At 40.1% G+C, this 57671-nt stretch carries 55 protein-coding genes and 4 pseudogenes (1 of these 59 running past the window's edge); 33 read left to right on the top strand and 26 right to left on the bottom strand.

The annotated features are described in order from the left end of the window. The 6 genes from thsA to WIW89_RS04465 form a co-directional block, all read right to left on the bottom strand. Positions 1 to 1241: the 5' portion of a thermosome subunit alpha gene (thsA, locus tag WIW89_RS04490; protein ID WP_337719890.1), read on the bottom strand. 364 nt of this gene lie to the left of the window's left edge; the window shows 1241 of its 1605 coding nt (coding positions 1-1241); the start codon lies at positions 1239 to 1241; its stop codon lies off the left edge, out of view. Positions 1242 to 1389: 148 nt separating this feature from the next. After that, on the bottom strand, positions 1390 to 1707 hold the full coding sequence (locus tag WIW89_RS04485; RefSeq protein WP_337709246.1) for a hypothetical protein: 318 nt from the start codon (positions 1705 to 1707) through the stop codon (positions 1390 to 1392). 119 nt (positions 1708 to 1826) lie between these two features. After that, positions 1827 to 2462 carry a hypothetical protein gene (locus WIW89_RS04480; RefSeq protein WP_337719889.1) on the bottom strand — a complete coding sequence of 212 codons (636 nt, stop codon included), beginning with the start codon at positions 2460 to 2462 and terminating at the stop codon, positions 1827 to 1829. Positions 2463 to 2493: 31 nt separating this feature from the next. Then, positions 2494 to 2877 (bottom strand): CBS domain-containing protein, encoded by a 384-nt coding sequence (locus WIW89_RS04475; RefSeq protein WP_443296290.1) that lies wholly within the window; start codon positions 2875 to 2877, stop codon positions 2494 to 2496. Between the two features lie 161 nt (positions 2878 to 3038). Beyond that, positions 3039 to 3710 (bottom strand): DsbA family oxidoreductase, encoded by a 672-nt coding sequence (locus WIW89_RS04470; protein WP_337702782.1) that lies wholly within the window; start codon positions 3708 to 3710, stop codon positions 3039 to 3041. A 38-nt stretch (positions 3711 to 3748) separates the two neighbouring features. After that, a complete protein-coding gene (locus WIW89_RS04465) occupies positions 3749 to 4837 on the bottom strand; it encodes a VWA domain-containing protein (RefSeq protein WP_337719911.1) in 1089 nt (362 codons plus the stop codon). A 60-nt stretch (positions 4838 to 4897) separates the two neighbouring features. Between WIW89_RS04465 and WIW89_RS04460 the strand changes: the two genes are divergently transcribed. The 3 genes from WIW89_RS04460 (at position 4898) to WIW89_RS04450 (ending at position 6975) form a co-directional block, all read left to right on the top strand. Continuing rightward, a complete protein-coding gene (locus WIW89_RS04460) occupies positions 4898 to 5575 on the top strand; it encodes an FHA domain-containing protein (protein WP_337719888.1) in 678 nt (225 codons plus the stop codon). A gap of 22 nt (positions 5576 to 5597) precedes the next feature. Continuing rightward, on the top strand, positions 5598 to 6740 hold the full coding sequence (locus WIW89_RS04455; RefSeq protein WP_337719887.1) for a VWA domain-containing protein: 1143 nt from the start codon (positions 5598 to 5600) through the stop codon (positions 6738 to 6740). A gap of 61 nt (positions 6741 to 6801) precedes the next feature. Then, positions 6802 to 6975 (top strand): AbrB/MazE/SpoVT family DNA-binding domain-containing protein, encoded by a 174-nt coding sequence (locus WIW89_RS04450; protein ID WP_156007945.1) that lies wholly within the window; start codon positions 6802 to 6804, stop codon positions 6973 to 6975. On the opposite strand, the gene WIW89_RS04445 is transcribed toward WIW89_RS04450, so the two are convergent. Next, positions 6961 to 8208, bottom strand: a complete 1248-nt coding sequence (locus tag WIW89_RS04445) for a DUF402 domain-containing protein (RefSeq protein WP_337719886.1) — start codon at positions 8206 to 8208, stop codon at positions 6961 to 6963. The two genes, WIW89_RS04450 and WIW89_RS04445, sit on opposite strands and share 15 nt — an antisense overlap. After that, positions 8198 to 10741 (bottom strand): aconitate hydratase AcnA, encoded by a 2544-nt coding sequence (gene acnA / locus WIW89_RS04440; RefSeq protein ID WP_337719885.1) that lies wholly within the window; start codon positions 10739 to 10741, stop codon positions 8198 to 8200. The genes WIW89_RS04445 and acnA overlap by 11 nt, the downstream gene beginning before the upstream one ends. A 92-nt stretch (positions 10742 to 10833) precedes the next feature. On the opposite strand from acnA, the gene WIW89_RS04435 reads away from it, so the two are divergent. After that, positions 10834 to 11598, top strand: a complete 765-nt coding sequence (locus WIW89_RS04435) for a sulfite exporter TauE/SafE family protein (protein WP_337719884.1) — start codon at positions 10834 to 10836, stop codon at positions 11596 to 11598. A gap of 26 nt (positions 11599 to 11624) precedes the next feature. On the opposite strand, the gene WIW89_RS04430 is transcribed toward WIW89_RS04435, so the two are convergent. Then, complete coding sequence (locus WIW89_RS04430; protein ID WP_337719883.1) at positions 11625 to 12899, bottom strand: TM1812 family CRISPR-associated protein; 1275 nt, start codon at positions 12897 to 12899, stop codon at positions 11625 to 11627. Between the two features lie 193 nt (positions 12900 to 13092). On the opposite strand from WIW89_RS04430, the gene WIW89_RS04425 reads away from it, so the two are divergent. From WIW89_RS04425 to WIW89_RS04375, 11 genes are all read left to right on the top strand, one after another. Further along, positions 13093 to 14439, top strand: coding sequence for an APC family permease (locus tag WIW89_RS04425; protein WP_337719882.1), 1347 nt, complete (start codon positions 13093 to 13095; stop codon positions 14437 to 14439). A 128-nt stretch (positions 14440 to 14567) separates the two neighbouring features. After that, on the top strand, positions 14568 to 15542 hold the full coding sequence (gene cbiG / locus WIW89_RS04420) for a cobalt-precorrin 5A hydrolase (protein ID WP_337719881.1): 975 nt from the start codon (positions 14568 to 14570) through the stop codon (positions 15540 to 15542). Beyond that, on the top strand, positions 15535 to 16215 hold the full coding sequence (locus WIW89_RS04415; protein ID WP_337719880.1) for a cobalt-precorrin-7 (C(5))-methyltransferase: 681 nt from the start codon (positions 15535 to 15537) through the stop codon (positions 16213 to 16215). Before cbiG ends, WIW89_RS04415 begins: the two co-directional genes overlap by 8 nt. A 47-nt stretch (positions 16216 to 16262) precedes the next feature. Beyond that, positions 16263 to 17258 carry a precorrin-8X methylmutase gene (locus tag WIW89_RS04410; RefSeq protein WP_337719879.1) on the top strand — a complete coding sequence of 332 codons (996 nt, stop codon included), beginning with the start codon at positions 16263 to 16265 and terminating at the stop codon, positions 17256 to 17258. Beyond that, entirely contained in the window at positions 17255 to 18016 is a 762-nt protein-coding gene (locus WIW89_RS04405) for a precorrin-3B C(17)-methyltransferase (protein ID WP_337719878.1), read from the top strand. The genes WIW89_RS04410 and WIW89_RS04405 overlap by 4 nt, the downstream gene beginning before the upstream one ends. Continuing rightward, on the top strand, positions 17994 to 19043 hold the full coding sequence (gene cbiD / locus WIW89_RS04400; RefSeq protein WP_337719877.1) for a cobalt-precorrin-5B (C(1))-methyltransferase CbiD: 1050 nt from the start codon (positions 17994 to 17996) through the stop codon (positions 19041 to 19043). The genes WIW89_RS04405 and cbiD overlap by 23 nt, the downstream gene beginning before the upstream one ends. Beyond that, on the top strand, positions 19040 to 19621 hold the full coding sequence (cbiT, locus tag WIW89_RS04395) for a precorrin-6Y C5,15-methyltransferase (decarboxylating) subunit CbiT (protein WP_337702757.1): 582 nt from the start codon (positions 19040 to 19042) through the stop codon (positions 19619 to 19621). Before cbiD ends, cbiT begins: the two co-directional genes overlap by 4 nt. Continuing rightward, on the top strand, positions 19618 to 20298 hold the full coding sequence (locus tag WIW89_RS04390; protein ID WP_337719876.1) for a cobalt-factor II C(20)-methyltransferase: 681 nt from the start codon (positions 19618 to 19620) through the stop codon (positions 20296 to 20298). The genes cbiT and WIW89_RS04390 overlap by 4 nt, the downstream gene beginning before the upstream one ends. After that, positions 20291 to 21073 (top strand): precorrin-4 C(11)-methyltransferase, encoded by a 783-nt coding sequence (gene cobM, locus WIW89_RS04385; protein ID WP_337719910.1) that lies wholly within the window; start codon positions 20291 to 20293, stop codon positions 21071 to 21073. The genes WIW89_RS04390 and cobM overlap by 8 nt, the downstream gene beginning before the upstream one ends. A gap of 38 nt (positions 21074 to 21111) precedes the next feature. Then, positions 21112 to 21324 (top strand): hypothetical protein, encoded by a 213-nt coding sequence (locus tag WIW89_RS04380; RefSeq protein ID WP_337708145.1) that lies wholly within the window; start codon positions 21112 to 21114, stop codon positions 21322 to 21324. Between the two features lie 42 nt (positions 21325 to 21366). After that, complete coding sequence (locus WIW89_RS04375; RefSeq protein ID WP_337719875.1) at positions 21367 to 21843, top strand: hypothetical protein; 477 nt, start codon at positions 21367 to 21369, stop codon at positions 21841 to 21843. Between the two features lie 442 nt (positions 21844 to 22285). On the opposite strand, the pseudogene WIW89_RS04370 reads toward WIW89_RS04375, so the two are convergent. Continuing rightward, positions 22286 to 22646 (bottom strand): annotated as a pseudogene (locus WIW89_RS04370) (DUF1059 domain-containing protein). Positions 22647 to 22762: 116 nt separating this feature from the next. Here WIW89_RS04370 and WIW89_RS04360 point away from each other — a divergent pair. The 7 genes and pseudogenes from WIW89_RS04360 to WIW89_RS04330 all read left to right on the top strand — a co-directional run bounded on the left by WIW89_RS04360 (position 22763) and on the right by WIW89_RS04330 (position 29083). Further along, complete coding sequence (locus WIW89_RS04360; RefSeq protein WP_337719872.1) at positions 22763 to 22957, top strand: DUF1059 domain-containing protein; 195 nt, start codon at positions 22763 to 22765, stop codon at positions 22955 to 22957. A 78-nt stretch (positions 22958 to 23035) separates the two neighbouring features. Next, positions 23036 to 23743: pseudogene (locus WIW89_RS04355) on the top strand (SDR family oxidoreductase). Between the two features lie 73 nt (positions 23744 to 23816). Then, positions 23817 to 24962 carry an RNA-guided endonuclease TnpB family protein gene (locus WIW89_RS04350; RefSeq protein ID WP_337719871.1) on the top strand — a complete coding sequence of 382 codons (1146 nt, stop codon included), beginning with the start codon at positions 23817 to 23819 and terminating at the stop codon, positions 24960 to 24962. Between the two features lie 129 nt (positions 24963 to 25091). Continuing rightward, on the top strand, positions 25092 to 25502 hold the full coding sequence (tsaA, locus tag WIW89_RS04345; protein ID WP_337702748.1) for a tRNA (N6-threonylcarbamoyladenosine(37)-N6)-methyltransferase TrmO: 411 nt from the start codon (positions 25092 to 25094) through the stop codon (positions 25500 to 25502). A gap of 114 nt (positions 25503 to 25616) precedes the next feature. Next, the gene (locus tag WIW89_RS04340) at positions 25617 to 26222 is read left to right on the top strand and encodes a hypothetical protein (protein ID WP_337702746.1); all 606 of its coding nucleotides are present in this window, start codon (positions 25617 to 25619) and stop codon (positions 26220 to 26222) included. 48 nt (positions 26223 to 26270) lie between these two features. Next, positions 26271 to 27722 (top strand): protein kinase domain-containing protein, encoded by a 1452-nt coding sequence (locus WIW89_RS04335; protein ID WP_337719870.1) that lies wholly within the window; start codon positions 26271 to 26273, stop codon positions 27720 to 27722. A gap of 107 nt (positions 27723 to 27829) precedes the next feature. Beyond that, the gene (locus WIW89_RS04330) at positions 27830 to 29083 is read left to right on the top strand and encodes an MFS transporter (RefSeq protein ID WP_337719869.1); all 1254 of its coding nucleotides are present in this window, start codon (positions 27830 to 27832) and stop codon (positions 29081 to 29083) included. Between the two features lies 1 nt (position 29084). On the opposite strand, the gene WIW89_RS04325 is transcribed toward WIW89_RS04330, so the two are convergent. From WIW89_RS04325 to nrfD, 4 genes are all read right to left on the bottom strand, one after another. Further along, positions 29085 to 29906: an SMP-30/gluconolactonase/LRE family protein gene (locus WIW89_RS04325; protein WP_337702740.1), complete on the bottom strand. Its 822-nt coding sequence runs from the start codon at positions 29904 to 29906 to the stop codon at positions 29085 to 29087. After that, positions 29887 to 30192 carry a hypothetical protein gene (locus tag WIW89_RS04320; RefSeq protein ID WP_337719868.1) on the bottom strand — a complete coding sequence of 102 codons (306 nt, stop codon included), beginning with the start codon at positions 30190 to 30192 and terminating at the stop codon, positions 29887 to 29889. Before WIW89_RS04320 ends, WIW89_RS04325 begins: the two co-directional genes overlap by 20 nt. Positions 30193 to 30409: 217 nt before the next feature. Continuing rightward, complete coding sequence (locus WIW89_RS04315) at positions 30410 to 31126, bottom strand: hypothetical protein (protein ID WP_337719867.1); 717 nt, start codon at positions 31124 to 31126, stop codon at positions 30410 to 30412. 112 nt (positions 31127 to 31238) lie between these two features. Next, positions 31239 to 32306: an NrfD/PsrC family molybdoenzyme membrane anchor subunit gene (gene nrfD, locus WIW89_RS04310; protein ID WP_337719866.1), complete on the bottom strand. Its 1068-nt coding sequence runs from the start codon at positions 32304 to 32306 to the stop codon at positions 31239 to 31241. A gap of 136 nt (positions 32307 to 32442) precedes the next feature. Here nrfD and WIW89_RS04305 point away from each other — a divergent pair, with 136 nt between their 5' ends. The 7 genes from WIW89_RS04305 (at position 32443) to WIW89_RS04275 (ending at position 41792) form a co-directional block, all read left to right on the top strand. Then, positions 32443 to 33342 carry a tetratricopeptide repeat protein gene (locus tag WIW89_RS04305; protein WP_337708299.1) on the top strand — a complete coding sequence of 300 codons (900 nt, stop codon included), beginning with the start codon at positions 32443 to 32445 and terminating at the stop codon, positions 33340 to 33342. A gap of 78 nt (positions 33343 to 33420) precedes the next feature. After that, positions 33421 to 37719 carry an oxidoreductase gene (locus WIW89_RS04300; protein WP_337719865.1) on the top strand — a complete coding sequence of 1433 codons (4299 nt, stop codon included), beginning with the start codon at positions 33421 to 33423 and terminating at the stop codon, positions 37717 to 37719. Positions 37720 to 37778: 59 nt separating this feature from the next. Continuing rightward, a complete protein-coding gene (locus WIW89_RS04295; protein WP_443296292.1) occupies positions 37779 to 38624 on the top strand; it encodes a 4Fe-4S dicluster domain-containing protein in 846 nt (281 codons plus the stop codon). An 11-nt stretch (positions 38625 to 38635) separates the two neighbouring features. After that, positions 38636 to 39289, top strand: a complete 654-nt coding sequence (locus tag WIW89_RS04290) for a TorD/DmsD family molecular chaperone (RefSeq protein ID WP_337702726.1) — start codon at positions 38636 to 38638, stop codon at positions 39287 to 39289. Further along, positions 39286 to 40764: a 4Fe-4S binding protein gene (locus WIW89_RS04285; RefSeq protein WP_337702725.1), complete on the top strand. Its 1479-nt coding sequence runs from the start codon at positions 39286 to 39288 to the stop codon at positions 40762 to 40764. The genes WIW89_RS04290 and WIW89_RS04285 overlap by 4 nt, the downstream gene beginning before the upstream one ends. Beyond that, positions 40765 to 41382 (top strand): HAD family hydrolase, encoded by a 618-nt coding sequence (locus tag WIW89_RS04280; protein WP_337702723.1) that lies wholly within the window; start codon positions 40765 to 40767, stop codon positions 41380 to 41382. Next, entirely contained in the window at positions 41382 to 41792 is a 411-nt protein-coding gene (locus WIW89_RS04275; protein ID WP_337702721.1) for a DUF2299 domain-containing protein, read from the top strand. The genes WIW89_RS04280 and WIW89_RS04275 overlap by 1 nt, the downstream gene beginning before the upstream one ends. Here the strand turns inward: WIW89_RS04275 and WIW89_RS04270 are convergent. From WIW89_RS04270 to WIW89_RS04240, 7 genes are all read right to left on the bottom strand, one after another. Next, entirely contained in the window at positions 41760 to 42905 is a 1146-nt protein-coding gene (locus tag WIW89_RS04270; RefSeq protein ID WP_337719863.1) for an MFS transporter, read from the bottom strand. The genes WIW89_RS04275 and WIW89_RS04270 overlap by 33 nt on opposite strands. A gap of 39 nt (positions 42906 to 42944) precedes the next feature. Continuing rightward, the gene (locus tag WIW89_RS04265; protein WP_337719862.1) at positions 42945 to 43670 is read right to left on the bottom strand and encodes a creatininase family protein; all 726 of its coding nucleotides are present in this window, start codon (positions 43668 to 43670) and stop codon (positions 42945 to 42947) included. Between the two features lie 148 nt (positions 43671 to 43818). After that, complete coding sequence (locus WIW89_RS04260) at positions 43819 to 45018, bottom strand: ABC transporter permease (RefSeq protein WP_337719861.1); 1200 nt, start codon at positions 45016 to 45018, stop codon at positions 43819 to 43821. Positions 45019 to 45027: 9 nt separating this feature from the next. After that, positions 45028 to 46233: an ABC transporter permease gene (locus WIW89_RS04255; protein ID WP_337719860.1), complete on the bottom strand. Its 1206-nt coding sequence runs from the start codon at positions 46231 to 46233 to the stop codon at positions 45028 to 45030. Continuing rightward, the gene (locus tag WIW89_RS04250) at positions 46220 to 48706 is read right to left on the bottom strand and encodes a hypothetical protein (RefSeq protein WP_337719859.1); all 2487 of its coding nucleotides are present in this window, start codon (positions 48704 to 48706) and stop codon (positions 46220 to 46222) included. The genes WIW89_RS04255 and WIW89_RS04250 overlap by 14 nt, the downstream gene beginning before the upstream one ends. A 9-nt stretch (positions 48707 to 48715) precedes the next feature. Further along, positions 48716 to 49399 (bottom strand): ABC transporter ATP-binding protein, encoded by a 684-nt coding sequence (locus tag WIW89_RS04245; protein WP_337719858.1) that lies wholly within the window; start codon positions 49397 to 49399, stop codon positions 48716 to 48718. A 150-nt stretch (positions 49400 to 49549) separates the two neighbouring features. Then, entirely contained in the window at positions 49550 to 49693 is a 144-nt protein-coding gene (locus tag WIW89_RS04240; RefSeq protein ID WP_337719857.1) for a hypothetical protein, read from the bottom strand. Between the two features lie 137 nt (positions 49694 to 49830). Here WIW89_RS04240 and WIW89_RS04235 point away from each other — a divergent pair, with 137 nt between their 5' ends. From WIW89_RS04235 to WIW89_RS04220, 4 genes and pseudogenes are all read left to right on the top strand, one after another. After that, positions 49831 to 52107 (top strand): xanthine dehydrogenase family protein molybdopterin-binding subunit, encoded by a 2277-nt coding sequence (locus tag WIW89_RS04235; RefSeq protein WP_337719856.1) that lies wholly within the window; start codon positions 49831 to 49833, stop codon positions 52105 to 52107. Then, positions 52108 to 53409, top strand: a complete 1302-nt coding sequence (locus tag WIW89_RS04230; RefSeq protein ID WP_337719855.1) for an FAD binding domain-containing protein — start codon at positions 52108 to 52110, stop codon at positions 53407 to 53409. It begins immediately after the preceding gene. After that, positions 53390 to 54133, top strand: coding sequence for an enoyl-CoA hydratase/isomerase family protein (locus WIW89_RS04225; protein WP_337719854.1), 744 nt, complete (start codon positions 53390 to 53392; stop codon positions 54131 to 54133). The genes WIW89_RS04230 and WIW89_RS04225 overlap by 20 nt, the downstream gene beginning before the upstream one ends. 139 nt (positions 54134 to 54272) lie before the next feature. Then, a pseudogene (locus WIW89_RS04220) lies at positions 54273 to 54521 on the top strand (hypothetical protein). 292 nt (positions 54522 to 54813) lie between these two features. Here WIW89_RS04220 and WIW89_RS04215 read toward each other — a convergent pair. The 5 genes and pseudogenes from WIW89_RS04215 to WIW89_RS04195 form a co-directional block, all read right to left on the bottom strand. Beyond that, a complete protein-coding gene (locus tag WIW89_RS04215) occupies positions 54814 to 55131 on the bottom strand; it encodes a hypothetical protein (protein WP_337719853.1) in 318 nt (105 codons plus the stop codon). A 41-nt stretch (positions 55132 to 55172) separates the two neighbouring features. Beyond that, positions 55173 to 55982 carry an ABC transporter permease gene (locus WIW89_RS04210; RefSeq protein ID WP_337719852.1) on the bottom strand — a complete coding sequence of 270 codons (810 nt, stop codon included), beginning with the start codon at positions 55980 to 55982 and terminating at the stop codon, positions 55173 to 55175. Further along, positions 55973 to 56890 (bottom strand): ABC transporter ATP-binding protein, encoded by a 918-nt coding sequence (locus tag WIW89_RS04205; RefSeq protein WP_337708280.1) that lies wholly within the window; start codon positions 56888 to 56890, stop codon positions 55973 to 55975. The genes WIW89_RS04210 and WIW89_RS04205 overlap by 10 nt, the downstream gene beginning before the upstream one ends. Beyond that, a complete protein-coding gene (locus WIW89_RS04200) occupies positions 56883 to 57266 on the bottom strand; it encodes a PadR family transcriptional regulator (protein ID WP_337719850.1) in 384 nt (127 codons plus the stop codon). Before WIW89_RS04200 ends, WIW89_RS04205 begins: the two co-directional genes overlap by 8 nt. 150 nt (positions 57267 to 57416) lie before the next feature. Beyond that, a pseudogene (locus WIW89_RS04195) lies at positions 57417 to 57671 on the bottom strand (malate dehydrogenase); the annotation flags it as partial.

Here is a 57671-nt window from a genome sequence, read left to right as displayed (position 1 = left end):
GCAAGCTCTACTTCGTAAGCTCCTCCACCGCCTACTATGTACGGGTAGTTGAGAACGTTCTTAACTGCATTTATTGAGTCTTGGAAGCTTCTCTCGATTTCGTCCATCACTATCTCGCTGGAGCCTCTCACTAAAACTGTAACAGCTTTAGCGTCTTTAGCCCCTTCAATAAATATTGCCTTCGAGTTCCCAATTTTTCTTTCTTCTACAATTTCAGCATAGCCTAAGTCGTCAGACGAAGCATCTTTAATGGACGATATTATTTTAGCCCCAACTGCCTTAGCTACTTTCTCTAAATCACTTCTACTTACGTTCTTTACTGCGATTATTCCCTTCTTTGCTAAGAAGTATAATGCAATATCATCCATACCTTTTTGTCCGATGATTACTTTGGCTCCGAGCTTTTCTAATGTATCCACAAGTGATTTAACATACTTTGTCTGCTCTTCTAAAGCTTCCCTTATCTGTTCAGGATCGGTAAAGCTCATTTTAGCTGAAATCTCTGGCTTTTCTACTTCTAAGCCGAAATCTATTACGGCAATTTTAGCCTTTTCAACTCTTCTCGGCATCCCTTCATGAGCTACTTCTTTATCTAAGACGAATCCTTTTACGAGTTCTGTTTCATCAGCACTTTCTCCTCTCTTTTTCACGAATTTAATGTTTGACATATCAATTACGTATTGGTCTCCTACTTTCTCGGCCACGCTCAGTACAGCATCGATTGAGATGTCTATGATCTTGTTTAAAGTAGTAGAGGAGGAAAAGAACTTACTACTAAGTGCAGTATATGCTATTTGAGATAAGATCTTTCTGTCATTTGGATCGACCTTGAGGGCGAACCTCTTTCCGAGTTCAAGTGAGAATTCAAGGGCTTTTTTGTATCCGTCAATAATTGTGACCGGGTGGATCTTCTGATCTAGTAATTTTTCAGCTTGTTCAGCTAAGAAACCGCTTAGTACTACGGCTGATGTAGTACCGTCACCAACTTGTGTATCTTGTGCTTTAGCAGCCTCTACTATTATCTTAGCTGCTGGGTGTTGAACATCCATTTCCTTTACTATCGTAACTCCATCGTTAGTTACGGTGACGTCAGAAGTCCCACTTATTAGCATCTTGTCCATACCCCTCGGTCCCAAGCTAGTCTTTAACATCTCTGCTAATGTCCTAACTGCTAAAATGTTCGACTTTATTGTTTCTACACCACTCTCTCTTTGAGTTCCTTCCTTAAACAATACTGACATGGTTTTAAATCTCGTATTCATTATATTTAAACGAAGATGAATTAAAACAAGCAGGGCTTAAAGGTCTGTTAATTAACCCTGAATAACCTCTACATCGAGATGAAGAGTCTCTGCGGAACTGAAAAATGATGACTGAATCTGGGCCGGATTAGTCGAACTCCGCTTGTATTTTCTTCTTCCCTTCTAAGATCTTTAGCGGAAAAGGCGGTTTATCTACTTCCTCGATTTTTATCCCCATCCTTTTTAACTCTGATACGGCTTTTTCTATATCGTCTTCGTGAGTAGCGTACTTTATTCTTTCAGCTATTTGTATCAAAGACCCATTATTAGTTCTTAGTTTCTCAGCACTTATTGAAGTCCAGTTATTACCTTGTTTATAAACGAAAACTACGTCTTGCAAATAACCTGGAATAACGTGACTCACTCCTGCAAAGTAATAATCTCCGTACTTGTATACTTTGACCATTTGGTATTGCTAACTGTACATGAATTAAAAATGTTTTCTTTTTCAAAATAGTGCCGAAGAAATGAGGTAGTTAAACCTTTGACATCCTAGCTCCAAAAGACGAGATTTTCAGTAGGTAGTTACACACGCTTCGAGTCAATCTTAATTCCTTCAATAATCCAGAAGCGGTTCTTTGCTATAGCATTGATTATTCTAAACTTTACTGACAATACCTTAAGGGCGTTAACAGGGTCTACACAAAAGGGAACGATGATAAACCCTTTCCCTCCTCTCTTGGTAATTCTATAAGCTTCTTTCACTAGGTCATAATCCATTATCTCGGAAAGAATTACGTTATCGAATACTTCATCTCTAAACGGTAAAGGATAAACAGCCCTGATCTCCTCGTCTGTACTCAACAAGCAATCATGACTAGTAACACTTATTAACCCTTCAACTAGAGGTGAACCGATCAACAGACTCTTTCCCTTTAATTCGAGTTTTAACGGAGGCCTAAGTCGTGGAGTATGAAAAGATAAGGATGAGTTTGTCCTGATAACTAAAGGAGAAAGAAGGTGTAATAGGGACATTTCGCCCTCAAGAAGTTCTGGAGAAAAGATCATATCATAGCTACTTTGGCCCACCACGGATATCTTTTGGTAAGAAAGAGAGAAAATTTCGTACTTATGTTTGTTATTATCTAAAGATGATACTATTGCTTCATTTACCTCTTTCAAATTCTTAGCTGATAACGGTAACAAAGTTACTATTTTCATTTGAAAATATTTTCGACTGGAATTTTTTAAGTTAAGAGGTCATATCGTGCATTACTTTTGAGATATCAGTTATGGCAAACATTCCTACTATATTCCCTCTTTTATCCCTTACTGGTAAGTGCCTGATCTTGTTCTTTGTCATAATATCAATTGCGGTGAACGGGTCCGTGTCTTCATCCACAGTGATCAGGTTACCGAGCGTTGAAGCGAGTCTTACTTCATCATTGGGGCTTAAACCAAACGAAAACGCTTTTACAGCATCTCTGTCAGTGAAGATACCTTTTGGTACACCATTCTCTGTTATTATTACAGATCCTACTCCTCTTTCCATCATTAACTTACATACTTCTTGAATTGAGGTATTTGCCTCAACCTGGAATACTGGTGACGACATATAGTTCTTAACAGTTTTCATAATTCATTATCTATTCTCTATCCAAATAAGCTTTCCTTTTGATCCTCAGCAAAAATAACACGATATAGTGTTATCTATGTAAAAAGTACTGGTAGTTTGTTTCATATTCCAAAAATTCACTTTTAAAACGACTAGAGGCGTTGTAACAGACTAGAAAAATACTAGTCTTTTTCCCAATAAGCTTTCAACTTTATTTCCTTAGGTTCTCCGTGTTCTAATATGTCCTTTATAACAGCTCGATAGTAATTTTCTTCCTGTACCCCCCTTATTAACCAAGTGTCATTAACTAATATTGCAGGGACTCCTCTAATTCCCATAGCTTTTGCCTCTTCTTCGTCCTCTATCACAGCCAGTTTTGTCCTCTTAGCATTCAGATCCTCTTTAAACTTGTTAACGTCCAATCCAATTTCCTCAGCTATAGATACTAGTACCTTTTCGTCTGTTATGTCCTCACCTTCTAGAAAGAACTTATCTTGTGCTCTATCAAAAAACTCCCAGTGTCCTTCATCACCCTTTTGGAATTCCGCTGCCTTACACGCTACCAGAGGAGGAGTAGACCATACGTACTTTATTTTTCCTTTACCTATTACCTTTTCAGGGTCATAATCTGGTATATATCTTTTTAAAATAGAGAACTCATTAAGAAATACTTGTCTCGCATCTTCTTCAGTAGGAGCTATAGCCTTTAAGTCCTCTAAAGACGAAATGATTGCAAAAGCCTTGTGCTTTACTATTACTTCCCCCTTAAACTCGTTTACTACTTTTTTCAACCTTTTAGAAGTCATATAACAGAAGGGACAAATTACATCATGGAAAAATGTTAACTTAATCATATGTTTAAGAAACCAGTAAAGATTTAAAAAGCATCTATTTACTGTTTCCTCATCGTCTTCGTAATTTCAGATAAGTCAGTTTTCTTATCACCGGTTAACTTTCTCGTTTCTTCTATTAAGTCCTCTCTTCTGGTCTGTTCAGCTGCACTCAAGAGTTCTTGAGCTATCTGTGTAGCCTCCTTATTATTTCCTACCATAAGGGCGTTTCCGTATTGTCTAAGGAGATTGAAATACCTTACTTCTGCTACAACGCTCTGGTTTATACGTTGTTGTACCATTTCATGGCTTGCTCTCTGTAGATATATTGGTTCATTTATCTGAACTATACTTCCTCTGGCTGGGTCGTAGTAGCTCCCTGTCACAGTAAGAACTACTGGCTGATCTCCTGGAGGAACGTTACCTACGGCATAGATAGTAATTGCTTTATCTAAAATCGGTATAGTGACAGGCATTTCGTAGTTTAGTACTTCGAAACCTGGCGGTACATTTATCACTAAATTGTACCCGGCTACGTCTGATACTTTTTGTTGGGCAAATAAGGTTGGTAATTGAGAGGGGTCTAAAATATGATAGTATACACCCGCTCCCTTGTCTGCTAGTCTCTTCATTATAGCCTCATTGTAATCGTTTCCGATACCTATGGATATAATTTGAACGTGAGGGGGTACTTGTATAGGCTCGTAGTCCTTGAGATTTCTCTTGTCAGTTGGCTTACCGTCAGACAAAATAATGAGCTTTACTGGAGTAGAATATCCTTTAACTACATCTAGTATCTTAGTTATTGCTTTATAGAAGTTTGTTGTGTACCCTTTTTTGATCTCCATAGGTATATTTATTGGTGTGCCGGTTTGTCCTTCATAGAGTTTTTCTAGGTCATTTGAAAATAAGTAAATAGAGAGATAATTGCCGGGCGGAATCTCATTGGAAAGTTTATTTGCTGCTGCTATCGCGGTTTGCATTTTATTTTCTCTCCTCATAGAAGGACTATTGTCTATAAGAATAACATAGTTAATTCCAGTAAATCTAACGAATATTTCTGGGACTATTCTTATTATTAAATCCACCTCTGTTGGCGTCTCAAAAGCAACGTAATTGGTCGAGCTCTTAATCTTTACACTTATTGTCATAGCCAAATAAGATATTACGTGAGTAAAACTATAAATACTTTTATACAAAATACATTATTCATGCCGTGGAAATGCCCCGTATGTGGTTATGAAAACGACGATGACGCTATGTTTTGTATAAAGTGTGGTACACAAAAACCATCTATGACAACTCAACAACCTCCACTACCTACTCAGCAGCCCCCTCAACCCACCCCCACAGATGTTCAACAGACCCCAGTAGCGCAAGCTCCGCCGACCCCAGTTGCACCACCTCAACCAACTGAAGCTCCACCTTCACCACCAGTTGGTCAGACAGCTCCTCCAGTAAACTCTCCAGCACCAGTGCCTACCCAGCAAGTAGTAACACAGCCTCCAGTTCCCCAACCTCCAACACCAACAGTATCTCCTGTTCCCCCAACACCTACAAGTGGTAAGTATTATATATTATTCATAAACACACCTTATGCTAATCTGATAAATCAGAAAGTACCCCTATCATTTGACATATTCCCTACGATATCAGTAGGAAGAAGTCCCGAAAACGTGATAATCATCCCAGATCCAGAGATTTCAAGAAGACATGCAATAATCTCTCTCGAGAATGGCGAATTATACATTGAAGATCTGAATAGTACGAACGGTACCTACGTTTATGACGGTAAGATATTCCAACCTATAAAAGGTAAACAAAAGATAGACCCAAATTCTATAATAAAGTTAGGAAATCAGACCATGATCAAGATAATTAAAGAGTGAAGGAATTAACAAGGTGTTTTTTATGACTATTTCTACCAGAGTAGAAATCAGCCATAAGTATTCTTTTAATTCACAAGTTAGAGCAGTTTTCAGAATAATAATTGTGCCAGAAAGAGTAACTACTGCAACTGGTTTTCACTACATAATATTGTTAGATACATCAGGTTCGATGTATGGTGTAAAATTAGACACGGCAAAAAACGGAGCAATAGAACTTCTTAACAGAATTCCGAGAGGTAACAAGATTACATTTATAACGTTCTCAAGCTCGGTTAATGTCCTAAGTGAGTATGCTGATGCCCCCTCTTTAGTCTCTCAAATTCAGCAAATAAATGCAGGAGGGCAAACAGTATTATACACAGCCCTCGGTAAAGCTATAGAAATAGCTAAAAGATATGAGATGCCGGGATACATCATATTATTAACAGACGGACAACCCACCGACATAACCGATATTACTCCTTATGAAAGGGTGACACTACCGCCGGGATTCAAAGTCATAGCATTTGGAATCGGTGATGATTATAATGAACAATTACTTAAGACTTTGGCTGATAAAAGTGGAGGTATATTGAACCATATAAATGACCCTATGGAAGTAGCGAATGCTCTCCCGCAAGCTGCTGTAACCGAAATAGGTGCTAAAAATGTTACGGTGGACATAATATCCGAGTCTCCAGTGAAACTTCTTAACTATCCTGGTCCCCCCGTCAAACTAGGGGCTGTTGAGGGTGTTGTGAGAATATTGGGAGAAATAACGGTACCTCCAAACTATACTGGTAATTTGATGACGGTAAAAGTAAATTATGAAGATCCAGCAAGTGGTAGACCTGACTCTCAAGTGAGCATAATTCAAATAATCCCAGCAAGAGATACACAGACTTTCCTTAGTGGCATAAATAATGATCTACTTAGTGAGTACCAGTACTATGCACTGATGAATAAGCTGTCGTCAGACTTAAGTACCAACAATTTAACCGAGGCTACTAGGACTCTGCAGCAAATGCAACAATTAGCTCAACAGACGAGAAAGATAGAGTTAATGGAAACTACAAGGAGGTTACAACAGACCCTAGAGACTACAAGAAGACTAGGTAATACAGAACAAACCAAAAAATTATCGAAAGAAGTGTCTAGCGAGGTCACAAAGAAGTTAAGGTCATAGAGGCATTTTTTAAATATAAATTTTTTATAGCATGAGTTCTAAGCATATTAAAGGGATTAGAATGCCTGTTGAAGATGTAGTAAAAGTGTCTAGGAATTTCCAGGTGACAATCCCTTCGAGGATAAGGCAAAAGATCAACATTAGAGAAGGAGATTTGGTAAGAATCATATATGACGAAAAGGAAGATACAGTGAAAATTATACCGATTAGCAGGGAAGAACTAGAAGGACATTAATAAGTTTTTAACACTCTCCAAAGTTAGTATAGCTTTTTTATATAACTCCTCCCCCAATAATTCTCTTTTCTTTTCCAGCTCCTCAAGGTCTATTACTTTTACTTCATTTTCCTTTTTTACTACATCCACTTCTAAGTCAAGATACCTGATTTTTCCTCTCAAAAGTTCAGGAGGAGTTGATATGTTAACGTATATTCCCTTAAGGTTTCCCTCAGCGTTATAATATTTATGTATTTGATACCACTGTCTTGAGTCGAACTCTACTATATCATAATCTCCTTGCTCTATTGGAATTCCTAACCCGTCATACTGTCCTCCTGCGTTGAACTCTCTTCTGAGTTTAATTATATAGTAGTCCTTTTTTATCTCGCTGTAAATTACTTTACCCTCCCTGAGTACATATTTTTTACCGTCAGCTTTTAGGTGTTCTATGTACATCGTATCTCTCACTAACTTCTGTAATAATAATGAGGGATCTGGATTGTCCCTCTGTTCTTCCTCGTCAACTTCATTATGGTGATAACTGTATTTGAGCATATGATGGAACTTCATTGTTTTTACTACTAGACTCCTTATTCCGTCAAGAAATAATTTGTCTTCCAGAGACAAGATTGTTCTTATGAACTCCTCTCCTTGGTTTCTAAAATCTTCAGACTCATACTTCATTACGAGTTCTTCAAGTTCCTTTTTTAGTTCTGAATAATGCATAAAAACTGCATTACTTCTCCATTTAACGTTATATCCTTTTCTATTTAAGGGTGTACTTATACTCAGCAATTTCTCCCTGATTTCTTCCTTAATGTGTTCTGAAAAGAAGGTTTTTCCCTCGCCTCGCCATACCATAGCTATTTTACCAACAGCCCTTACCGGTGATAGCACTATTTTTCCCTCAACTGGTGGCTTTATAACAGTTCCCTTATCTATACACGGCTCCACACGATAACCCATGTATTCACAGTTTTTAGGTTCGATGACAGAATAAAGTTTCACGGGCGACTTCCAAATGGAGGAGTACTTCAAAGTAGACCGTAAAAAATTATAAATATCCTCTCCGATTGATATTATTTCCCCTCTGTCCACCCCGTCCTTTACCGTTACATCTGCCGGTTCACTAATTGTGTCAATGCCGAATCTTTCAACGATCTGGGGAGTCTGTTGAACAATGGTATACCCGGATTTAAGGAATAAATAGGTCAAGGCTGTAGTATAAATTCCCCTAATCCTAACCCTCATGTAATAACTTATTGAAGACATACTTTAAAATTCCACCCTCTTTAATGTACTCTAGTTCTACGTTAGTATCAACTCTAGCTCTGCCTTCTATCTCTATCTTTTCATCACCCTTCATGAATTCCACTTTTACTTTCCCCTTAACAGTAAGGTTGTTGAGCTCTATGTTCACTATTTCATCTCCCTTGATGCCTAAACTTCTCCAGTCAGGGATCTCTATTGGGACTACTCCCATAGCAACCAAATTGCTCTTATGTATTCTCTCAAATGATTCCGCTAGAACGGCTTTAACACCTAGAAGTGCGGTAACCTTAGCAGCCCAATCCCTAGAACTTCCGGAGCCGTATTGCTTACCGGCAACGATCACGAGCGGAACGCCCTCTTTCTTGTATAGTTCGGAAGCTTCATATACACTCATAACTTTGCCGTCAGGGAAGTGTTTCGTATAACCACCTGGTTGTTCGACTAGCGTGTTTTTAAGCTTTGGATTTGCGAAACCTCCTCTTAACATAACCTCGTGATTTCCTCTTCTGGCACCGTACGTGTTGAGTTCCGTAACACCTAGCTGTTTAAGATACTGACCAGCTACAGAGTTGGGGTCTATTGGTCCTGCTGGAGAGATGTGGTCTGTTGTAATCTTATCTCCCAAGAGTAAGAGTATTCTCGCTCCTCTTATATCTCCAAATTTAGTTTCGATGGAAAACCAAGGAGGCATCCTAATGTAAGTTGAATTATTATCCCAGTTATACAGTTCTGACTCTGGAACTTTGAGGTTCTTCCAATTCTCGTCTCCTTCAAAGATCTTGTCGAACCTTGACTTGTAGAGTTCAGGGTTCATCGCTAGGTTCATATAATCTGCTATCTCCTTCATCGAAGGCCAAATGTCCTTTAAGTAGACAGGTTTTCCGTTAGGATCGTAGTCAATCGGTTCTTCAAAGAAGTCAATATCAATCCTTCCAGCGAGTGCAAAAGCTATCACAAGAATGGGTGAGGCTAAGAACACCCCCTTCAAGTAAGGATTAACCCTCCCTTCAAAGTTTCTGTTACCGCTTATAACTCCGTAGACCTCCAGACCGTTATTTTTAATGTCGTGCTCAATTTTAGGAGGTAGGGGACCGGCGTTTCCTATACATGTAGTACAACCAAAGCCCACAACGTGGAATCCTAAGGCTTCAAGATAAGGTAATAAATCGGCCTCCTTTAAATACTCAACTACGATAGGTGAACCTGGTGCCATACTAGTTTTTATATAGGGCTTAGTCCTCAACCCGAGCTGAACGGCTTTTTTAGCCAAGATCCCAGCTCCTATCATTAATGTGGGATTGGAAGTATTGGTACAACTGGTTACTGCAGTTAACACTACGTCATTGTCCTTTACGTATGTTCCCGATTTCTTGTTATTCTTTTGGACTTTCTTTTTCAACTCCTTTAGCGTAACCCTTTCATCAGGGTTTTTAGGCCCAGCTACAGAGGGTTCAATATCCGACAAGTTTATCGTAACAACCTCGGTATACTTTGGCTCTCCCTCGTAAAATAGTCCTTGTATTTTTGCGTATTTCTCAACGAGTTTGTAGTTTCTGCCGGTAACGTACAAGTAATTGATGGTTCTTTCATCAATCGGGAAGTAACCTACAGTAGCCCCGTACTCTGGAGCCATATTAGCTATTGTAGCTCTATCTGGTACTGACAAATTTGATAGGGACTGTCCGAAGAACTCAACGAATTTTCCTACAACTCCTTTTTTCCTCAGAACTTCAGTTATATATAACACTACGTCAGTGGGGGTAACTCCTTCCCTGATTTCTCCCTCTAGTTTAACTCCTACTACTTCTGGGACTACCATTGTGTAAGGCTCTCCCATCATTACCGCCTCGGCTTCAAGCCCTCCTACACCCCAAGATAAGACGCTTATACCGTTAGCCATGGTCGTATGAGAATCAGTTCCTATTACTATTTCTGGGAAGGCTACTTGTTCTCCTTTAACCTCTCTTACATCTACTACTTTACTTAGAAATTCTAAGTTAACTTGGTGAATTATACCGTTACCGGGTGGTACTATTCTGAGGTTTCTGAAACTGCTTTGTGCCCATTTAAGAAATGTATATCTCTCCACATTCCTTTCGAACTCCTTCTGCATGTTAAGTACTAGGGCATAAGATGTTCCGTAATAATCTACTTGAACAGAGTGGTCTATGACCAAATCGGACTGTATTACTGGATTAACTCTTAATGGATCTTTCCCTCTTTTGGCCAACTCGCTTCTCATTGCTGCAAGGTCAACAAGGAGTGGTACGCCAGTGTAGTCCTGCATTATTACTCTTGTAGGCATAAATGAGAATTCTTCACCAACTTTCCATCCGGCAATTTTTTCAAGGTCTTCCTCAGTGATTTTCTTGTTATCCGAGTTTCTAATCACGTTTTCTACAAGAACTCTTAAGGAGTAAGGTAAGGAAAAAATGTCATAACCTAAATCTTCGAGTTTTTTCAGGTTGTAGAACTTTATATTGCCCTCTAACGGTTCCGGTGCCAGTGACATATATCTATCTATTCTTAAAACACTATAAGCTAGTCTTATAAAAATAGACTAAGAATTTTTAGGTTAATACGTTACATCTTGGACGGAGCACATTGAGTATAATATTTGTTTTGCTTTTAATATTAATAGGGATAGGAGTAGGGGCTTTAACGGGAATAACTGGGTCTAGTGGTGTTTTGATAGTGGTTCCCGCTTTATCCTGTCTAGGCCTGTCTTTTAAGAGCGCTGTAGGTTCTAGCCTGCTTATTGACGTGATAACTACAATATCAGTAGTTATAGTTTATATCAAGAACAAGAACGCGGATTTCAGGATAAGTGCAGTATTAGCTCTAGGTGCTGTAACTGGTGCTCAGATAGGAGTAAGAATAGCCGTAGTAACTCCGGAAAAATTACTGGAAAGCGCGTTTACGATATTCACTAGCGTAATGGCTTACGTCTCATTCAGGAGGTCTAAAAATCCTAACTTGAAGTTAAGGCACGTGAATTTAGGTAAGTTTTCCTACCCCATGGGCTTTCTCATGGCTGTGTTAATAGGTATGGTTACCGGAACTTTGGGGGCTAGCGGGGGTATTATGTTCATAGCTGTAATGATAATTCTCTTTTCCACAATGTGCATAAAGAAGATGATAGGAACCGCTACACTAGCCATGTTATTCTCGGCAACTAGCGGAGCAATAGATTACTTTACCGTGGGGTTGTTAAACCTAGTTGACTCAATCATAATCGGTTTTACCGCCCTTATTTTCGGCTACTTTTTCGCTAGTCTGGCTAATAAAATGAAGCCATCAGTCATATATTTATTTCTTGGAAGTACTTTCGTCTTAACTACAATTTCCGAAATAGTGAAGACTATTTAAAGTGAACTCGAATTTAGTAAAGATAGTCATTCTTCCCTTCCTAAACTCTTTATCCATGACAATACGTTATCAAGACATTCTTCTGCATATTTCACAGTTATATTGTTTCCGTCCTTACTTACCTTAGTGAACTTCCTTCCCATACCGGCGTGGGATACCATCTCTTCCTCTGTTATTTCACATCTAACCTTACTCCCCTCATATACCCTACCATCTAGCCAGTCTAGTACCCTAGTGTTTCCCACTCTTATCAAAGAGTCAAGTAAATATTCTCCGTCTCTGACAAGTTGACTCAATTTTCTAATAATCTCGATCTCCCTCCTAATCAACGCTCTAGTTGCTCCGGTATAGTAATCCATTAACTCGTTTAATTTATCCAGAGTTATTTCACCTTCAATGATTTTTTTATTGGCTTCTACAAAATGATAACCTATAAAGTAATACGGTGAGGTCATACTCGCCCTGAGGGAAGCGATTAGGGAGTATGTTCCGTTATTTTTTCGAACTTGTATGTTTTCGAGGACTTTTTTCCTGAACTCTTCTGGTGAAACTAGATCAACAGCTTCTCTAAGTAAGTATATTAGGGCTAACGGAAATCCTAATTCTAATGCCTTTCCTATGCCGTAAAGCTCGCTTTTTCCTTGGGTATTCATTCCCTTAGCGAGTTTAATATCAGACGTTAGATATTGATGTATATTTACGTCCTTCATTAACGTCTTTCTCAAAGTAACAATCCTATTTGAGAAGTCTGACGCTAACTCAATAAGCATGGGTTGTTTCTTATTAATAAATGCGTAATCTTCAATTGCTAGCCTAACTGCGTTTGACGTGATGTAAGATAAGTAGGAGGATGTTTCACTAAGGTCTACCATTACGACTTCTGGATCCTCTTTCCTTAACTCCTCATAGATATCCATGTAAATAAAGAAATTAAAGTTTCCGATACCGCCGTCATGTATGTGAATGACATTCTTACTGGATTTGAACGTTCCTGACGACGGTAAAACATAAATGTCAGCTTCCCTTACTGCTGGGAATTTCTGGGCTACGAGATCCTTAAGGGAGTTTTCAAGAAGCGAATAAGAGTCTGGCAAGTCGTTTAAAGATGCCGTAAGAAAAGAAGGCAATAGGATTATCATTTTAACATCTTTTACATCCTCCTTTAGAAAACTGTATTCTGCTAGTGAAGGTTTATAGTCTTTTATCATGTTTTCATTTTCGTTTCCCCTAGAGTCAACAACGTTATACTCTTGCTCATTAGTTGATATGTTAGTCCATGTAGATATAAGTAGTATTTTCATCTGTAGGCAATATTACTCCTTACGTAGTTAAAATTGTTTCCATTCAACGTGTTTATTATCTAGATTTTTATAGGCTCTTATTGTTCTTTGCAATATTGGATAAATAATTAGTGATTTTTCCTAATAACTTTGTATAAATTAAATTTTAGTAGTAAGTTTTTTTAATGAAAAGGGTGATGAAGAAGTTTAGCGTATGTCAAAGTCGTCACAGAGAGGAGTTCAAAAGCCGACTAGAGAGATAGGGCTAAGAGACCTAGTTTTTATGAGTCTTGGAGGACAATCACCCTTCCTGAGCATATTAGTTTATGGCGTGGCTTCTTATTCGTACGGTGGATCATTTGCACCAGTAGCTATTATTTTGGGTACTTTATTAGTTCTGCTAAACGGTCTAGTAGCATATAAACTTTCAACTAAGTTTACGCAGAGTGGAGGCTACTACACGTACTCTTATTACTCCCTAACTAAACGTCTCGGTTTTGAGACAGGCTGGACTTACTTGTTGTATTCAGCCTTATACGGTAGCGCGTATGTGTTAGGCGCAGTTGCCGTACTCTCGACTATATTACCACTTTTCGACACTTATCAAATAGCGCTTGTATTCCTTGTTTTGGCTTCAGCATTTTCCCTATTGGGAAATAAACCTTCATTTAAATATGCAATGTTTGCCAGTATCTTAGAAATAATAATGATGGGGTTCTTAGCAATAACGTTTCTATATTCTACTCACTTTACCTTTTACAATCCAGTATCTAAAATCCCACCACTTTCCGCATTAGCTGCCGCGGTTATATTCGGCTCTAGCATTCCAACCGGATATGGTTCAATAACTCCTTTATCCGGTGAGGTAAAAGACCCAAAGAAGACAGTCCCAAGGGCCATAGTTACAGTAATATTATTAGGAGGTCTACTCGCATCATTCGATGTCTATGCTATTGTAGACAATATAGTATATTACCACTTACAATTAAACTCTTCAATATCCCTACTTACGCTAATTCAGGATAGATTCGGTTTAGCTACACTAGCGTTTGCAACAATAGCTGCAATTAATGACGGGATACTTGCTACATTAACTTTTATGTTTTCTACATCTAGAACAATTTATGCTATGGCAGTAAACGGATTCTTTCATGAAAAACTGGCAGAACTTAAGAACGGTAGAGAGCCGTTCAATGCGGTGTTGGTTACAGTGGGAGCTTATTGGTTAATAGTCATGCTGTCCTTAATCATGTTTGGTGGCAACGCGTACAATGCTTTTCTAACTGTAAGTTTTGTATCCTTGCTGGGTAACTTATACGTCCATCTAGCAACTGATTTTTCTCTAACTAGGATATCCTTGAAGAGACTGAGGAAGAGAAAGGTAGAGATATCTCTATCTTTAGGAGCTGCGTTATTCACGATGTATGTTATGATAATCTCAATTCCCTCCGGTACGGAAGTGACGCTAGGAGCTTTCGTGCTTTGGTTATTGGCAGGATTTATGGTAGCCGAAATAATAGATATGGCAAGACAAGAACAAGAGGACGAAAGGATAAGATAGAAGTAATTACTACTTGGCTAATTAACTATTACCTTACGCTTTGAACCTCTTTCCCTTTTTAAGAGAGGTCCCCGTTAATTAGGTTTTAAAAAGTAACGTATTTATTCCTTAATACAAGAGTTAAGTGGATGTGGTGGCGTAGGGGTATTGCCGTAATTTACGCTTCTAATGAACAGAGTGGAAAGAAAGTTGCCGACGTAATAAAAAATAAGGGCTATCCCGTTTCCCTATTGCGTTATAGCTTAGAAAACGTGGAAAAATTATGGAAATGCTATGACGCACTAGTTTTTGTAATGGCTCTGGGAGGAGTGGTAAGGAGTATTTGTAAATTTGCTCAAGGAAAGGACAAGGATCCAGCAGTGATTGCTGTAGACGACGAGTTTAAATTTGTCATTCCGGTTATCGGTTCTCACTGGGGAGCAAACGATCTTGCAAAGGAGATTTCCGAAGCCCTAAACTCCACTTTAGTTATCACTACAGCAAGCGAACAGAGGGGTGTAACTAGCGTAGAAGAGCTTGCAAATTTACTCATAGCTAAGGTCGTTAACGTTAATGCGATAGTTAAGGTTACTTCAGCTCTGTTAAGAGGGGAGAGAGTATGTGTGAAAGGAATTTCATCTCTGCCTCCGCAGGTAAAAGGCAACTACGTCATAGGTGATGGTTGTAAGTACTCAGTGATTATTACAGACAACAATAGGTGTGATGACGAGAACGTCGTGTGTTTAAAGCCATTGAGGGTCGCAATAGGAGTAGGGAGTAAAAAGGAGACTTCTCCTAAAACCGTCAAGGAGGCAATACTTTATGTTTTAGATCTCCTTTCACTTGATAAGAGCAGAGTAAAGCTCATAGCGTCTATTAGGGAATCTGCTGAAGTTGCAAGTAAGGAGCTTGGAATCCCTTTCAGGAAGATAACCCTTGAAGAGATCAACTCATTTAATGACGAGTGTCTAACGCCTCCCTCAGAGAAACTCACTGAGCTGGGGCTGAAAGGTGTTGCTGAAGTTTGTGCCCTCATAGCTGGGGGGAAGGATGCGAAATTGATTTTAAGGAAGATTCCATACAAAGGGGAAGTCACTGTTGCAGTAGCTATAGCGGGTGAGTAACTTGATTTATGTTGTGGGTGTGGGTAGTGGGGATCCTGAATTGATAACGATTAAAGCATTTAATGTTTTGAAAAGAGTGGACGTTATCGCAGGCTGGAGAAATGTTGTGGACAGATTTGATTTTCTTCTTAAAATGGATGGTAAACAGTTAATTTATCTTAACTATAAAGAGCAGGAAATACAGATTCCGGAGATAGTTAGCATTGCTAGAGACCGAGATGTAGCAGTGTTGTTCCACGGTGACCCTATGGTCTCAGATTACCAATTCCTTAATAGGATAAAAGGGGAATGTAATAGACAAGGTATACAATATGTTATAATTTCCGGTATATCTTCAGTACTAAGGGCTCTCGCTATAGTCGGAAAAGATCTGTCTCAGATTGTATTTATCACTTTTCACGTTAGAGGTGAATTAAACTACGATGAAATAAAGAAAGCGTTAGAAATCGGACGTGATTTGCTGATTGTCCCAGAACCCTATCCTGACGGAGTGAGGAAAGTGTCAGAAAAGCTATTACAGATAGGCTGTAACCCAGTTCTCACCGTGATGGAGAGGTTGAGTTTTCCAGACGAAAAAGTATACAAAATTACAGCCGAGGACGTAGTTAAGGGCGATTTAAAGTTTAGTGACCTAATAATAGTACACGTACCCAACTGTTTAAGAAACTCATGAAAAACTGTTAACAAAGGTTAAATATATGGATAGACTATCCATGTGTTGTGAAAAAATCTGCAATCATTATGATAACTCACGGTTCAAGGAGGCATGCCTTCGTAGAAGATATGCAGAAACTAGCTACATACCTTGAAGAGAAACTTGAAGTCCCAGTTTTTCTATCACATAATGAATATACGGAGCCTAATTGGAGAAACCTTCTACTAGACCTTACTGAGAAGGGATTCGACCACTTCGTATTCGCTTTAGCCTTTTTAGGGAGGGGTAACCACGTAGCAAAAGACATAATGGGAGAAGTAGGGGCTTCTGAGTTTTATCAGTGGACAAAGGTCAAATATAAGGACAAAGAGATAAACGTATATTTTACACGCCCTCTAGCTGATTCCGAACTTGTAAAGCTCGCCCTATTTTATCGGGTTAGGAACGCGTTTGATACTGATGAAAGGCAAGAGTACATTGAGGATCCGGAGGAAATAGAGGAGAGGACTATGAGTATAATTAGGGAAAAGGTTAAGGAGGATCTCGGGGTAGACGGAGAAGAGCTGGAAATTATAAGTAGGGCTGTATATGCCAGTGGAAACTTTGAGATATCAAAACAAGTATACATATCTCCTGACGCTATAAACAGCGGTATAGAAGCTTTGAAGGCTCAACTTCCCATACTAACAGATGTTAAAATGGTAATGGCTGGGGTAAGATGGAAAAAGGTTGAGAACTACTTAGATTCTTCCGGTGAGCTAGCAAAGAAATTAGGTATAACTAGGACAGCTGCGAGTATTAGGATTGGATTGACTTCACCAAAAATAGTAGTTATAGGGAACGCGCCTACTGCATTGGTGGAGACACTTAGAGTACAGAAGGAGAAGTTGTTAGAAATACCGCTAGTAGTAGCCTCTCCGCCTGGTTTCACTAACGCAGTTGAATCTAAGGAGGAGCTGATAAAAAGTGGTATACCAGCCATAGTTATTAAAGGTACTTACGGTGGTAGTAGTATAGCCGTGGCAATAATAAATGAGTTAATAAGGGTGGCTATGAGATGAAAGGGAAACTGTTCATAATAGGCACGGGTCCCGGTGCACCCCCTATAAGGACGTTCAGGATGGTAGAAGCCATTAAGCAAAGTGACGTGATAGTAGCCTATACCACTTATGCTAAATTGATAGGAGACCTAGTAGACGGAAAAGAAGTAATAACGGCTAGAATGAAAGAGGAATTATACAGAGCTAGGGTCGCGATTCAGAAGGTGCAAGAAGGCAAGGTTGTTTCACTGATCTCCAGCGGAGACCCCCAAGTATACGGTATGGCGAGCCCAGCGTTGGAAATGATGTGTAAGAACAATTTAGAGTTGGACTTCGAAATAGTACCAGGCGTTACCGCGGCTCTAGCTGCAGCAGCCAGGTTGGGTTCACCCTTAGCCATGGACTTTGCTTCCATAAGCTTAAGCGATTTACTCGTACCAGCGGAAGAGATACTTCACAGAATAAAGAAAGCAGCCGAGGGGGATTTCGTTATAGTTCTTTATAACCCCATAAACAAGCCCTTACTGGAGAGGGCTATGGCTATCATATCTGAATACAGAAAGCCCGACACACCGGTAGGAATTGTTAAGAGTGCTTATAGAGAAGACGAGCAGGTGATAATTACAAACCTTTCCGATTGGAAGAAGCATGAGGGAGTAATAAACATGATAACTACGATGATAATTGGGAATTCAAGGACTTATACGTGTAACGGTAAAATGATTACTCCCAGAGGGTACGATAGGAGGTATAGCTTTGAGCTTAATAACGACTCTTAAAAGATTCGGAATAACTACCGGAGGGGCGGCTGCAGCGGCCTCTAAAGCTTCTGTTATCTATCTGGTTAGGGGGGAGAACCCTAAGAGTGTAACGATCCCCACTCCTATTGGACTTAGAATAGAGGTGCCCGTTGATAAATACGAAAGGAGAGACGACAAGTACTGTGCAACAGTTAGGAAGTTTGCTGGAGATAACCCTGATGTTTTAGACGGGTTGGAGATTCTGTCTTGTTCCAAAAGGAGTTTATCATTTGCGATCAAAGGAGGAGAAGGGATTGGTGTAATAACAAGACCGGGCTTAAGGGGTGAGATAGGGAGTAAGTCTATAAGTCCCACTGCGATGGAGATGATCAAGGCTGCAGTCAAAGAGGTAACGGATGAAAACGTTGAAGTGGAGATATCGGTTCCCAATGGAAGAACGATTGCAAGAAATACAATGAATCCGTCAATCGGTATAGTAGATGGTATATCGATACTTGGGACTACCGGTGTAGAATACCCGGTAAGTGACGAGGACTATATGGATCACCTTAGGACGGAAATTTGCGTGATAAAACATTCAGGGAGTAAAAGTCTCGTTATTGCCCCGGGAAACGTCAGCTTTGAAGTAGCTAAAAGGATGTTCGGAGATATAGCAGTAAAAATAGGTGATAGGGTGGGCGATACTATTAAGCTCGCCGAGGAAATGGGATTCGAGAAGGTCACCTTGATCAGCCTACCCGGAAAGCTGGTGAAGGTTGCCGCTGGAATTATGAACACCCATAATAAGTACGGTGATGCAAGGGTTGAAACCATAACTTATGCTTCAGTCCTCGCGGATATTGAAGTGGAGAAAATACGTAAAATAGCGAACTCGTTGACAGTGTCCGAGGCCCTTACTTATCTCGACAAGGAAGAGAGGGTGAAAGTTATGAAAGTAGTTGCAGAAAGGGCGTTAAAGAGGCTTAAGTCCATTACTAATATGAGTGTTGAAGTTATAGCCTTATCAGAGGAAGGAGAAGTTCTCGCTAGGGCGGATCAGCCGTGAGAGTACCCGGTATTCCGGATGAGGAGTTCATAAGGGAAGAGAAGATACCCATGACAAAAGAAGAGATCAGAGTTTTAGCACTATCAAAAGCGAGGCTCTTTACCGGAGCTAGGTTCTTAGACATAGGAAGTGGTACTGGTAGTGTGACAGTTGAGGCTGGGTTGATAGTAGGAGATGAAGGTAAAGTTTACGCTATAGAAAAGGACGATTTAGCTTATAGCCTCACACTGAAAAACCTCCAAAAGTTTAACGTAAGGAACGTGGTAGTTATAAAAGGAGAAGCTCCGGACGCTATAAGTGAAATTAACGAGCAATTGGACTCCGTGTTTATCGGTGGAGGATCGGAGAGGATAAGGGAAATAATAACCGCTATAGACCCAAAACTGAAGAAAGGAGGTAGAGTAGTTGCCGATGCTATACTATTAGAGACCGCCGTCAGTGCGACGAATGCATTAGTAGAGCTCGGGTACAAAACCGAGCTTATAGAGGTCATTGTGGCGAAAGGTATGAAGACAAGTAAAGGGTATGCGATGATATCTAGGAACCCCGTTTTCATTATTTACGGTGAGAAGACTTGACGAAAGAGTTGTTTGTTATAGGTCTGGGTCCAGGAGACCCCGAGCTAGTAACGATAAAGGCAAGCAAGATTCTCTCATTGTCTAAAGTAGTTTTTGTCCCCTACTCCACTACCACTAACAGAAGTCTTGCATTAAGCGTTATCTCTCCTTATATCTCCCAAATGGCGAAAGTAGTCCCTCTTGGTTTCCCTATGGGTAAAGAAGTAGATGAGGACTCTCTGAGAAAGATAGGGGATGATATTTGTAATAACGTTGAGGACGGGGTTAACTCATTTGTAACTTTAGGTGACCCATCTCTCTACAGTACTTACTACAGAGTTTCCAAGTTTATTAACTGTATAGATAAAATCGACCTAATCCCCGGGGTCTCATCGATTACAGCTTGTGCAAATAAGGGTAAGTTACCTCTAGCATTAGGGAATGAAGGTATTACAATTATTCCAGCGGATAGGCTAGACCTGATATCAGAAGCTAACGGTAAGTTCGATACTATAATAATGTTAAAGGCTAACGTTAATCTTCGGGACATAAAGACATTACTTGAGTCCCAATATAAGCTTATTTATGCTCGTAGGTGTTATTTAGAAGGAGAGAAAATAATTACTTGGGATACCTCGATTTCGGATAAGGATTATTTTTCTATGATTATAGGGGTGAAAAAACGTGAAAATGGGTAAGGTAGTGTTTATAGGAGCGGGACCGGGAGACCCGGAGTTACTAACTGTAAAAGCTAAGAACCGATTGGAAGAAGCAGACGTAGTTTTATACGCCGGTTCCCTAGTCAATCCAGAAGTGTTAAGGTGGGCAAGGAAAGATGCGGAAATAGTCGACACGGCTTCACTAACATTAGAGGAAATAACTGATATAATGATAAAGAGGGCTAAGGAAGGTAAGCTCGTAGCAAGGCTGAAGTCAGGTGACTTCTCCATATACGGGGCTTTGATCGAAGAGATATGGGCGTTAGAAAATGCTGGAGTCCCTTATGAACTAGTACCTGGGATAACTGCAGCAATTGGGGCAGCAAGCGTTTTGGGAATTGAACTTACCTTACCAAAAATATCTCAGACCCTTATTATAACTAGGGCTTCAGGAGCAGTACCCATGGAAGGTTCTATAAAGGACTACGCCCCTCACTTGATGAAAGGGGCCTCTATGGCTATATATACTGGAGTCCAACTCATAGACAAGGTTGTCAGAGAACTGAAAGAGGGAGGAGTGCCAGACGATATGCCCGTTGTTGTAGTTTATAAGGCTACATGGCCAGATCAGAAAGTTATACGCGGAACTGTAGGGGACATAGTTCAGAAAGTTAAGGCCGAGAAGATAACAAAAGATAGTATGATATTAGTAGGAAAGATAGCAGACCCCTCTCGTTATAAAGATCAAATCAGGTCGAGTGTGTATGACCCTTCTCACGCTCACTCTTTCAGACCTAAGAAAAAGGAACATTAGGAAGAATTTTATATAGAATGATTAGGTCAAAATAACTTATGATTAACGAGTTAAGGAACAAGGTACTTTTTCCCGCTATCGAAGGTATAGGCTTTATATTAGTTTATCTAGGCTTTAAGACCACTGGTGTTGAGTCCGTAGTCCTTGGTATAATTGGGTTATTGGTCGTAGTCGTTTCAGCAGGTTATTTTACGAGGTGTAAGCAAACAGTCAATCAAACTTCCAATTCGCAACAGCACAACCCAAATTAATAATAACGTAAAATTTATTTCTTGAAAATCTATAAATAGTCTATGCCTAAGGAGTTGACTCCGCTCGAGAAATTACAGTTACTCGTACCGGGGTATAGGGGTTACAAAGCTAAGGATCTAATAAGACAAGACGATTTCTTAGTTAGACAAGCTACGATAATGAAGTTGGAAACTGCGATAAATAATCTGGCGAATAGTGAGTCTCAAATAGTAAGAAGCCAACCTTTTTCACCTTTACTCAGAAATATTGAGGACACAATATCCGAGATCAGGACTTTAATAGGAATGTTAAACTCAACTCAAGGAGGAGGAGCTGATATCTACGCTAGATATAAAATCCATACTGAGCAATTAGATGAGATATATAAAAACGATCTGCAAATGGTAAGTATAGCCGATCAGATTTTAACCCTATCAAATTTTCCAGACCAAATATCCCAAATAAGAACGCTCTTAGCTACTCTAAAAGCTGTTCTCCTAAACAGAGCTAAATTGTTCTTACCTCCAGAAGTAAGATAAAAAAGAAGTTAGAAAAGGAATCTCATAATTTCTTTTCGTACTCTAAACTGATAGTTCTAATTCTACATTATCTTCTCAGCTACTTCACATAGGAGTGCTTAACCCGTCATTATCATTTTTGCTCTCTTACTCTTTTTCTATAGTCGAATTTCTTCGTCTTCCTCAACTCTACGGTGTGTTAATAACCGTGGGCTTTTGGAGAAATATTTTCTGACCATAATAATGCAATTCTTAAAGATATACTTTATTAGGAATGATAACTTTTAACCAACGTTAATCGGGAAATAAGCTGTGTTTAATAGAGAGGTGAATCCGTCGTAATATGTAGCAAGGTATTTCAGATCATTTACGACTGATTGAATTCTAAACAATAGTCAAAATTTTTATAGTTTCTGTGATAAAAAGAAGACAAAATTAAAATTAGTGAAGGAGGTAAAAAACTTTACATGACTTTTATTTTGGACTTTATCGCATTTAGAGTATCTTGCGGAATAGTTGACATGTTATGGCTAAGTTTGGCGTGAATTGCTAGTTCGTTCAGTAGTTCTTCTTCGCTATCCGCGTTAATTATCTCAAAACCGCATTTCATTCCTACATCGGCACAACTAAAACTATAATTTCCACTCTTCTTTATATTTCTCTTTATCTTTTCTAATACGTCCGGAGGTATAGAGTTCAGATTATGTGACATTTTTTGCGTGGATTTTCAGTTCTTCTAATAACTCTTCCTCTGTAGAAGCTCCTCTTATTTCATACCCACAATTCATCCCTATGTCTTCACATCTGAAATTGTATTTCATAATAGTCAGAACGTGCTTAATAGTATTAAACTGATGTTAGAATTTTTTACTTTTATAACGGATTAAATGTTAAAAATTTTCTAACAAACTAAGATATACTTCTTTATTGACGTATTTCTATGCTATTCGGGAAAAAGAAGTACAACTTTAGCTGTGCCGATATAGGAATGAATTGTGGATACGAAATAAGAGGAGCTTCAAGTGAGGAGGAGCTCATAGAGATCTTGAAAATACACGCCCAAAAAGCCCATGGCATAAAACAGATCAATCAAGACTTAGCTGAAAAGATTAAGAAAAATACAAAGAAGAAATAAGGAAGAATATTCTCCTAATTTTATATATTGTAATTGATTACTCTCTTTTTTATCTCGTTACTTTATTCTGTTTGTGATATGAATTATGCACTTGTAACTGGAGGATCAAGAGGTATAGGTAGAACTATAGCATAAACTTTAAGTAGAGAAGGATATAAGACTATCATATTTTACAACTCTTCTACGGAGAAAGCTAAGGAACTAGAAAAAGAAGGGATCGTAATTCTAAAATGTGACGTAAGAAACAGAGAAGAAGTAAGAAGAGCTAAGCAGCAAGTTGAGGAGTTAACAGATAAATTGCATGTATTAGTGAATAACGCCGGTCTATGGAATTTAATGCCCTTTGAAAAGTTTGACGAAGAGAAATACGAGAAAATGTTAAGAGTTAACCTCAACGGAGTAATATACATGACTTACGAGTTACTACCTTTACTTAAAAACGCAGGTAATGCCTCTATAGTAAACATCGCATCTAATGCGGGAATAAGGACTGCAGCAGAAGGTACTACATTCTATGCAGTTACTAAAGCGGGGGTGATCATACTGACCAGAAGGTTGGCTTTCGAATTAGGCAAATATGGAATCAGAGTTAATGCAGTAGCCCCTGGGTGGATCGATACTGACATGACAATAGGAGGAAAAAGTGAAGAAGAAGATGAAAAATTAAGGGAATACTTCAGAAATAAAACGGTTTTACATACTACTGGAAAACCTGAGGACGTTGCACATGTGGTTTCGTTTTTAGTATCGGAAAATGCTAGGTATATTACAGAAACTGGGGGGTAAGGGGCGGAAAGCCTCGCCAGCGGGGATGGATAGCCCCCTTATATTTAAATACTTCTTTGTCAAAATTTCCTTAATGGCTAGGAGGGTTAAAGCGATCAGAGCTACAGTTTCGATGAAGATCGCCCTCTCTGAACCCCTCCTAGCCCTCGTTAATAACTATGTTAAGGCACTTCGTTTCACCCTATTTTGGTTAAAGGAAAATGTCCCGAACCCGGAAGAGAAGGGAGTGCTATCGAAAATCCACGAGGCGTTGTACGAGAAGTTAAGGGAGGAGTATAATCTACCATCAAAGGTTGCTGAGGATTGCTATAGGGATGCCCTCGCGACGTACAAGGGTTGGTATAATAATTCTAGAAGAGGACGTTTTCCGAGAGTGTACAGACCTACGGTGTGGCTAACACCAAAGGCTAGCTATGACGTGGACTTCGAAGCAATGACTGTTAGGATAGCAGGTGTTGGTGAACTTCTAATCTTAGGTTATCCTAGAAACTTGAAGGAGTACTTGGGTTGGAGGATGAAGGAGGCTAGGTTAGTGATCAGGAATGATAAGGCTTTCCTTAAAGTGGTTTTTGAGAAAGAGGAGGAGAAGGTTAAACCAAAGGAAAGTATTGCCGTAGATATAAACATGGCTGAGGTAGTTGTAGGGAAGGATGATGAACACTACGTTAGGATTCCAACTCGTTTGCATGAGGTTCACCACTGGAAGTCTTTAGCTGAGAGGTTGCAGAGGAAGTATCCTAGGAGGTGGAGGGGGAATAAGAGGATCTTGTATAGAGTCCGTTCTTTCCACCAAAAGGCTAGGAGGATTATGGAGGATTTTGCTAGGAAGGTTGGGAAGTGGGTTGTTGAAATCGCTGAAGATTTCGGTGCCAATGCTATTAAGTTAGAGAACCTAAGGAACCTTATTAAGAATGTTGATAAATTGCCTAAGGAGTTTCACGATAAGTTGTATCTTATGCAGTATCGTCGTTTGCAGTATTGGATTTCATGGCAGGCTAGGAGACACGGAATGACTGTTGAGTTTGTTAATCCTAGTTATTCTTCAGTCTCATGTCCGAAATGCGGTAAAAGGATGGTTGAGGTTTCTCGTCGTTGGTTTAAGTGTTCTTGTGGTTATGAGAATGATCGTGATGTTATTGCAATAGTTAATTTAAACCGGAGGGGGTCTCTGACCCTCTCGACTGCCCCTCAAATGAGAGATGTAAGACCGAATCGATGAGGGGAACCCTAGCCCTTCCAGGGCGGAGAGGAAGTCAGTGGGCAGGTAATAGTAGTTGATGGCGGAAGAATAGACAACTTGACCCATTCAGTTTAATACTTTATAAACTGTAGACGGAAAAACTATCATGTGAAATGCTGTTTTGATTATATAGGGTATATAAAAAGGGATGACAATTCAGCCTCTCGTGACGCTCAAGTAAAAGTTATTATTGATAAGAAATATCAAGAAGGTTTAAAAGGTATCGAGGAATTTTCCCATATAATTTTAATTTACCACTTACACTTAGCCTCTTTCGACGGCAAACTAAAAAGAGTTAGGGATTCAAGAGAGGTAGGAGTTTTCGCTACTAGGTCTCAATTTAGGCCAAACCCTATTGGTATCTCAGTTGCTGAACTCATAAGCATAGAAGAGAATGTGTTAACGGTCAAAGGTGTAAATGCTTATGACGGAACCCCAGTATTAGATATTAAACCTTATGATACTTGGGATAGGATAGAAAATCCAAGGGTTCCTCCTTGGCATAACGGAGGAAAATGAATTTTGTTTATCTGTACACGACTGAAAGAAGTATTATTAATTTATATTAGATTTAGGGAAAACGTTAAGTTTTAAAGAGAAAGATTAATAATTAATAATAAAGAGGCATTATTTGTGATAATATTTTTAAACGGTGACGGTAGTGAGTATATATCGTCATATAAGGATAGGTTCGCTTCTTTACCAGTTGATATTATAATTTATGCTCCGAAAATCAAGCTTACAGACTTTGAAAGAATTCTTGCAGAGGTCGTAATAGGTGGGGAATTAAGAATCCCTATGACTCTGAAAGATCTTTATAAGTTATTCGTCTTCGAAGATAAAGTTAGAAGTTCAAAATTAATGATTAGATACAAGGGAGACCTGAATTCTGTTTACGTGGAAGAGGATAACTCAATTTTATTAAGTAGGCTGTTAAGGAAGAAAAAGGAATATTATATACCTAATACTGCGTTCTTCTATTCCAAGAGCAAGATAATTATACGTCGCAGAGATAAAACGATAATTATACTGTCTCTCGACGGTATTAAACATTTAGACAAAATAAAAGAAAGGATAGAAGAACTCTTAGATAGGATATCAGCATCAAAACTATATATCTATGTCGATAAGTTTGATACCTTAAATAGCGTTATTCCTACGATTATAAACTCCGCAAATGAGAAGGAAACTGACGATCTACGTATATATGTTAAGAACGGAGATGTTAAATTGATCTAGCCTCTTTTGATAACTTATTTTACTCTTGGAGTATTTACATCAATAAGCATGGCCAAATATTGCAAAAGGTGTAGAGTAACCCTTCCGGATAACTATAATACTTGTCCCCATTGTAATAGTCCTCTTGTTCCGATACCGGACTTCTTAGCCCCCTTTATAAACCTTTACAAGACTCCCCTTAGGATAAAGTTGTTAGATGGGATAATAGACGATTATACTTGGGGATTTACAATATACCTCACGTTATATGTCAATCGAGCATTAAGAATAACTGGAGTACAATTCCTTCTTAATAATATCGTTACTACTGATGTTAATCCAGATATGCTTAACATAGGCATAAATAAAGTATCAATTAGTTATAGATTCCCACTACCTAAAACGAACATCTTACCTTTGAGATTATACTTTTCCACTGGGGAGTATGCTGATTTACATATTGGAGTTGTAACTAGTTTACCAGCTTCTTCACAAAGATCAGTACAACCGATAGTACAACCATCTAACAAGCTCCCCCCTTTAGAGAAATGGGATCCAAAACTTTGGGTCGGTAAATCGTTAGGCGTTTATAATGTCCTTTCGGTAATAGGTGAGGGTGGAACGAGTTATATACTAAAAGGTATCTACGACAACGTTCCTTACGCTATCAAAGTCCTTAAATTGAATTCCAATACTAGGGGCACCACTATAGTAAAAGGTTATTATTATGATTTACAAGTAGAAGCTTCAAACTTAATTGCCCTCTCCAACAGCAAATATACGGTAAAGATCTATGCCATTAACGTAGATCAAAACTCAATTAAAGAAATTCTGAAGGGTAACACTGAATTATACCTCAGGGATCCCCCTAGGCTAATAATGGAGTTTATGGAAGGAGGGACGGTAATGGATCTCTTTAACAATCCTAATGTAAGATACTCAAGTAAATGGAGGAAAATCGTGTATTCGATTATAGCTGAAAGCGCTTTAGCTCTTGACCATATTCACAGACAAGGTTATGTTCATTTAGATTTCAAACCTCAGAACATATTTTTAGCAAAACCAGTAGGTAAGACCGGAGAGGAAGTGTACTCTAGGATCAAGGGAATGATTAAGATAGGGGACTTAGGTAGCTCAACGAGAACAGGAGGTAGTATAAAACAGCTTACAGCAGAATACGCTCCGCCAGATCAATTGGAAAACGCAATCCTCGGTAAAGGTGCTGAGACTTCTATGGATATTTTCGCTCTCGGGGTAGTTTCGTATGTTTTACTCACCGGTAGAAATGATAGACCTGATATTTTATCTCTAAACGAAGGAGTAGACTATTACCTTAAGGGCGATATTAGAAAAGCATTGGAAAAAGTAAAGGAAGCAAAAAATGCGTTGTGCAAGTGGGTTATCTCAATACCTTTGATCGAAAAAGAGGTCTTCCACGAGGTAGTCAGTATGCTTTCCTGCGAACCAAAAACCAGACCTAAGGCTTATGAAGTTTACTCTACATTTTCTAAGTTTGCTTAATTTTCAGGCTGGGGTTTAAACCTTCAATTCTCTAATATATTAACGGTTTAACTACATTTAACATTTCAATAAATTTTTTAAATATTAGTAAGGTCATTTAAGCAAGAATGATAAAGTACAAGGACACAAAATGGATGTGGCTCGTGCTGCCGTTTAACGCATCTACCGGACCTTTGTCCACACTCATTACTCTTCAAATTCTAACTTTGGGTGGTAATGCACTTGACGTATCTTTTGCTATATCCTTGAGTAATGCAGTTTTAATACCATCTTCGCTTTTCTGGGGATTTATGGCTGATAGAATGGATAGAAAGAAACAGATCCTTATAAGCATGGGCGGGACTTCAGTATCTTTACTTCTTATGCCACTTGTTAATTCAATATCTCTATTAGCAGCTGATTACTCTCTAGTTACATTCATGAGTACAGCCTCTACTACTCCCTTTAACTTACTCGTGATGGAATCAGCTGAGAAAAAGCAGTGGGGTCAACTGTTTTCAAAGTTCTCTTTCTTGTCCTCTCTAGGTATGCTAATAGGCTTGCTAATCTCGACGGTTCTTGTACTTTTTCTCAAGATCTATCAGATAGAGGAAACTTTAGGGTTAATCGCTCTGATCACCTTTGTTGCAGGATTAAAGCTAATTCCAAAGCCAGTTATAACGTTTGAGAGGGTAGCAATTTTACATCATAAGGAATCCTTCATGATAAGAATGAGACATTTGCCTATGATGTTCCTTCATTTACCCAACCCTCATTCCTTTAAGATGTTTTCTTTGAAGAGATTGAGGATTAAACCTACAAATTATATCCCACTCCTTTATCTTGGTATTGTAATCTTCTACGTTAGTAGTGGAATTTTTAATACTGTATATCCAGCCGGTCTTTACGTAAAAGGCTTAGATAAATCTAGCGTATTAATAGTAATCACAGTTGGAATGATCTTCCAGATTTTAGGATTTAAAATTTCAGAAAGATTGTTAGTAAGAGCTGAAGAGAAGAAAATAGCTCATCTCTCGCTACTTCTTAGAGGAGTCTCTTACCTATCAATGGGAATAGTCACAGAACTGTTTTTCGGCTTTCCAGTTTTCATATCAGGGTTGTTATTTTATCCTTTAGCCGCTGGGATTGCATACTCATTATTTTATTCTTCATCCAGCACTCTCGTGTTTAAAATCGTAGGAGAAAGGAGCCAAGGTAGTGGACTGGGAGTATATAGTACTATAGTAGGGGTATCTCTTTTCGTCGGTTCAATATTCTCAGGATACTTTACTCATTATCTAGGCTACGGTATAGACTTCGTTATAGCCGGAGTACTGTTAGTCTCAAACTCCTTTCTATTTAGGTATCTTGAGGAAGGTTAAGTCAAAATTCACACTCAAAACTTTCAACGCCTTTTATATCAGTTTCCACGGCATATACGTAACCGCCTTCAGCCTCGTCATTTGCTGTAGTTATGAAGAGAGTCCTCATATTATTCCCCCCAAACGTAACAGAGGTAGTGTGAGATGCAGGGACTTTGATCTCACCTACTATCTCACCTTTAGGACTTACTCTAATTACTTTTCCTCCTCCGTATATTGCTACCCATAGATATCCCTCTGAATCGATCGTCATCCCGTCTGGGACTCCTTGAAACCTCGTTAGATCGACTAGGATCTTTCTATCCCTTATTTCTCCAGTAGAAAGGTTAAAGGCAAACTCAAACACTTTCTTAGTCGGTGAGTCTATATAATACATCTTAGTGTTGTCTAAATTCCACGCTAATCCGTTAGAGATAGTAATCCCTTCAAGAACCTTTCTAAGTATTAATCCCTTGTCCAACACGAACAGTGCACCGGTAGGATATTTTTCCTCGAGGTTCATAGTACCTACCCAATATCTTCCCATGGCATCACACTTACCATCGTTAAATCTGTTTCTGTTATCCCACTCCTTTACTTCATAAATTGTCTTTACGCCCTCTTCACTCACGTGGTAAAAACCCTTATCCGCTGTGACTACCAGCCCTCCTCTCTTGTAAGGCTGAAGGGAGCTGACGTAAGTTCCGACTTTAATCCACGTGTGCTTATCTCCCCTTAATGTATGGACTTCCCCTTTGAGTATGTCTACGAAATACAGAGTGTCTTTGAACCATACTGGTCCCTCGTATAGTATCCCTTTTTTGTTAACTATTTTCTTTAACAAATAATTCACCTCTTTCCTCTACATTACCTTGAAAATCTTCAAAATAGACTTTCCCCTCCTTTGTTATGACTAAATAACCTATCTTTTCCCCGCACTTGTACGGTAAAGCTAAAATAGCATTCTGTGTCTTAACGTTCTCTATAGCGAAGACCGGTGATAATGTATCATCTAACTCAAGTGCCAGGCATTCTCTCACCAGTGGCTGTACCTCGTTTAGCACTTCGTTCAGTAGTTTATCGTATTCCAAAGCAAGTTCTCTCATTCTTTCTAAGTCTTCTACTCTCATGTGGGATATTGAACAAACTCTGCCTATTATTTATCATCTCTTTTTACTTTAATTTATCAAAAATAAAGTAATATAATCTTTATATATTCTTTGATTCTTTTATAATTTTTCTTCTTTATCCAATATTAAATTAATAAAATATCTAAATTAGACTGGTCCCTATTAGGAATAAAATTTAAAAATACTTATCTTATTTTCTTCTAAAATTATTTTAATATTATTTTCTTATAGCAACATTATTGCTACAAATCATCCTCCTTATACATTCACAAGAGAAGTTAAGCCTTATTCCCTCCTTTACACAGTTCATTGCTATAGCATAAGGTTCTCCGTTTTCCTTGAATCCTATTACACCTTTGCATGTAGGCGTTATTGAGACGGGTGGGAAGATTTTCAACATATAATAAGCTATTATTTTCTTTGACGTTTCAGAGAACTGCTCGGCAAACGGATAAAGGAAAGCTGCTAAAGATGTCGGATGATTAAAACACAAGTTGTCCACATTGAACAATCCTTTATCAGACAGCTTTACTAGTTCATTAAGAAAAGTGTACATCTCCTCCTCAGACCCCTCGTATTTCCACTCTTCTTTTAGCTTTACAGCTACTAGTCTTCTGATCCTTTCATCTTCTCCAGATCTGAAGACAGCTATAAGTCCTCTAGGAGTTATGTAAAAGCTTCTATACCCCATTCTTACATATCCTTCCTTTGCAAGTCTCTTAAGTATCCTCCAAGCTGTAGCTGAAGGTAGGTCGCACTCTTGTGAAAGGCGGTAGGAAGAAATAGGCCCTAAAATAACCATTTTATAAAGCACTTTTACTTCTTTTGCGGATAACTTAGCGGATAGTACTACGAAAAAGTGCACTTTAAAATGATCAACTAAGAACCTAACGTGTTCAACTAAAAAAAGCACTATTGACAGCTCGCCGGGCATAAATTACTGCCCCTTAATTTTAATAATATTAGTCTAGATTTAAAAAGATTATGGATATATTAATTTAATTAAAACAATTTTTACAAGAAAATATATAAAAAACTTACCTTAGTTACCCTCTCCAACCAAAGCTACCTATAGGAATCGGTTGATTACTCACTATCTGGAACGGAGTTTGAGGAGCAGTTTGATACGCGTATTGCCCTGCGAAAAGTATGTCAGCTCTTGTTAGAAAGGCGGCAACTATCGCAAAGATCGCAGCTATTAGGAGAGCATATTTTAATCCTGTAGGAAGATCAGAAGGTTTAGCTTCTCCGCCGATTGCCTTCTGTTGTTTTAACGAGGGGTTAAATAGCACCGCAATATAGGGACCAGAGAACAGATAACCTACTCCAGATATAAGTACTGCTAAGCCCGAAAGTATTAAGTCAAGATAGAATGTTACTTGAGACAACAAGTAATCATAAGCGACCTCGTCAAACACGTTAATGTAGTTTACTGTGGCTAAGAACATGAACCAAGATACCAGCTCGGCGATACCCGAAAAAGCCAGTAGTTTTGCCATTAGCCTTCTAGCCATTATACCCTCGTCACCTTTGGTAACGAAGGCTAGAATGTAACCTATACCAGCACCTACAAATATTCCACCTGCTAGGAATAGTACTGGTAATCCTGCGTTATTCCAGAAGGGTACACCAGTTGTAGCTGCTAATTCAAAACCGCTGTACACAGTTGAGAATAGACCGAAAAGCATTCCTAAAGTTGCGAATGTAACTCTGAGCCATGGCTTAGAAGAGAATAACACCGATATTGTATATAATAGTGAGAATAACAACAGTCCGCTTACGAATATAATACCTCTAGCCATCCATGAGTTCGTGAAGTACACTAATGCTTCTAATGGTGATGCGGTAGCCGCAAGAGGTCTACCTAAATCATATGCGAAGAATGCAAACGCTAAGATCGTTGATACAAATACAACAGGTCCTCCTTTCTTAGCCATTGATGGATACTTTCCAGTATACTCCATGACTCCTAAGATTGCCATTAGCATTCCGGCAACTTCAGTAAAGTATAACGCAAGAGCTATTTCTTCGCCCCAGAGCGGGTATTGATTTATCTGTATTATCGGAGCTTGCACTCCGTACGGCTGTGGTGTAGGGGCCGTAAATAGTCCCATTTCTAATCGTGTGATAATTAACTAATTTTTTAAATAAACCTTCACTCCGGAAAATTAATATGAATAAATATACATATTTTCAAGTACTAAAGGCTCGTAAAGTTATTATATACCTATTTTTGATGAATATTGTAATGTGGAAATAGAGGAGTTACTGTCCCAAGGAAAATATGACGAGGCACTTAAGTTAATTCAAGGTCAGGACGAAGAGTCCAGACTTTCAAGAGCTTTCATTCTTATAAAGGCTAAGAAATATGAAGAAGCTCTTGACGAATTAAAAGGGATTACCCGAAGCGAAGCCGATTACTTGAGATTCGAGGCTTACAGAAGCCTAGGAAGAGAAAAAGAGGCTGAGGATGAGCTTAAAGCCGGAATATCAAAGTCCCCATATAACCACGTGTTGTACTACACTTTAGCCGAGTATCAATACAGCCTAGGCAAATTGAAAGATGCTTTAGAAAACATTAATAAAGCTCTGGAAATCATGCCTCTAAGCTACGATTATAAGTACCTAAAGGCAAAAATCCTCTTCGCTCTTGGCGAATACGAAGACGCTACCATATATATAAATGACGTGTTAGCATTAAATCCGAAAAATGTAGAGGCCAGACTAATGAAGGCTCTGTGTTATTATAATGTAGGTTTAAAGATGGATGCACTGTCGGAAGTGAATAAAGCTATTGACCTTAAGAAGGACGACCCAGCACTACACGCCCTGAAAGGTAGGATATATTACGAGACAGGGTTTCATAAATTGGCTCTTTCTGAGTATAAGACAGCCTTGAGACTCGACCCTAATAACCCGGATTATGCTTATCATGTAGCTTTATGTTATCACGTATTATCGCTAAATCAGGACGCGTTAATGTTTATCGACAAAGCCTTGGGGTTATCTCAGAACAGCCCACAATATTTAGCCCTAAAAGCCAGAATTCTTAAAGCGTTGGGAGACCTATCAGGTGCGAAAGCAATAGCTGAAAAAGCTGTATCTCTAGACTCGAGTGTTAGGGGTCAATTAGAGGATCTTTTGTCATAAAATATTTCTAACCAGTTATATTAATAAAGTGAAGTGAAACTATATATAATGAGGTAAATTAACTAGGTTTTGAGAGAAATGAGCAATTTAAAGCTAACGAGGAGGGACTTTCTCAAAATAAGCGGTATAACTGCAGCTACAACTGCGATAATTCTCAACTCAGGGTCGATAGCCAGTAAATTATTCAACTCTCAAGAAGAAGGCTATCATTACACCCTTAACTATCCCTCTGACGAGGTCGTATACGGGAACTGTTTCCAGTGCTTAGGAAGGTGCTCGATAGAGATAGTCAGGACTCCTATGGGCTTCCCGAGATTCGTTACTGGGACTATCGGTTGGCACATAAATGATGGAGGAGTTTGTCCGAGGGGGGCTTCAGACGTCTACTACTATTTCGCTCCCGCTAGGTTGAGGTTCCCACTAATAAGAGCTGGCGATAGAGGATCAGGAAAATGGATGGCAATCGATTATGATACTGCAATAGACATTATAGTAAATGGAACTAACGCACAGAGTTGGAGCAAAATAGGGTTGAATCCACAACAACTAGGTGTAGGCAACTTCCCCGGGCTTAAAGCTATAAGGGAGACTAATCCTCATGCTTTAGCATATTTCCAAGGAAGAGACCAATTAACACCCGGTATCGATGCAGGTTTCTTCGCGGGTAATTTCGGTACAGCTAATGCAGGTGCACACGGTGGATTCTGTTCAATGAACGTGTATACAGCAGGAGTATATATTACGGGTGCGCCAGTATGGGAATATGCAGGTCCTGATGAGGAAAGAGCCCAGTACTTTATCTTAGCTGGACTCGCGGGGGACCATTTCCCTAACTGGATGAGGAGGATTATCGCAAGGATCAGGGAGAACGGCGGAAAGGTAGTAACTATTGCCCCTGAAAGATTTGGCTTCTACTCAGTTTCGGATGAGCATCTGTTCATAAACCCTGCAACAGACGGAGCCTTAGCTATGGGTTGGATAAGAGTTTTGGTTGACTTTCACTACTACGTATATAAGGCGAGCAAAGGTTCAAATGTCCTTAACCCGCAGACCTTACAGCCGGTATCACCAGCCTATGATCCCTCTTCCGGTCAGCTCATAATGCAGACTGTAACGCCAAGTGGACAAGTTGTACAATTACCTCAATTAGGAGACATTCCTTCCACAGCTGTATTCCCTCACATAGATGAGGAATTCTTGAGATATTACACTAACTTGTCGTGGTTAGTGATAGTAAATCCTAACCCGCAGAATGGTGACAGTCTAGACCCTACTGACCCCACCGCAGGTAATAATGTAGGATTACATTTAAGAATGCCCGTACAGAACCAGCAATACGCGAGTTCACACCCATGGCTAGAGGCAATAATGGGCTCTGATGGGAACGTTTACTCTTACGTTGATACACCGTGGCAGAGTGGTGTTATGCCTATATTAACTTTAGACGAGTTACCTCAGCAGAAGCAGTCACAGATCGTACAAGTACCTTATAAATTAAAGAATGGGCAAACAGTCAAAGTCCCGGCTATTCAAGTAACAGTCCCGAAGGCTTTAGGCTCCAGTGAGACTATTAACCTAACAGTAACTACAGCTTTCGAGTTATTAAGGGCTGAATTACTGAATTACGACCCGTATACTCCCAGCGGGCAATCCCCGCAATACGGTGTGTTAAATGTAGCTGAGGTTACTGGTATACCTCATAATACTGTGGTGAGAATTGCAAATGAGATAGCAACGACCGCCTTCCAGAAGGCAATTTATGAGCCTGTGAAATGGATAGACTATCTAGGTAGGTTCCATGACAACGTTGTTGGTAGGCCGGTATCAATATACTTCATGAGAGGTATTTCCGCTCACGCCAACGGGTTCATGAGCGCTGCAGCGATGTATTATCTGGTATTAATGGTAGGAGCGTGGGATAACCCTGGAGCCGACCTTTACAAGTATCCCTATCCCCACTACTCCCCCGGAGTTGCAGTTCCTCCTCATCCTCTGGCAAACACACCTACAATTGACCCAGATATTGCAAGTGCAACTAGTGGAATGACCCTAAACAACCCCAAGACGAGAGCAGGTTTCCTAAAAACGGAATACATATATAACGATGGTACTGTGGACATTAAGAGCGTAGAAATTGTTGGAGCCGGTCCTTACGGCTTCCCAGACGGTCCTGACGATCTAGTTATATATAAGAACGGAAGACCCTTCTTAGTAGATAGAGCATATAGCTGGGAGTTACCTCTAACGACTCAAAGGTCTTATTCAGCAGTCGTTATCACCGCTTACTTGATGAACAAGTACCCCAATATGGTAGTCCCATATAAAACAGAAGCTCTAATGTGGTACATAACAACTCCATATTGGAATAACGCTTACGCATTAACTGACGTTTTACAAAAAGTGACCGAGAAGGACCAGAACGGTAACTACATTGTTCCGTTTAACATAAGTATTGATCTATTTATGCAAGAGACAAACAACGTAGTAGATCTTATTATACCTGATTTGTCATTCCTAGAAATATACGGTTTCCACTCCATCCACGATAGGCCTACAAGTTTACCTCAAGGACCTTCAGATTCTCTCAACTGGCCAGTCTTACCGGCGATGTATCCAGTACTGTCCAACGGAGACTTTATGTTGACTTTAGCTTGGATATTGAGGATTTATCCGAAACAAGGTGATACTATAGATCCGACGAATTGTCCTCACTACACTACACAAGACCCAGTTACTGGCTTACCATTGATAAGCCCGGTAACTATACACGATCCTGAGACTGGAACTACAATACTTCAACAAGGACAGCCCGGTATGATATCTACTGGGATGTATATATTAGAGACCGGGACTTTGATAGCTGGATACGGTAACAACTTCCAGTACATATTGGCTAATGAGGAAGGAAAACCAATCCCTAACCCGCAGCAGTTGAAGTTATACGCTTCGTTTGTGCCAGCTGGTGCTAACCAGCAAGACGTAATCAATCAAATTTTAAATAATGTACCTCAAGGACAGACTTTCTCCACAGCTACTACTTACAAGATATCGGCAAGCCAGAGATCTGCAGGTATAGAGCACTACTTCAGAATTCCAGTACAATTCCAGCCCGGTCTTCAAAAGATGCTTGAGGACATAATAAACACTTACGCTCCGGGCATGATGACAATAGACGAGATCAACCCTGGCTATGTCAAGGTAGGCAAGGGCGGAGCTGTCTACGTCTTACCGCCTTCAATTAGATATATGAGAAACGTAAACATGTTCTACTTCCTCGGTTGGGGCAAGTACATGCCTGGTGGATACGGAGGGATAGGCTTACCGTGGATCCACAAGATATATCTCGAATACTTACAGAAGTTCAGGCTTGCTGCGGCAGGTAAGTGGACTGGATATAACGCGGCGTATTACTACTATTACAAACTAACCGGGAACCAGCAGTTCCTAGTAAAGAGTGTCTTGCCCAACGACTCTTACGGGCAAGCTTTAGCTAAGAACATATTGGACTACTACAAGCCTTTCGGAGGCTATTCCCCACCACCAGCTTGGAACTCCGAAATAACCCCTGACGGGATAAACCTGAGCGAGTATCCGTTAACATTCTTCGTTAGGAGACATGATAGGACATATCATAGTTGGTCTTTCAACGTACCGTGGCTTATGGCGACAGTGCCTTATACACCGGTGATGTTGAGCTCAGCAGATCCCTATGTCCAGAGCATGGGCATTAAATCCGGAGATTTTGTTCAATTTGAGGCTGTAAACGAGCCTTGGTCTGGAGGTTTAAGGACTACAATCACCGCTATAGCCTTTCTGGACAACGCGACCAGACCCGGAGCAGCGTGGGTAATAGTGTCGGCACAAGCCCTACCAGGTTTCAGAGGAATGACACCCGACTCTCCACAAGTTAAATACAGTGTGTTACACAACTGGGCAAACATACTTTACATGCCCGCTTCAAGAGGAGGAAAGCTATCTCCTCAGACAGATAACGCCTACCCAATAATGTACTTAGACCCGATAACAGGGCAGACTTCGTGGGCCGACAGCAGGATCAAGATAGTTGGAGTTGCTAGCGGGGCTAATAGGGTTCAGGTTACCGCGAACAAGTTCATATACATGGGTCAAGACTTTTCCAATCAAGACATACTTACAGTGATAATGAACCAGATGGGTGGACAAATAAGTATATCCGGTGCCAGCAACGGAGCACCTTTCGCCCAGCCCGTAGATGTCCCACACTTAAGATTTGACGCTAATAATATGCAGAACACTTCCATATGGAGCTTCGTAGCACCTTATTCATTAGCTCAGAACAACTACCAGTTAGGTAATTATAAGATAAGATATGGTTTTGCGGGTGAACCGCTAAGTTGATCTCCCTTTTTTCTTTCTCAATTCCCGTGTGAGGTGTAAAGGTCATGTCCTCTAATCAAATGTCGTCAAACCAAACCCCACAAATCACTCTAGATATAAAACAAGGTGGAGTAGAACACAGAATACCATATAGTAATAAGAAAAACTATGCAATAATAACAGATCTAAATAAGTGCTTCGGTTGTGCCGGTTGCCAAATGTCTTGTAAAGAGTGGAATACTTCGGGAATGTTTGGACCCCTTCCTGACCTTAATCCTTATGGAGATCTTGACGTGATGTTCTGGCTTAGAGTAATGTATGTAGAAGTAGGTAATTACCCGCAAACGAAAGTATACAACATTCCAATCAACTGTTTCCACTGTATGGATGCACCTTGTGTACCAGTATGTCCAGTAGGTGCTACGTTCAAGAGAGTTGAAGATGGTATAGTCTTAGTAGACTACACAGAATGTATTGGAACTAAGTACTGTATTTATGCATGTCCTTATGGTAACAGATTCTTTGACTATATTGAAGGAGTAACAAAGAAGTGTACTCACTGTTTTGACAGAATTTACGATCCAACACTGCCTCCAGAAGAGAGGATTCCAGCATGTATTCACGGATGTATGGTTCAGGCAAGAATATGGGCGGATAGATTAGATCCTACAGACCCCGGTAATATTCTGTTTATAGATAAAGGAGGATTTGTACTAGGTCCAGAGACCGGTGCTAATCCAGCAAGCGGATATCTACCTTGGCGTAGCGAGTATGCAGCAGACAACGATGTAGAACTATTAAGCCAGTCAGAATACTACAATGTCTGGACGTCTAACGGAGTCGTAATCCTCGGGGCGCAAGGTAATAACTCTACTTATACAGAACAAAACCAGTCTTCTTCCTCCTCGTCTAACTCTTCAAGTTAAAGGTGTTTTTTATGTCTCTTTCCACGCTTGATCAAGCTTCATTAAGATTTTTGATTTATGATCTCTTCTCCACGCTTTTTTATTACAATTTTTATGATGAGGATTATAATAAAATGAAGGAAAAACTTGAGAAAATTTCCTCCTTAGGAATAGATAAGAGCATAGTAAACGTTGAACGTATAAAGGACAAGATATTCAATTCCAATAAGTCGGATTTACTTATCGAATATTCAACTCTTTTCCTTACCGGTCTGGGAATAAAACCTTTGACACCTGTGGAGAGTAAGAGATTTTTCTCTTTGATGGGAGAAAAAGTAGCTACTTTTAGATATAGTGATATGTTGAGGTTCTTGCGTTCGAGGAATATTAGGCTCAACTATATGTTAGGCGAGTTCCAACCGGAGCCTGATAACATAGTTACGATCCTCGCGTTTATGAGTGTGCTAATAAAAGAGGAAATAGAGATCCTCCAGAAGGGAGGAGACCTCTACAAGAATAAAGCAGATCAAAGGAACTTCTTTACTACTCATATATACAGCTGGATACCAGACTGGATAAATGACGTCATAAACGACAAGAGGGCTGATATATACAAGGTAGTCTGCGAGGAATTAAGAAAGTGGTTAGAAGCCGAGAAAGAATATCTCATAGGGGAAGGAAATTGAGGATAGGGCTCATAGTTACTAAGACAGCCAGGGAGAAATTAGGCGATCAACTTCTCGTTGATATATACAAAGAGACAAATATACCTTACGTTGCAGAGTTCGGAGAATATCTGGCAGAGGATGTTAAATCCAACGAGCTTCAAGGACTTCTTGTTGTATCTGAAAAGGACGAACAGAACTTTGTCTCATCGGTTGACGAAAAACTGGGTATAAGTCCCTTAGCTGTCGAGGTCTTACCCCTCTCTTGGTTTATCGGAAAGAGTCCGTCTTACAATAAGGCGTTACTAAAGGCGTATGTGAGGAAACTCTCTAAACAAGACTTCGTTTACAGATTACAGCCAGTAAAAACTACTACTGTAACAAGGCGTTCCCTTATTAAGTTTAGGCTTTACGAATACAAAGTGTATCCGGTACTGTTCGACGCTTTAACCTTTGAAAGGGAGATAAACACTTTGATTCAGTCTTGTCCTAAAGGTCTGATCGCGAAAGCTGTTGAAGGTGTGACAATTACTTCACCCCAAGACTGTACAGGCTGTGGTTATTGTACTTCGAAAGGGTACTTGGGCTACTTAGAAATGCCTTCCCTTACCACGGAGCAGTTTATATCCTTTGTGAACGAAATAGTGCGTAATTATAATGCCGAGGGAAAATCGTTAGGGTTAGTCTTCACTTCGGACAAAACCGTGAGTCTGGAGGAAGGTCTTTTCCCTCTTCTTGTACCTAACGTGGCTTCAGTCCATGACTCGTTTGTATTTGCTACATTTGCAGCAGGTCTAATACCAGTCATTTTGTACGATCCTAAAGACGACATTGCTAAGAAGAGAGTTGAGGAAATACCGGACGTCTTCCCCGGGACTGAGTTGAAGATTGTGAAGGTTAAGCACGGTGATAAAATACCCCTAGTGGAAAATAAGCTACCTAAGTCTGAAATCCCTGAGGGTGTCGCATTAACCCGTTACAGAAGGCGGTCGCTTTACTTGTGGGCTCTGGAGGAAATGGACAAGAAGGTAAAAGTTAACCCTGAGGTAGAAGTCCCGGGTGTATATTTCGTGGAGGTAAATCCTGATAAATGTGTACTTTGTGGGGTATGTGTTAGGGCTTGCCAGATGCTAGTCCCAGATATGAAAACAGTGAACGACCTCACGACACTAGACTACAACATACCGTATTGTATAGGTTCTCAGAGGTGTGTTAAGAACTGTCCTGAGAACGCCATAAAAGTAGAGAGACTGGCTAAGTTCAGGGAATTACAAAAAGTTAGAGTAAACCAGGCTAAGGTGACCAAGTGCAGGTACTGCGGGAAGCCTATAGGTACTGTAAAGATAAAGGGGAAGGTAGATAGCCTATTAATTCAATACGGTTACCCTGGCACAGCTCAATATACGGATGTATGTAATGAATGTAAACAGAAGGAGTTAACTAAGATGTGGTTAGAGAGTTATCTAAATGCCACTGGTAAAAAGAAGGTGTTGTAAATGTACGTAATCTTGTTCAATGTAACCGAAAACTTGATCAAGGTAAGCGATGAAAAACTTTACTCGGTTTTAAAGGAAACCCAACACGTGTTGAATGCGTACTCTCTAGCTAGAGTATACGTGAGTTATTCCGCCATATTAGATTCACTTCATAAAGAATGGAGGGAGAAGATACTTAGATCGCCTATGTATGAGGACGCTTTATTTCTTGAGGAGTTGAGTTATAGGGCGAGGCTCTACGTGGTCACAAACTTAGACAAAATGTTAGTGAAGCAAATACTTGTGAGGAATAATTTGGACGTTTTTATCCAAGACGTAATATCAGCTGATGACGTAAAGAGGTACAAGCCTTCAAAGGAGTTCTTCGAATACGTAGGCAAGAGGGTTAATTCGCCCCTACCTTCAATAATGTTAGTATCCTCGAACCCATACGACATATTGGTTGCCAAGTCTTTAAATATGAAAGCCCACTGGTTAAATAGGAAAGGAGAGGCTTTCATGTTCCCCTCAAACCTTCAGCCCGACAGTGTAATTAAGACAGTTAAGAGTATAGCAGAGAGTACGGCACAACATAAAGTCGATTCTTCAATGGGAGATTCAGCGTTGAGGTGTACGTGATGGTATCCGATTCTCAAATTTTTGATTGGTTCGTGGAACTAGGAATGAAAGTTGAGAAGGTAACCAGCGGTAATTTTTACTTTCACATCGTCATTTCTCCCCCAGTAGGTGAAGGAGTAAAGGTTTCAGTCATTAGAACTAATCCTAACTCTACGTATTATATAGTAACTACTGTTGTTGACTTCGATTCTGCAAAACTTAAGAAGGATCAGTCACTCCTCAAGAACATTAAAAAAGACTTAATGAGGATGAACGTAGAGTTTTTCCTCATCCCACCTGATGCCGAAACACCGAAGTCGGTTCAAATAGCCAAAATAGTATTCATGGAGGGGCTAACTAAGAACGAAATGTTAAATGTAGTTGAGTTGGTAAAAAATTCAGCGTATTTGACTCTGAGCTGGTTTGAATGATCTTAATGAGAGGAAGAAGAGTAGGGCTGAAATAAATCCTAGTGAGCTAATCAACCCCCACAAAATGACGGGAGAGTAAAGAAAGAACGTCATTAAGTAACTGGTGAGAGAAGAGCCCAGAACTCTTCCTAAGGAAGTAAATATACCGAAAACCCCTATTTGTTTTCCCCTCTGTCTCCTCTCGGTTAATGATGTTGCTACAGCTTGGACTAGAGGGGAGACTATGATTTCAGCTAAGGTTATGAATATTATGTCTACCACAGCTTCTACGTAGTCTGTTATAAAAGCTATCGAGAAGTATGAAACCCCGTAAATAAGACACCCTAACGGCAAGTATTTTTTGACGTCTGTTATCAATTTTCCTATATAGTCCTGAAGCACTACTATCATTAAGCCGTTTACCATGAAGAGCAAACTCACTTGAAGTACTGAGAAATGAGGGATTGTTGTATAATAAGTGATTAAACCAAAGCCCAGTTGACTCATTAGCATGAATATTAGTGCAGTAGGGACAAGAAACGTTAATAGTGTTCTTGAGACTTTAAATGACACTTCAACACCTCCTTTAAAGTCTGGTAGCATCCTCACGAAATATAAGGGTACTAAGGCTATAATTGATGCAATGAATAGGAGTTTATTAAAGCCAAGTACTTGAAAAATATAACCACCAATGAGGGGTCCAACAGCCCAACCGGCGTTGATCCCAACCCTCTGTCTGCTGAACGCTCTGATCAAACTGTCGAGTTTATCTTCAAACATATCGCCGACGATCGATGTAGAAGAGACGAAGTATATATCGTTGAAAAAAGTTTGTACTAGAATAAGAGATGAGACTAAAACTGGGAGAGATATTTGAGAGGCCAGAAGAAGCGAAATTGAGGAGAGTACTATCGCTATGGTCATACTCTTCCTTCTTCCCAAACTGTCTGTAAGGATCCCACCAATATAGTACGCTATTAAACCTAAGATACCTTGTAAGAGATAGAAAATCGATACAAATGTGAGCGGTAATTTGTAAACTGAGTAGAGTGCATACCCTATAAAAGGCCAGACTAACGAACCGCCTAAGGCTCTAAATGCTCCTATAAGCGCTATCTTATTAATATCGTTCAAACTCTGTCATTTTAAGATTGACTTTCTCTCCTTTTGAATTTAAGCATTGTTACCACAGTTCTTTATTTGCTCAAGGACTTTTCGTACTAAGTCTGAGAGATCTTTAACAGAACTCTCTAGCGACATTCTCCCCTTTTCTTCATCAATCTCCACCCTGCCACCAACGTTAATAATCCCGTATTTGTTTGCCTCGCTGGTGGGTATCATCTTAAATACTCCATCTTTTATAGTGAAGTCGTCTACCTCTTTTAGCTTGTCCTCTCTTACCAGTCGCCTATTAATTGCATATATTCTGGAAGTCTCTACTGAGCCAGCGTGCATGTCTATAATGTTTGGAAAGAGGTCTCTATCTCTCCCCACTATAGAGAATATGTGGAGTTTAAAACAGTTATCATTACTCATATTAACTTCTCTTCTGATTATGTCTAATACGGACTCATTTCCTCCGTGACCATTAACGATTATAAGAGAGGAAATTCCCGCGTTTTTTGAGCTATTAACAATATCTAGTAAGAAGTTTATCATGTTCAAATAACCCACTGAGAGGAAGGGGAACCCGTAATGTTCTTTAGAACAACCGTAATATAAGGTAGGATAGAGAAGTACTTGATCTCTAAATCTCTCTTCAACTTTTTGAGCTATCCATTCAACTACAATTCCATCTGTTCCCATTGGTAAATGGGGCCCGTGTTGTTCTATGCTTCCTAAAGGCATTAGGCCAATCTTACCCTTAATTTCATCTTTAGTGATTTCAATTAATTTCATTTGATCACCTGATAAAACTCTGTGTGTTATAATATAATTTGTTTATGTGACGATACTATTTACTGAACAGTAAATTTTTCCTTGAAGATCAAAATACTAGGTAAACAACAAGCTAGGGGAGTTCGCACGTAATTTGCTATTAAAAAGTCTAAACCTCATATCTTAGTGCTTTTGCTGGTTCTATTTTTGACGCTCTATACGCAGGAATCAGCCCGGCAAAAGTGGAAATGAGAACTATAAATAAGAAAAGGGTTACAGCTTGGGTAATGGTAAATATTGGCTCGGCATGCAAACTATTGAAGAGGGGTGAACTGAGAAGGAAGTCGAGAAAGCCATAAGAACTGAAGTATCCTCCTATGGTTCCTATTCCACCTCCTATTATTCCCATTATTGTTGCCTCTGATAGGAACATTAGCATTACTTGTCTCCTTTCAAATCCCAAAGACATTAAAAGTCCTATTTCCCTAGTCCTCTCCACAACAGAAGTAATCATAGTAGTTAGTACACTTATGAAAGCTACTATAAAAGACGCAGAGCTGACTATAAGTAGTAGTAGGTTAAAGGACACTACTTGTTGGTTTATAAAGGATACTATGTCTTGCGCTGAGTTCACACTTACATAAGAGCCCAAATACTGATGGATCTCTGATACCACTTTACTTACATCTTGTAGTGAGGAAGCTAAAACTATAGCTCCTGAATATTTTGTCCCATATATCTCTTCGCCTATTGAATAAGACATAATCAGTGCTTTGTTAATAATAATAGTCCCTAGATTAATGTCAAAATCGCTCAGCCCTCCCGTCACCAGTAAAGTCTCCGTTTTTTGGCCACCGTTAGGTAATACTACGCTCACAGATATCTCCTGACCTACATGTAGAGATGGTTGGTTAGGAGAAGGAGGATTCTGAAGATCGTAACCTATAGCGACTTGATTATAACTTTGAGCTGAAGGAGCTGTCCCGCTTGAAATGCTAATCCCCGGTAAGACTTTTTGCAAGTCATAGATGTTAACCGACAAAATCGTAGTACTAATCTCTCCTTTGGAAGTATAGATCGTTACGGGTATCGTGTAAAACGGGACTACGTAAACTACCCCATCTAAGTGGGAGAGTTGTGTGATCGTATAAGATGATAAGTAACCGTTGAGGGGGGTAACGAATATCGCCTCAGGAGAAACATCTCTTAGAATAAGGTTTATTGCGGACTGGCTCAACCCTTGAACAGACGCTGTTATAGTAGTAATGATGAGAGGCCCAACTACTATTCCCAAAATAGTCAGGATAGCTCTAGTTTTTCTCTCGAAAAGAGCTCTATAAGCTAACTTGACTATATCTATGCTTTTCATGACCCCACCCTATACCTCATATCTTAATGCTTTTGCTGGTTCTATTTTTGACGCTCTATACGCAGGAATCAACCCAGCAACAGTGGTAATCGCAATAATAGCCAAGAAAATAAATACTAACTGTTCTACTGAGATCGAGGGAACAACGTTAAAGGCTCCACCTCTTCCTTCAAACGAGTTCGACGCAATTGACGCCAATAGGAAGGAACTGAAGTATCCTCCTATGGTTCCTATTCCACCTCCTATTATTCCCATTATTGTTGCCTCTGATAGGAACATTAGCATTACTTGTCTCCTTTCAAATCCCAAAGACATTAAAAGTCCTATTTCCCTAGTCCTCTCCACAACAGAAGTAATCATAGTAGCTAAGACTGTGAAAAACGCTACTACAAACGACGCTACACCTGCAACTACTAGTAGAGCCTCAAAGGAAGAGATTTCTTCATTAACTAGGTTAAGTATTTGCTGACTCGAAGTGACCTGAACGTAATTACCGTACTTTTCTTTAATGATATTTGCCAACCCTTCAACTTCACTCGGAGATGATGCTACTACTATAGCCCCCGCATAATTTGTCCCGCAAATAGACTGTCCGAGAGAGAAAGGGGCATATAATGCTTGGTTAAAGTTAGCCCCTCCGAAAGAAGCTATTTGTGCCAACTGGCCTATGACTACAAATGTCTTACTTATCCTCTCTCCTTCAGGGTTAATCAGGTAAACCACCATAATCTGCCCAGTGTGATAAGTAGGCTGACCAGAATATTGGGGGTTTGCGATATAATAGCCCACGTCTAATTCGTCAAAAGAGTTAGGCGAGGGTAATGAACCGCTTTGAAGCTTTAGACCGGGCATTACTAAATTAATATCGGAGATATCCATTGAGAAAACTACTGTAGCCTCTAGTCCCTTAGGAGTATCTATGTATGCCGGTATGAGATAGTACGGTACAACTGCTTTTACTCCCGGTAAGTGGGAGACCCCATCAATGACATATTGGTTTAAGGTTCCTTGGCTCTTCGGTGCTAAGTATATGTTTAAGGGCGAGAAAAAGTTAGTTAACTGTTGGTTCAGACCTATGTCGAACCCTTGAATCGTAGCCACGAGTGAAACAACTATTAACGGGCCTACCATTATGCCCAGAATTACTAAAATTGCCCTAGTTTTCCTCTCTAACAGCGCGTTAAATGAGAACTTTATAACGTCAAATGTCTTCATTAGCCTTCTTCCTCCTCTTTAGTAATAAGTAAATTATGACCACCACTACTATTACTGAAATCCCGAACAACAATGCACTACCAAACAAGTTGTGAGGTGATGTAGTAGTAGATGTTGTTTGTAACACTGTGATGGGACCGTTGTAAGTGTACGTCATGTTAACGGTCTGGTAAGTAGGTGTCTGGTAGGAAATGACGATATGCGAAGAGTTGGAGGGTAAGGTCACCGATATAGGAAGAGGTGATGCTGTCGGTAATTGACCGATATAAGTGCTTCCTCCGGGGTAGTATATGATAACGTTGTTAGCTTGCGTGTTTCCATCGTTTAGCAAAGTGGCTTGGAAGATGTAAGAACCGTTTACCTCGGTGATTGATGGTTGGATTATTTGGATCGAGATGAGTCCAGTAATCAATAATGACAAGTTTTCGTTATAACTCACGAAACCATCGGGTGTCTGGTATTGTAAGCTTAGTGAAAGCGGTAAAGTTTCTGTAGCCGATATTGGTGAGAACGTGTGGACGGTGATCGTGTAATTGTAGTGGGGAGGTATAGCGTTGATCTCGAACTGGGTCTGGGAAAGCGATAGTAGTTGGGAGTTAGTAAATATCTTTAAAAAGATATTGGTGAGAGTGTAGTTATCACTGTTAAACAGCGTTATAGTTAGATTTTGGCTAACTTGGTAATATAAGGTAGAAGGAGAGATGTAGACGTTGATTCCGTTCTGTGCACTAGTAACTACTAAGGGTAGTGTGAACACTTGCGTGTTCTGTATTCCCGAGTAGTAGTAAGATATTGTAACCTGCACAGGATAAACCCCTGGAGAGAGGTAAGAGGGGACGTAAATGCTGTAAGGTATTGACCCGGTGTAAGAAGGATTAAGTTGGTATATCGTAGCATTCGTAGCTCCTACCACTTGGATATCGCTGAATACTACGTTTACGTGGAGGTCAAATAGGCTCTGGTTAACTAAGTTTCTTATTTCGAGTAATACTTCTGACTGCTGACCCTGAACTACTGTAGATGGGACTAATGACAAGCTAATTAGAGGCTTAGAGTAAACCGGGATTATTATTTTGCTGGAAGAGGCGAATCCACCGTACTCGGAGTAGTAATTGATATTAAAATAAAGGCATACTAATGAAGACGCGTTGTCCGGTACAAGTAAAGAAATGGGGATTTGGACACTTCCATAGGGAGGGATCTCTTGGATCACGTAATAGGGCTGTCCGGTCTCAACAGAATGGGTTGAGATATTCACGGAGTAGACTGGGTAAGGTAAGGGGTTAAACACCGTTAACTCCGCTTGTGAACTGCTCCCAGGATATGGGTATGAGACCCACTCTAAGCTTACTACTTCGGGCCCAGTCCTATTGATTCCCACCTCCACGTAGTCAGGTATGGTGAAGGAATACTGTGTTCCTCCGTAAATATAAGTCCCAGTTATAGTGAACTGGTAGATTCCAGGGGTGGTGCCGTAAGGCACGTAAACGCTTATAGAAATGGGTAAAACCCCCGAAAAAGTTATAGGAGTCGTTACGTTATACCTAACAGTCATTACACTTTGGGAATTTACACTAAAAGACGTAAGTAGTGCACCGGTAGAGTTAAGGTATATAATGAAGGTAGATATTTGTCCAGCTTGTAAGGAGATAGGATCGCTTTTGACAATGAGTGGCTCCTTGGGGAATAGGACTAGGGTTCCGTTATTATATGTTGCCGTGTGGACTCCTCCTAAATCATCGGTAAAAGTTAGTGTGTAATTGACATAGTATGAACCCGGAGATATTTCGGAGGTCACGTTTACATATTGTGTTACACTTACAGCCGAATACGGTTGAACCGCTGGGACTGTAAAGTTTATAATTCTCGATCCAGTCAGGCTGTAAATTCCGTTAGGTAATTCTGCCGAGATGATAACGTTACTTACCACTTTATTGCTAGGGTTTTCTACCGTTACTGTAAGGGGCGATATTCCTTGTCCGGGTGATGTAAATTCACCGTTACCCCATTGAAATATAACCTTAGGATAAATTACTGAGGATATGTAAATAGGTATTTGAGTTGTGGCTTCGAATATACCGCTGTCATATGTGTAGTTTATGGATAAGAACACTTTGTATAAGCCTGAGGAAACGTTGAGAGGTACGTTTACGAAGAACACGATTGTAGATTGCGTCTTATTAGCTGAAAGTATATAACCGTTTATAGGAGTTAAGGTCTGACCAAAAGGTTGATATGTAGTTGACAATAAAGACGCTCCTATAACATCGGCCTTTATCACGACATATAACGGCACGTTAAAGTCCCCCGGAGTTACGTTCTGAGGCTGTACTAAAGAGCCCCATTCTATAGCAACAATAGGCGGAAAATTACCGTAAGGGGCAGAAGATATTGTTCCGTGGTAAACGGTATCAAATGAAGTAGAGAAAAGTATTAGAGTTAAGAGGATTAACATTATTGCTTTTCTATACACTGATCTCACCTAGTCTATTTTCTCTATTTGACCGTCTCTCATGTGAATTTTCCTCTGCCCGTAAGCCGCTATGTCAGGTTCGTGAGTGACGATAATAACCGTGGTACCGAACTCTTTATTCGCTCTTAAGAACGTGTCCATGACAACCTCGCTAGAGGCCGTATCTAGATTTGCGGTAGGTTCGTCGGCAAGAAGTATTTTGGGATTTTGAGCTAATGCTCTGACTATTGCGATTCTCTGTTGTTGTCCACTAGACATTTCGCTAGGCTTTTTCTTAGCAAGGTCTTTCAGACCCAGCCTATCAAGGATATCTAGCGCGATCTTTCTCCTTTCAGAGCTTGGCACTCCTCTTGCGATAAGAGGCAGTTCTATGTTCTCTAATGCAGAAAGTCTGTCTATCAGGTTGTAGTTTTGAAAGACAAAGCCTATGTATTTGTTCCTCACCTTAGCTATTTTCTTATCGGGAAGTTTAGTCACGTCCTTACCGTAAATTAGGACTTCCCCTTCAGTTGGTTTACTCAAAGTACCGATAATTGTGAGGAGTGTTGTTTTACCTGAACCAGAGGGCCCTTGAATGGAAACTATTTCCCTTTCGTATACGGTCAAAGTTACGCCTTTTAATGCAACGACCGGCACTTTTCCGTAATAGACTTTCTTGACGTCGTGTAACTCAACGACTGGAGATAATGGCATATCTGATATTTAATCCCAGACCTTAAATAGATAATTGGAAGTTCAAAAATTCCAACTAAGAATTTTTAAATGTACGAAATTAATTGTTTATAATCACGGTTTGGCTCTAGAATATCTCATTTTTAACATTAAGGGCTTTCAGACGGTCTCCTACGTGTGAGCGAGTACCGGCAAGATCCCAATTAGCGACCCTACAATCCCTATAAGTAGTAATACCTCTACAAGAAATACCACTACACTCCACTTATCGACCTTCTCATCTGATTTAAAGCCCTTTTCTCCTCCTGAGCTCATGATATCAAAGTCCACTCTTTTAGATATTAAGGTTTTATCCTTATTTTTCTCATACTATTTACTCTCCACAGATTTGTACCTCACAAAAGTGAACTACCTTTAATAATTTTATTAAGTTTCAATACAATGTATATTTTATGTATATCGAAGGAGAAAGAGCAGTAAACGGAGAGGGGTTGTATATCAATGACATTCCGGACTTCCCGGGGACTCTCCAAATGGTCATTTTCAGGAGTCCTATAGCTCACGGTATAATCAAGAGAATAGACGTCAAGGATGTCTTCTCCCACGGAGGAATCGCCCTAACTCCGGAAGACCTTTCCAAAGTGATTATAAATCCCTTTCCTAATACTGTCGATAAAAAAATCGAGTATTTCCCCTTTGCGAGGAGGAAGGTGAGGTACGTAGGAGAGCCTTTAGTCCTAGTCCTCGCAAAGGACTACTATAAAGCAATAGACCTACTTGATTACGTTCAAGTAGACTTTGAGGAGTTAACGCCGGTAGTAACTATCGATGATGCACTTAAAGGGAACTCTCTGGTTCACGAGGAGATCGGTACCAACGTTGTGATGGACAAAGTGTTCTCTTTTGGGGATCAGGACGCGTTTTCTAAGGCTGAAGTGGTAATCACACACCCGTTTAAATTCTCACGACATTCGGCATTACCTCTCGAGCCGTACGGAGTCCTCGTTCACTTTGAGGAAGAACTAAGAGTGTGGGCTAACATTCAGGGTCCAATGCTCCAAGCCTATTTTATTACCAAGGCGTTGAACATACCTATAACTAAGCTGAAGATGAAGACCCCTAAGGACATAGGGGGTAGTTTTGGTATTAAATATGAAATTTACCCATATATAACCTTGGCAGCTGCTGCCTCTAAGATCGTGAAAGCACCAGTGAGATGGGCGGAAAGTAGAACCGAACACTTTATCGCGAGTTCCGCTGGATCTGAAAGAAAAGGAGAGGTCGAAATAGCGGCTACTAAAAGCGGAAAGATTCTGGGGATAAGGTATAACTTCGTAGAAGACGTTGGAGCTTACGTAAGACCGCCTGAGCCCGGAGCTCTATTTAGGGTTCAAGGGTGTCTAAACGGTGCTTATGATGTAAAGAACATCTCAGGTTGGTATAGAGTAGTAGTCACTAACAAGAGCCCTACAGGTCTTAATAGAGGCTACGGAGCACCACCATTCTTCTTCGCTCTAGAAACTGCGATCGATCACCTAGCTGACGAATTGGGTATAGACCCGTTAGAATTAAGGATTAAGAACCTTATAACCCGTTTTGATAGAGTTATAGATGGTATAGAGTTTTATGAGACGCCCGGAGGAGGTCTTTACCCGAAACAAGATTACCTAAGGGTTGTTAATGCAATTAGGGAGGAATACGAGAGGTGGAAGGGACAAAAGGATGTAGGAGTAGGTTTAGCTGTCTTTGTTGAACCCTCTGTTACTAACTTAGCCTACGTGGATCTGGCATTAAACAATAGGAGGAATCCGCACTCAGCTTCGGCAGACTACCTCACCTTAAGCTTTAACCCTGACGGGACTCTGTCTGTGTTCGTAAATGGTACGAATGAAGGGCTCGGACACGAGACAACTATAGTTGATATCGTTTGTAAGGAGTTAGGGTTGAAGCCTAATGAAGTGTCAGTGACTAACCAAGTTGACACAGATCAGCCGTGGAACTTGGCTAGTGGTAGTTATTCCAGTAGATTTGCTCCAGTAATCATAAGTGCGTTAATTCTCACTATCGAGGATATGAAGAAAAAGCTAATTACTTTAGCTAAAAAGTACCTAGAGGCTGAAGAAGTAACATTTCAGAACGGGCAATTTGTAGACGTTAAAAACCCGAAGAAGTCCGTAGACGTCAGGAGGTTGGTATCAGCTTATCACTGGAACCCTTCGGCGTTTAACGTTGACTTTCCTCTTGTCTCAACTGGTTATTTTTATTCACCGCTTCTAAAACCGGTCGACGGGGATAGAATTAATTCGGCTCTGGCTTATGGGATAAACGCACACCTCGCTGTAGTCAAGATCATTGACGGTCAAGTTAAGGTGGTCAAATACGTTGTCTCACATGATATAGGCAAAATCCTGGAAAAGGACATTCTGGAGGGTATTATGACGGGGAGTATAATCCACGGGATTAACTTGGCTCTGTACGAGGAGCTGAAATACGACGAGAGGGGGAATCCTTTGGTTACCACTTTTGATTCCTATGAGTCACTCACGTTAGGGGACCTCGTCGATGCTGACATCCAATATATCCACTTCGAAACTCCTTCCCCTTATATTCCTTCTGGTGCGTACGGAGGTGGAGAAGGTCCCATAATGGGTGCCCCAGCTGCTATTGCCAACGCAGTGTCTAGATTGTTAAAGAAAAGGGTAAGTGAGACTCCCATAAGGGTGACCTAAATGTATGTACTTGGAGTCCCTAGGCCTTTCAAATACGTTAGAGTGAAGACCCTGGAGGAAGCCCTAGAGGCTTTAGAAGAAGGGAGACCGTTAGCAGGTGGGCAAAGTCTCATCCCGATGATGAGGCTGGGGATCCCCTTTGACATGTTGGTTGACATCAACGAGTTGGATTTAGATTATGTAAAAAGAGAGGATGGAGTCTATAGAATCGGGGCTTTAACTAGACATAACGAGATAGCTTCGAATCTCCCTCTTCTGAGGAACGTAGCGATCAGTATAGCGGACTTACAAGTGAGGAATAGGGGCACTGTAGGTGGTTCTCTTGTTAACGCAGACCCCTCTGCAAACTATTACCCAGCGTTGCTCGTCTTAGACGCTGAGGTTAAAGTTTTAAGTAAAAGGGGAAGTAGAAAAATCAAAGTTAAAGACTTGTACGAAGATCCCTATACTACCACTTTAAAGGAGGGAGAGTTACTAACTGAGGTCTCCTTTCGTGAGCCCAATAGCTCTAAGCTTTACTTTAAGGCAATAAAGAGAGGAGGTTCTGCGTATCCTATTGCTGTACTCGCCGTATTAAAGAAGAAGGATGGAAAACTCAGAGCTTCGATAGGAGGTGTTTTTCCGAGACCGATAATCCTAGAAGAAAACAGCAAAGAAGAGTTGATAAAAGCGCTGGAGAGTGTTAACGAAGAACCGATGTCAGACCATCATATGAACGGAGAAGGTAGACTAAAGCTAGTCAGAGAATTGATCAACACGTTTGACCAAGGTGACTACGAGTTGAGATTAGTCGAAGAAAGGAAGATAAGCTGGAAGACCGGAGAAGGGATGAGAGTGATTGATGAAGCCAAAATTAAAGTCAGGGTTAACGGGGTGTTGATAGAGGACAGAGTAGAGGGCAGAACTCTATTGGTAGACTTCTTACGTAAAAACGGGTTTACTGAGGTAAAGAAAGGATGCGACGAAGGTAAGTGCGGGGCTTGTACTGTAATTATTAACGGCATTTCTGTGAAATCTTGCTTGTTTTTAGCAGTTCAAGCCGTCAACTTGGATGTGAGGACAGTTAGAGGTCTCGATGTGGAGTGGCTAAAGAATTCGTTTGTAAATAATTACGCGTCTCAATGTGGGTACTGCACGCACGGTTTTCTAATGGCTAGTTACGATTACTTAAAGAACGTAGATCCGAAAGCGGCTAATGAGTCGTTAAAGTACTCTATAAGAAATATTTGTAGGTGTACTGGTTACGTAAATATAATAAGAGCTATTAAAGAGGCGAGCAGGAATGAAGTACAAAGTGGATGAGGACGGTATAGCGTGGATTACGTTAGACAGAGTTGACAGACTAAATTCCTTTGATGAGGAGAGCTGGAAGGAGTTAGGGGACAAGGTTAGAACGGCTAATAACGATAAAAATGTGAAAGTATTGGTCTTAACCGGAGAGGGGAGGGCGTTTTCGGCTGGGGATGATATATTTGCCATGGCTGAACTTAAAGACGCTGATGATGCTAAGAAGTTCTTTGACACCCTTTACTATGCCGTGGAGTCCCTAATCGAGCTTGAGAAGCCCCTCATATGTGCGGTTAACGGGCTAGCTTATGGAGGAGGTTGCGAAATACTGCTGTTCTGTGACGTGGTGGTAGGGAGTAAAGAGTCTAAGTTTTCAATACCTGAGGCAAAGCTGGGTCTAATACCGCCCATGGCCATAAGTGTAGGGCATAAGTACTGGGGGAGGGCTGTAAACAGATTGGCGATCACGGGGGAAGTCATCACTGCTGAAGAGGCAAAACAAATAGGGATTGTTGATTACATAGCGGACGACGTTCTCATGAAGTCGAAGGAAATAGCTAAAGACATTATACTAAACGTAGACTTAGAAGCTGTAAAAGTAATAAAGAAGTGGACTAAGGCTGAAAAGGAGAGAATACAGAGGGCTATAATGGAGTTAGCCCTTCTGTCCACAACCAAGTCTGCGAAGTCCAGAATGGAAGGGTTTAAGGATAGACATAAGAAAGCAAATAAAGGGTGAAATAACGACGGAGAAGAAAAAGACGCTGTTCTTACCGTTCTAATTTTACAAAGAAAGGGGTTAAGGGGGTGGAAAGCCTCGCCAGCTGGGATGGATAGCCCCCTTATATTTAAATACTTCTTTGCCAAAATTTCTCTCAGTGATGCTAATGACGCTCTTCCCCAGCTCGATTGAGGGCTTAATGGGACTGTGGGAGGAGCAACCGTTATCTCCTTCCTTCAAGGGACTAGAGCTCGGCAATGAAAGTCCCCCTTTCAAATGGGAGTGGTTCTCTTAGCCACTCGACTGTCCACCAGATGAGAGATGTAAACCCGAATCAATGGTGGGAACTATGAGCCCTCTAGAAGGGAACCCTCGACCCTTCCAGGGTGGTGAGCTTCCGGTATAAAAACTTTCCTTGAAAATTGAGCATAGTTCACACTACTTACGCCATGGAACCTGCTTTACTTACTAGCGTTAAACTGCTTATTTTAGTACAATTAATTTATCTTACGTCTATTCCTGAACTGGGTGCCTCCAATTACACTCTTATGTTTTATTCGGGCTTTTTGCCCAACTTCCGGTCCGAGTTGGAGGCGGCCAAGCTCCCCGGCAAGCTTTAAGCCCAAGGAGCGTCACGGCCTACACCCCAGTCAGATCTGTATTACCCAGATCTGACTAATATGTTTTATATAAGGAAGTCAGATAGAGTAGAAACCATCTTTCACTTTTCTTTCCATTTCTCCCAATAGTTTAGCGTTTATCCACATCCTACCGAAAGCCCCTATGTTTTCTTCTTCAACCACTACGATAACATTGTTAGGGTCTCCCCTGATTCTTACTATTATCTCCTCTACTTTGTGGTGTATGTGGCCAGCCTTTTTTGTCCCCCTTATGATGTAATCGTTAGGACCGTTTTGCGTTAAGGTAGTTTGCCATCCTTCATCCTTTAATGAGTTTTCAATATCCTGAGCAAACATCTGAATATTTATATTATCGTTTTCGAATACTTTCTGCATCGAGATAAAATCTCCTCCCTTATTATTAAAAATTAGTGGTCTCAGTACTCACTCAACGTCCCTCTATACCTAGCCCTCTTAAAGGCATAAGAGTAAAACGCGATACCTAACGGGATCATAACGAAGGTAAATAATGACAAAGCTATTACGTATTCGCTGACTTGTGATAACGAATAACCCTCGAGCAGGGCATACCTGAGACCTTCAAGAGCCCATGTGAGGGGTATTGCGTAGCTGATGAACTTAACAAAATCTGGTAAGACTGACACGGGAAAAACTACACCGGTCGTCAGTGTGGTAAACGTGGCAAAGAAGAAAGATATCGGGTTCCCTTGTTTCACAATCATCGTAAATCCAGCTGAAATCATTCCGAGACCTAATGAAGAACTAAGTAGTAGAAAAATAATGATTATAGCTGAAATGAGGTTTACGTTATACTTGACACCTAAAATGTATCCTATGAGTAAGATCATGACTGCGTTTACAGTATTTATTGTAAATCCCCATAATGCTGAATAAATTAGAAATGACAGTACTCCTCCAGAAGACAATACGTAATACTCTATCGTACCGTAAAGTTGCTCGTTGCGTAACCTACTACTTAAGGTCGTTATTACTGACGAAATATAACCTTGGAATGCCAGTCCGACTACTACGAACGAAATATATGATTCATCTTTAAAATGCATAGAACTAACTACCTTATCTCCTAAAGAAGTTCCTACAAAGTAATAAGTAAAAACTGGTAAGACCCAAGATAATACGTTCAGCACTAACTGTGTTCTGTAGCTAATCCATATCTTAAAACCCCGTAAGTATATGTAAGCGTAAAGATTATCTATTATTCCCATCTCCTGAACCCACCTCCTCTCCTCCTATTTTTAGGGCTGTCAATCTCCTCATCTGTAAAGTAGACAAACACATCCTCAAGTGTAGGCTCCTCTTCGCCTATTACTTCACCTTTTACCTCTATTCCCTTTTCTGGGATTCTCAGTATAACTTTTCCTTGAACAAAACCGCTTACGTATTTCTCGTAACCTCTTGGTATACTGTCGGTTATAACTACCTTGATCTTCCCTATGCTTGACATGATCTCTTCCCTAGTGCCTTGAGAGACTATTCTACCTCTCTTTAATAAGACTATTTTATCGGCTAGGTCTTCGACCTCTTTCATGTTATGTGAAGTCATTAGTATCGTTTTACCCTCCTTAGAGATCTCCTTAACCAGACTCCTAAAATCCCTTGAACTAACTGGATCCATACCTAGTGTAGGTTCGTCTAACAGAATTACCGGTGGGTCTAATAAGAGTGCTCTCGCTAAAGCCAGTTTCCTTTGCATTCCGGTGCTATATTTCATGTATTGAATGTCGGAAAATTGAGATAAACCAACCAAATTGAGGAGTTCCTTTGCCCTTTTTTTCGCTTCAGAAATCGATAAGCCTTGGACGATCCCGAAGAAGACTAGATTATCAAAGCCCGAAAGCCTGAAGTAGAAAGATCTCTCACTTACCATCATTACACCTATTTCTTTTCTTACTTTCTTTTCCTCTCTGATACTGATCCCGTTTATCCTCGCGTCTCCCTGATCAGGGATAATCAGGGTTGATAAGATCTTTATTAGTGTGGTTTTTCCTGCACCGTTATGACCGACTAACGCCCCTATGCTAGACTTAGGGACTGTAAAGCTCACGTCGTCTAAAGCTCGTATCTCTTTCGATTTGACTGTGAAAGTTTTTGATATGTGTTCTATTTCAATCAAGATTACTTATCGCCTCCTTAAGTCCTTTTTTCAACTTCTCTTTTAGCTCTACGTCAAGTTCATCCTTATTTTCAAGGATAAACCTTAGGTCTGAAAGGATTTCCTCTATCACTGTCTCTAACTGATGCCTGGGACTTAACAACTCTTTCCCTGCCTCAGTGATCTGGTAAAACTTTTGACTACCCTCTACTTTCGCTATAGAGACGTAACCTTCCTCAAGGAGCTTGTCTAGAGCTGGATATATAGCACCCGGAGAAGGCTTCCAAAAACCTTGAGTCATCTTCTCTATCTCCCTCATTATCTGAGCACCAGTCATAGCTCCTTTATTGCTGAGGATAGATAGAATAATGTGTCGTAGCCTTCTCCTTCTTTTCATAGATATCACTTATGATATCGAAATATATAAGTATAAATCAAAGAAAAAACAAAAAGAAACAGAATATAATCACTTAATAATCACTTACAACAACGTGTTAAATTAGAACTAGTTCAGAGGAGAAAAAAGAAAGTTTACGTTAAAGATCTTTTACTGTTTTGCGGTCAAGCTCTGCTCGAGCTGTTTCAAGTTCTCCTTATACACGCTGTAGAAGTCCTTAATAGAAGCCATTAAGTGCCACCTGTCTTTTTCGTCTAATAAGGGCTCCAATGAAGGTCCTATAGTCCTCCCTACAACAACGGGCTCGCTTACGTGAATGATCTCGTCTTCGTATTTGTGCGGGAACGCTATACTCATTACCTTGTTCTCGTTTAAAGCCACAGCCCTTATAATTTCCTCAATGAT

Source organism: Stygiolobus sp. CP850M (genome assembly GCF_037389425.1).
Taxonomy (GTDB): Archaea; Thermoproteota; Thermoprotei_A; order Sulfolobales; family Sulfolobaceae; genus Stygiolobus.
Note: the sequence above shows the minus strand (reverse complement) of the source record. Positions and strands in the feature narration are given on the sequence as shown.

Bases quoted from the DNA above. Each gene is read 5' to 3' on its own strand.
- WIW89_RS04485 (WP_337709246.1), bottom strand. From the start codon at position 1,707: ATGGTCAAAGTATACAAGTACGGAGATTATTACTTTGCAGGAGTGAGT.
- WIW89_RS04480 (WP_337719889.1), bottom strand. From the start codon at position 2,462: ATGAAAATAGTAACTTTGTTACCGTTATCAGCTAAGAATTTGAAAGAG.
- WIW89_RS04475 (WP_443296290.1), bottom strand. From the start codon at position 2,877: ATGAAAACTGTTAAGAACTATATGTCGTCACCAGTATTCCAGGTTGAG.
- WIW89_RS04470 (WP_337702782.1), bottom strand. From the start codon at position 3,710: ATGATTAAGTTAACATTTTTCCATGATGTAATTTGTCCCTTCTGTTAT.
- WIW89_RS04465 (WP_337719911.1), bottom strand. From the start codon at position 4,837: ATGACAATAAGTGTAAAGATTAAGAGCTCGACCAATTACGTTGCTTTT.
- WIW89_RS04460 (WP_337719888.1), top strand. From the start codon at position 4,898: ATGCCGTGGAAATGCCCCGTATGTGGTTATGAAAACGACGATGACGCT.
- WIW89_RS04455 (WP_337719887.1), top strand. From the start codon at position 5,598: ATGACTATTTCTACCAGAGTAGAAATCAGCCATAAGTATTCTTTTAAT.
- WIW89_RS04450 (WP_156007945.1), top strand. From the start codon at position 6,802: ATGCCTGTTGAAGATGTAGTAAAAGTGTCTAGGAATTTCCAGGTGACA.
- WIW89_RS04445 (WP_337719886.1), bottom strand. From the start codon at position 8,208: ATGAGGGTTAGGATTAGGGGAATTTATACTACAGCCTTGACCTATTTA.
- acnA (WP_337719885.1), bottom strand. From the start codon at position 10,741: ATGTCACTGGCACCGGAACCGTTAGAGGGCAATATAAAGTTCTACAAC.
- WIW89_RS04430 (WP_337719883.1), bottom strand. From the start codon at position 12,899: ATGAAAATACTACTTATATCTACATGGACTAACATATCAACTAATGAG.
- WIW89_RS04425 (WP_337719882.1), top strand. From the start codon at position 13,093: ATGTCAAAGTCGTCACAGAGAGGAGTTCAAAAGCCGACTAGAGAGATA.
- cbiG (WP_337719881.1), top strand. From the start codon at position 14,568: ATGTGGTGGCGTAGGGGTATTGCCGTAATTTACGCTTCTAATGAACAG.
- WIW89_RS04405 (WP_337719878.1), top strand. From the start codon at position 17,255: ATGAAAGGGAAACTGTTCATAATAGGCACGGGTCCCGGTGCACCCCCT.
- cobM (WP_337719910.1), top strand. From the start codon at position 20,291: ATGGGTAAGGTAGTGTTTATAGGAGCGGGACCGGGAGACCCGGAGTTA.
- WIW89_RS04380 (WP_337708145.1), top strand. From the start codon at position 21,112: ATGATTAACGAGTTAAGGAACAAGGTACTTTTTCCCGCTATCGAAGGT.
- WIW89_RS04375 (WP_337719875.1), top strand. From the start codon at position 21,367: ATGCCTAAGGAGTTGACTCCGCTCGAGAAATTACAGTTACTCGTACCG.
- WIW89_RS04360 (WP_337719872.1), top strand. From the start codon at position 22,763: ATGCTATTCGGGAAAAAGAAGTACAACTTTAGCTGTGCCGATATAGGA.
- WIW89_RS04350 (WP_337719871.1), top strand. From the start codon at position 23,817: ATGGCTAGGAGGGTTAAAGCGATCAGAGCTACAGTTTCGATGAAGATC.
- WIW89_RS04335 (WP_337719870.1), top strand. From the start codon at position 26,271: ATGGCCAAATATTGCAAAAGGTGTAGAGTAACCCTTCCGGATAACTAT.
- WIW89_RS04330 (WP_337719869.1), top strand. From the start codon at position 27,830: ATGATAAAGTACAAGGACACAAAATGGATGTGGCTCGTGCTGCCGTTT.
- WIW89_RS04320 (WP_337719868.1), bottom strand. From the start codon at position 30,192: ATGAGAGTAGAAGACTTAGAAAGAATGAGAGAACTTGCTTTGGAATAC.
- WIW89_RS04315 (WP_337719867.1), bottom strand. From the start codon at position 31,126: ATGCCCGGCGAGCTGTCAATAGTGCTTTTTTTAGTTGAACACGTTAGG.
- nrfD (WP_337719866.1), bottom strand. From the start codon at position 32,306: ATGGGACTATTTACGGCCCCTACACCACAGCCGTACGGAGTGCAAGCT.
- WIW89_RS04300 (WP_337719865.1), top strand. From the start codon at position 33,421: ATGAGCAATTTAAAGCTAACGAGGAGGGACTTTCTCAAAATAAGCGGT.
- WIW89_RS04295 (WP_443296292.1), top strand. From the start codon at position 37,779: ATGTCGTCAAACCAAACCCCACAAATCACTCTAGATATAAAACAAGGT.
- WIW89_RS04290 (WP_337702726.1), top strand. From the start codon at position 38,636: ATGTCTCTTTCCACGCTTGATCAAGCTTCATTAAGATTTTTGATTTAT.
- WIW89_RS04280 (WP_337702723.1), top strand. From the start codon at position 40,765: ATGTACGTAATCTTGTTCAATGTAACCGAAAACTTGATCAAGGTAAGC.
- WIW89_RS04275 (WP_337702721.1), top strand. From the start codon at position 41,382: ATGGTATCCGATTCTCAAATTTTTGATTGGTTCGTGGAACTAGGAATG.
- WIW89_RS04265 (WP_337719862.1), bottom strand. From the start codon at position 43,670: ATGAAATTAATTGAAATCACTAAAGATGAAATTAAGGGTAAGATTGGC.
- WIW89_RS04260 (WP_337719861.1), bottom strand. From the start codon at position 45,018: ATGAAAAGCATAGATATAGTCAAGTTAGCTTATAGAGCTCTTTTCGAG.
- WIW89_RS04255 (WP_337719860.1), bottom strand. From the start codon at position 46,233: ATGAAGACATTTGACGTTATAAAGTTCTCATTTAACGCGCTGTTAGAG.
- WIW89_RS04245 (WP_337719858.1), bottom strand. From the start codon at position 49,399: ATGCCATTATCTCCAGTCGTTGAGTTACACGACGTCAAGAAAGTCTAT.
- WIW89_RS04240 (WP_337719857.1), bottom strand. From the start codon at position 49,693: ATGAGCTCAGGAGGAGAAAAGGGCTTTAAATCAGATGAGAAGGTCGAT.
- WIW89_RS04235 (WP_337719856.1), top strand. From the start codon at position 49,831: ATGTATATCGAAGGAGAAAGAGCAGTAAACGGAGAGGGGTTGTATATC.
- WIW89_RS04230 (WP_337719855.1), top strand. From the start codon at position 52,108: ATGTATGTACTTGGAGTCCCTAGGCCTTTCAAATACGTTAGAGTGAAG.
- WIW89_RS04225 (WP_337719854.1), top strand. From the start codon at position 53,390: ATGAAGTACAAAGTGGATGAGGACGGTATAGCGTGGATTACGTTAGAC.
- WIW89_RS04215 (WP_337719853.1), bottom strand. From the start codon at position 55,131: ATGCAGAAAGTATTCGAAAACGATAATATAAATATTCAGATGTTTGCT.
- WIW89_RS04210 (WP_337719852.1), bottom strand. From the start codon at position 55,982: ATGGGAATAATAGATAATCTTTACGCTTACATATACTTACGGGGTTTT.
- WIW89_RS04200 (WP_337719850.1), bottom strand. From the start codon at position 57,266: ATGAAAAGAAGGAGAAGGCTACGACACATTATTCTATCTATCCTCAGC.